This is a genomic window from Chitinibacter sp. ZOR0017 (assembly GCF_000799095.1).
GTDB lineage: Bacteria > Pseudomonadota > Gammaproteobacteria > Burkholderiales > Chitinibacteraceae > Chitinibacter > Chitinibacter tainanensis.
This window is the reverse complement of the sequence record NZ_JTLG01000021.1, coordinates 228,738-285,348: the sequence shown is the minus strand read 5'-3', so window position 1 is coordinate 285,348 and position 56,611 is coordinate 228,738. Positions and strand designations below refer to the sequence as shown.

51 protein-coding genes and 2 riboswitches (2 of these 53 only partly in view) are annotated in these 56,611 nt (G+C 57.6%); of the genes, 38 read left to right on the top strand and 13 right to left on the bottom strand.

Annotated elements, in window-relative coordinates:
- On the top strand, positions 1-1,147 hold the 3' portion of the coding sequence (locus L991_RS08295) for a methyl-accepting chemotaxis protein (RefSeq protein ID WP_047393942.1). Its footprint begins 482 nt before the window's first position; 1,147 of the gene's 1,629 nt are visible here — the last part of the coding sequence; the start codon falls outside the window, past its left edge; it ends in the stop codon at positions 1,145-1,147.
- Between the two features lie 61 nt (positions 1,148-1,208).
- Here the strand turns inward: L991_RS08295 and L991_RS08290 are convergent, their stop codons facing one another.
- The gene (locus tag L991_RS08290; RefSeq protein ID WP_047394271.1) at positions 1,209-2,198 is read right to left on the bottom strand and encodes a rhodanese-related sulfurtransferase; all 990 of its coding nucleotides are present in this window, start codon (positions 2,196-2,198) and stop codon (positions 1,209-1,211) included.
- Positions 2,199-2,581: 383 nt separating this feature from the next.
- Between L991_RS08290 and L991_RS08285 the strand changes: the two genes are divergently transcribed.
- The 6 genes from L991_RS08285 (at position 2,582) to L991_RS08260 (ending at position 10,079) form a co-directional block, all read left to right on the top strand.
- Positions 2,582-4,894 (top strand): PAS domain S-box protein, encoded by a 2,313-nt coding sequence (locus tag L991_RS08285; protein WP_047393939.1) that lies wholly within the window; start codon positions 2,582-2,584, stop codon positions 4,892-4,894.
- Between the two features lie 3 nt (positions 4,895-4,897).
- Positions 4,898-5,524 carry a response regulator transcription factor gene (locus L991_RS08280; protein ID WP_028448854.1) on the top strand — a complete coding sequence of 209 codons (627 nt, stop codon included), beginning with the start codon at positions 4,898-4,900 and terminating at the stop codon, positions 5,522-5,524.
- A 283-nt stretch (positions 5,525-5,807) separates the two neighbouring features.
- Positions 5,808-7,052: an ABC transporter substrate-binding protein gene (locus L991_RS08275; RefSeq protein WP_047393936.1), complete on the top strand. Its 1,245-nt coding sequence runs from the start codon at positions 5,808-5,810 to the stop codon at positions 7,050-7,052.
- Positions 7,053-7,164: 112 nt separating this feature from the next.
- A complete protein-coding gene (locus tag L991_RS08270) occupies positions 7,165-8,058 on the top strand; it encodes a carbohydrate ABC transporter permease (protein ID WP_047393933.1) in 894 nt (297 codons plus the stop codon).
- A complete protein-coding gene (locus L991_RS08265; RefSeq protein WP_028448857.1) occupies positions 8,051-8,905 on the top strand; it encodes a carbohydrate ABC transporter permease in 855 nt (284 codons plus the stop codon). Before L991_RS08270 ends, L991_RS08265 begins: the two co-directional genes overlap by 8 nt.
- 85 nt (positions 8,906-8,990) lie before the next feature.
- Positions 8,991-10,079 carry an ABC transporter ATP-binding protein gene (locus tag L991_RS08260; RefSeq protein WP_047393930.1) on the top strand — a complete coding sequence of 363 codons (1,089 nt, stop codon included), beginning with the start codon at positions 8,991-8,993 and terminating at the stop codon, positions 10,077-10,079.
- A 78-nt stretch (positions 10,080-10,157) separates the two neighbouring features.
- On the opposite strand, the gene L991_RS08255 is transcribed toward L991_RS08260, so the two are convergent.
- Positions 10,158-10,970 (bottom strand): pseudouridine synthase, encoded by an 813-nt coding sequence (locus L991_RS08255; protein WP_081986588.1) that lies wholly within the window; start codon positions 10,968-10,970, stop codon positions 10,158-10,160.
- Between the two features lie 123 nt (positions 10,971-11,093).
- On the opposite strand from L991_RS08255, the gene L991_RS08250 reads away from it, so the two are divergent.
- Positions 11,094-11,561 carry a hypothetical protein gene (locus L991_RS08250; protein WP_156129028.1) on the top strand — a complete coding sequence of 156 codons (468 nt, stop codon included), beginning with the start codon at positions 11,094-11,096 and terminating at the stop codon, positions 11,559-11,561.
- A 69-nt stretch (positions 11,562-11,630) separates the two neighbouring features.
- On the opposite strand, the gene glnE is transcribed toward L991_RS08250, so the two are convergent.
- Positions 11,631-14,360, bottom strand: coding sequence for a bifunctional [glutamate--ammonia ligase]-adenylyl-L-tyrosine phosphorylase/[glutamate--ammonia-ligase] adenylyltransferase (gene glnE, locus L991_RS08245; protein WP_081986587.1), 2,730 nt, complete (start codon positions 14,358-14,360; stop codon positions 11,631-11,633).
- A gap of 103 nt (positions 14,361-14,463) precedes the next feature.
- Between glnE and L991_RS08240 the strand changes: the two genes are divergently transcribed.
- The 6 genes from L991_RS08240 (at position 14,464) to L991_RS08215 (ending at position 23,767) form a co-directional block, all read left to right on the top strand.
- Positions 14,464-18,399: a YhdP family protein gene (locus L991_RS08240; protein WP_081986586.1), complete on the top strand. Its 3,936-nt coding sequence runs from the start codon at positions 14,464-14,466 to the stop codon at positions 18,397-18,399.
- 30 nt (positions 18,400-18,429) lie between these two features.
- Complete coding sequence (locus L991_RS08235; protein ID WP_047393921.1) at positions 18,430-19,254, top strand: carbon-nitrogen hydrolase family protein; 825 nt, start codon at positions 18,430-18,432, stop codon at positions 19,252-19,254.
- 55 nt (positions 19,255-19,309) lie between these two features.
- Positions 19,310-20,782 (top strand): metalloprotease TldD, encoded by a 1,473-nt coding sequence (gene tldD / locus L991_RS08230; RefSeq protein WP_374749641.1) that lies wholly within the window; start codon positions 19,310-19,312, stop codon positions 20,780-20,782.
- Entirely contained in the window at positions 20,782-21,225 is a 444-nt protein-coding gene (locus L991_RS16510) for a GNAT family N-acetyltransferase (protein ID WP_051258683.1), read from the top strand. The genes tldD and L991_RS16510 overlap by 1 nt, the downstream gene beginning before the upstream one ends.
- A gap of 82 nt (positions 21,226-21,307) precedes the next feature.
- Positions 21,308-22,834 carry an HD domain-containing phosphohydrolase gene (locus L991_RS08220; protein WP_034618669.1) on the top strand — a complete coding sequence of 509 codons (1,527 nt, stop codon included), beginning with the start codon at positions 21,308-21,310 and terminating at the stop codon, positions 22,832-22,834.
- 3 nt (positions 22,835-22,837) lie between these two features.
- Entirely contained in the window at positions 22,838-23,767 is a 930-nt protein-coding gene (locus tag L991_RS08215) for a diguanylate cyclase (protein WP_047393919.1), read from the top strand.
- Here L991_RS08215 and L991_RS08210 read toward each other — a convergent pair.
- The gene (locus tag L991_RS08210; protein WP_047393916.1) at positions 23,731-24,348 is read right to left on the bottom strand and encodes an ACP phosphodiesterase; all 618 of its coding nucleotides are present in this window, start codon (positions 24,346-24,348) and stop codon (positions 23,731-23,733) included. The two genes, L991_RS08215 and L991_RS08210, sit on opposite strands and share 37 nt — an antisense overlap.
- On the opposite strand from L991_RS08210, the gene L991_RS08205 reads away from it, so the two are divergent.
- The 7 genes from L991_RS08205 to L991_RS08175 all read left to right on the top strand — a co-directional run bounded on the left by L991_RS08205 (position 24,331) and on the right by L991_RS08175 (position 30,768).
- A complete protein-coding gene (locus L991_RS08205) occupies positions 24,331-24,834 on the top strand; it encodes a hypothetical protein (protein ID WP_052190737.1) in 504 nt (167 codons plus the stop codon). The genes L991_RS08210 and L991_RS08205 overlap by 18 nt on opposite strands.
- 180 nt (positions 24,835-25,014) lie before the next feature.
- On the top strand, positions 25,015-26,013 hold the full coding sequence (locus L991_RS08200; RefSeq protein ID WP_047394259.1) for a nucleoid-associated protein: 999 nt from the start codon (positions 25,015-25,017) through the stop codon (positions 26,011-26,013).
- 66 nt (positions 26,014-26,079) lie between these two features.
- Positions 26,080-26,823, top strand: coding sequence for an AzlC family ABC transporter permease (locus L991_RS08195; RefSeq protein WP_231550510.1), 744 nt, complete (start codon positions 26,080-26,082; stop codon positions 26,821-26,823).
- A complete protein-coding gene (locus L991_RS08190) occupies positions 26,823-27,167 on the top strand; it encodes an AzlD domain-containing protein (protein ID WP_197053840.1) in 345 nt (114 codons plus the stop codon). Before L991_RS08195 ends, L991_RS08190 begins: the two co-directional genes overlap by 1 nt.
- Positions 27,168-27,296: 129 nt before the next feature.
- A complete protein-coding gene (dbpA, locus tag L991_RS08185; protein WP_047393914.1) occupies positions 27,297-28,691 on the top strand; it encodes an ATP-dependent RNA helicase DbpA in 1,395 nt (464 codons plus the stop codon).
- A 267-nt stretch (positions 28,692-28,958) separates the two neighbouring features.
- A complete protein-coding gene (locus L991_RS08180) occupies positions 28,959-30,260 on the top strand; it encodes a DUF445 domain-containing protein (RefSeq protein ID WP_052190736.1) in 1,302 nt (433 codons plus the stop codon).
- A gap of 10 nt (positions 30,261-30,270) precedes the next feature.
- Positions 30,271-30,768 carry a hypothetical protein gene (locus L991_RS08175; protein WP_197053839.1) on the top strand — a complete coding sequence of 166 codons (498 nt, stop codon included), beginning with the start codon at positions 30,271-30,273 and terminating at the stop codon, positions 30,766-30,768.
- Here the strand turns inward: L991_RS08175 and L991_RS08170 are convergent.
- Together L991_RS08170 and L991_RS08165 are read right to left on the bottom strand one after the other, a co-directional pair.
- Entirely contained in the window at positions 30,756-31,880 is a 1,125-nt protein-coding gene (locus tag L991_RS08170; RefSeq protein WP_047393909.1) for a PleD family two-component system response regulator, read from the bottom strand. The two genes, L991_RS08175 and L991_RS08170, sit on opposite strands and share 13 nt — an antisense overlap.
- Positions 31,881-31,951: 71 nt before the next feature.
- The gene (locus L991_RS08165) at positions 31,952-32,797 is read right to left on the bottom strand and encodes a hypothetical protein (RefSeq protein WP_156129026.1); all 846 of its coding nucleotides are present in this window, start codon (positions 32,795-32,797) and stop codon (positions 31,952-31,954) included.
- A 96-nt stretch (positions 32,798-32,893) separates the two neighbouring features.
- Between L991_RS08165 and L991_RS08160 the strand changes: the two genes are divergently transcribed.
- The 7 genes from L991_RS08160 (at position 32,894) to L991_RS08130 (ending at position 40,655) form a co-directional block, all read left to right on the top strand.
- Positions 32,894-33,352: a GNAT family N-acetyltransferase gene (locus tag L991_RS08160; protein ID WP_047393905.1), complete on the top strand. Its 459-nt coding sequence runs from the start codon at positions 32,894-32,896 to the stop codon at positions 33,350-33,352.
- Between the two features lie 83 nt (positions 33,353-33,435).
- Positions 33,436-33,533, top strand: a riboswitch (glycine riboswitch).
- Between the two features lie 11 nt (positions 33,534-33,544).
- Positions 33,545-33,661: riboswitch (glycine riboswitch) on the top strand.
- 54 nt (positions 33,662-33,715) lie between these two features.
- Positions 33,716-34,822 (top strand): glycine cleavage system aminomethyltransferase GcvT, encoded by a 1,107-nt coding sequence (gene gcvT / locus L991_RS08155; protein ID WP_047393902.1) that lies wholly within the window; start codon positions 33,716-33,718, stop codon positions 34,820-34,822.
- A 112-nt stretch (positions 34,823-34,934) separates the two neighbouring features.
- Positions 34,935-35,321, top strand: a complete 387-nt coding sequence (gcvH, locus tag L991_RS08150; protein WP_047393900.1) for a glycine cleavage system protein GcvH — start codon at positions 34,935-34,937, stop codon at positions 35,319-35,321.
- A gap of 223 nt (positions 35,322-35,544) precedes the next feature.
- The gene (gene gcvP, locus L991_RS08145; protein WP_047393898.1) at positions 35,545-38,409 is read left to right on the top strand and encodes an aminomethyl-transferring glycine dehydrogenase; all 2,865 of its coding nucleotides are present in this window, start codon (positions 35,545-35,547) and stop codon (positions 38,407-38,409) included.
- Between the two features lie 313 nt (positions 38,410-38,722).
- Positions 38,723-38,917 (top strand): hypothetical protein, encoded by a 195-nt coding sequence (locus L991_RS08140; protein WP_047393895.1) that lies wholly within the window; start codon positions 38,723-38,725, stop codon positions 38,915-38,917.
- A 110-nt stretch (positions 38,918-39,027) separates the two neighbouring features.
- On the top strand, positions 39,028-39,618 hold the full coding sequence (locus L991_RS08135) for a YigZ family protein (RefSeq protein ID WP_047393893.1): 591 nt from the start codon (positions 39,028-39,030) through the stop codon (positions 39,616-39,618).
- A 182-nt stretch (positions 39,619-39,800) separates the two neighbouring features.
- A complete protein-coding gene (locus L991_RS08130; protein ID WP_047393890.1) occupies positions 39,801-40,655 on the top strand; it encodes an HDOD domain-containing protein in 855 nt (284 codons plus the stop codon).
- A 77-nt stretch (positions 40,656-40,732) separates the two neighbouring features.
- Here L991_RS08130 and L991_RS08125 read toward each other — a convergent pair whose 3' ends face one another.
- Positions 40,733-42,805: a M3 family metallopeptidase gene (locus L991_RS08125; RefSeq protein WP_047393888.1), complete on the bottom strand. Its 2,073-nt coding sequence runs from the start codon at positions 42,803-42,805 to the stop codon at positions 40,733-40,735.
- Between the two features lie 93 nt (positions 42,806-42,898).
- On the opposite strand from L991_RS08125, the gene L991_RS08120 reads away from it, so the two are divergent.
- The 4 genes from L991_RS08120 to L991_RS17265 all read left to right on the top strand — a co-directional run bounded on the left by L991_RS08120 (position 42,899) and on the right by L991_RS17265 (position 45,067).
- Entirely contained in the window at positions 42,899-43,438 is a 540-nt protein-coding gene (locus L991_RS08120; RefSeq protein WP_047393885.1) for a gamma carbonic anhydrase family protein, read from the top strand.
- A gap of 36 nt (positions 43,439-43,474) precedes the next feature.
- On the top strand, positions 43,475-44,092 hold the full coding sequence (locus L991_RS08115; RefSeq protein ID WP_028448881.1) for a phosphatidylcholine/phosphatidylserine synthase: 618 nt from the start codon (positions 43,475-43,477) through the stop codon (positions 44,090-44,092).
- 72 nt (positions 44,093-44,164) lie between these two features.
- The gene (locus L991_RS08110) at positions 44,165-44,836 is read left to right on the top strand and encodes a DUF502 domain-containing protein (RefSeq protein ID WP_047393883.1); all 672 of its coding nucleotides are present in this window, start codon (positions 44,165-44,167) and stop codon (positions 44,834-44,836) included.
- A gap of 60 nt (positions 44,837-44,896) precedes the next feature.
- Complete coding sequence (locus L991_RS17265; RefSeq protein ID WP_156129025.1) at positions 44,897-45,067, top strand: hypothetical protein; 171 nt, start codon at positions 44,897-44,899, stop codon at positions 45,065-45,067.
- A 142-nt stretch (positions 45,068-45,209) separates the two neighbouring features.
- On the opposite strand, the gene L991_RS08105 is transcribed toward L991_RS17265, so the two are convergent.
- The gene (locus L991_RS08105; protein ID WP_028448883.1) at positions 45,210-46,130 is read right to left on the bottom strand and encodes a LysR family transcriptional regulator; all 921 of its coding nucleotides are present in this window, start codon (positions 46,128-46,130) and stop codon (positions 45,210-45,212) included.
- Between the two features lie 110 nt (positions 46,131-46,240).
- Between L991_RS08105 and metE the strand changes: the two genes are divergently transcribed.
- Both metE and L991_RS08095 read left to right on the top strand, forming a co-directional pair.
- Entirely contained in the window at positions 46,241-48,637 is a 2,397-nt protein-coding gene (metE, locus tag L991_RS08100; RefSeq protein ID WP_052190755.1) for a 5-methyltetrahydropteroyltriglutamate--homocysteine S-methyltransferase, read from the top strand.
- 134 nt (positions 48,638-48,771) lie between these two features.
- Positions 48,772-49,284 carry a GAF domain-containing protein gene (locus L991_RS08095; protein ID WP_051258687.1) on the top strand — a complete coding sequence of 171 codons (513 nt, stop codon included), beginning with the start codon at positions 48,772-48,774 and terminating at the stop codon, positions 49,282-49,284.
- Here L991_RS08095 and L991_RS08090 read toward each other — a convergent pair.
- Together L991_RS08090 and L991_RS08085 are read right to left on the bottom strand one after the other, a co-directional pair.
- Positions 49,271-50,158 carry a hypothetical protein gene (locus L991_RS08090; RefSeq protein ID WP_047393880.1) on the bottom strand — a complete coding sequence of 296 codons (888 nt, stop codon included), beginning with the start codon at positions 50,156-50,158 and terminating at the stop codon, positions 49,271-49,273. The genes L991_RS08095 and L991_RS08090 overlap by 14 nt on opposite strands.
- A gap of 73 nt (positions 50,159-50,231) precedes the next feature.
- Positions 50,232-50,492 (bottom strand): hypothetical protein, encoded by a 261-nt coding sequence (locus tag L991_RS08085; protein ID WP_047393878.1) that lies wholly within the window; start codon positions 50,490-50,492, stop codon positions 50,232-50,234.
- 171 nt (positions 50,493-50,663) lie between these two features.
- Here L991_RS08085 and L991_RS08080 point away from each other — a divergent pair, with 171 nt between their 5' ends.
- From L991_RS08080 to L991_RS08065, 4 genes are all read left to right on the top strand, one after another.
- On the top strand, positions 50,664-51,245 hold the full coding sequence (locus tag L991_RS08080; protein WP_047393875.1) for a DUF1415 domain-containing protein: 582 nt from the start codon (positions 50,664-50,666) through the stop codon (positions 51,243-51,245).
- Complete coding sequence (locus L991_RS08075) at positions 51,245-51,946, top strand: peptidoglycan DD-metalloendopeptidase family protein (RefSeq protein WP_047393873.1); 702 nt, start codon at positions 51,245-51,247, stop codon at positions 51,944-51,946. The genes L991_RS08080 and L991_RS08075 overlap by 1 nt, the downstream gene beginning before the upstream one ends.
- Positions 51,947-52,095: 149 nt before the next feature.
- Positions 52,096-52,407: a hypothetical protein gene (locus L991_RS08070; RefSeq protein WP_047393870.1), complete on the top strand. Its 312-nt coding sequence runs from the start codon at positions 52,096-52,098 to the stop codon at positions 52,405-52,407.
- Positions 52,404-52,889 (top strand): dihydrofolate reductase, encoded by a 486-nt coding sequence (locus L991_RS08065; protein WP_047393867.1) that lies wholly within the window; start codon positions 52,404-52,406, stop codon positions 52,887-52,889. The genes L991_RS08070 and L991_RS08065 overlap by 4 nt, the downstream gene beginning before the upstream one ends.
- A 97-nt stretch (positions 52,890-52,986) precedes the next feature.
- On the opposite strand, the gene L991_RS08060 is transcribed toward L991_RS08065, so the two are convergent.
- The 3 genes in view from L991_RS08060 to L991_RS08050 are tightly spaced (at most 7 nt apart) and all read right to left on the bottom strand, a layout consistent with a single transcriptional unit that may run on beyond the window.
- On the bottom strand, positions 52,987-54,201 hold the full coding sequence (locus L991_RS08060; protein ID WP_052190735.1) for a murein transglycosylase A: 1,215 nt from the start codon (positions 54,199-54,201) through the stop codon (positions 52,987-52,989).
- A gap of 7 nt (positions 54,202-54,208) precedes the next feature.
- Positions 54,209-54,463 carry a PhaM family polyhydroxyalkanoate granule multifunctional regulatory protein gene (locus L991_RS08055; RefSeq protein WP_052190734.1) on the bottom strand — a complete coding sequence of 85 codons (255 nt, stop codon included), beginning with the start codon at positions 54,461-54,463 and terminating at the stop codon, positions 54,209-54,211.
- A protein-coding gene (locus L991_RS08050) for an NADP-dependent malic enzyme (RefSeq protein ID WP_028448891.1) crosses the window boundary here: on the bottom strand, positions 54,460-56,611 show its 3' portion. Its footprint extends 134 nt past the window's final position; the window shows 2,152 of its 2,286 coding nt (coding positions 135-2,286); the start codon falls outside the window, past its right edge; its stop codon occupies positions 54,460-54,462. The genes L991_RS08055 and L991_RS08050 overlap by 4 nt, the downstream gene beginning before the upstream one ends.

The window sequence follows — 56,611 nt, the reverse complement described above, 5'->3', positions numbered from 1 at the left end:
GGATTTACAGCTGACCGAGGCGAAAAACAACTTCGAGCTAGCGCAGCGCAACTACGCCACCACGCGTAACCTCACGGTGGGTTTTATTGTGGCGGCGCTGTTATTTGGCGCGCTGTTTGCGGCCTGGGTGATCAGCGGCATGACCCGCAAAATAAATGCCCTGCGCGATCGCCTGAATGAAGCCACCGAGCGGCAGGATCTCACCCTGCGCGCAATGGTCAGCGGCGCCGATGAAATCGATACCATCGCCACCGCCTACAATCAGCTGGCTAGTAAAATGCAATCGCTGGTCGGCAATGTGGCCAAAGCGATTGATACCGTCACTCGCGAAACCGAAAATCTTGCCAATAGCAGCGGGCAGGTGACCAAAGCCACGCAGATGGGCGCTGAATCAACCAGCGCGATGGCGGCGGCGGTCGAGCAGATGACGGTGGCCATCGGGCAGGTGGCCGATCATGCTGACGATGCGCGCGCCATGGGCCAGCATACCTTGCGCTCGGCTAGCGCCGGCAGCACGCAAATCCAGCAAACGGTCACCGAAATCATCAGTATTGATCAGGAAGTGGCGCAAGCGGCGGATAAAGTTGCGCTGCTGGGCGCTGATGCGGACAAGATCAGCAGTGTGGTCAGTGTGATTAAAGAAGTGGCCGAGCAAACCAATCTGCTGGCCCTGAATGCCGCGATTGAAGCCGCGCGCGCCGGTGAGCAGGGGCGTGGCTTTGCGGTGGTGGCCGATGAAGTGCGCAAACTGGCCGAGCGCACTGCGGCGGCTACGATTGATATTCAGCAAATGGTGAGCCGTATCGACAGCACCAGCAAAGAGGCGGTGAGCACGATTACCGCCACCGCCCAGCGCGCCCACGATTGCGCCGAGATTGCCGGCCAGGCCGGCTCGGCCATTGCGGCGATTCACGATGATGTGGTGCGCGAAGATGGCGCGATTCGCAATATTGCCGAAGCTTTGACCGAGCAGAAAACCAGCACCCAGCTGATCGCGCAACAGGTTGAAAAAGTGGCGCAAATGACGGATGAAAACACCGCCGCCGTGGCCAGCATGAGCGAATCGGCCAGCATGCTGGGTGAAATGACGCAAAAGCTGCGGGTGGAAGTAAATTTCTTTCGCTATCAGGGCGGGGTTTTGAGTTAAGCCCCAGCCAAGCAGCAATAAAAAACCGCAGCCTGGCTGCGGTTTTTTATTGGGCTTAAGCTTATTCTTTGTGCTGTTTGGCGCGGTCGGCGGCTTTTTTGCGCTCTTTGGCTTCGCGATGCGCCTGCGCGGTCAGCTGGGCATCATTGCCGATATGCGCTTCGCCACGGGCTTGCGCTAGCTGCATTTGTTTGTGGCGCTCGCGGAAACGCTGTTGCTGGGCAGGGGTATGCTTGCCAAAGCAATGTGGGCAGCAGGCCCCAGGGATATACTGCTCGCTGGCCAGCTCTTCGTTGGAGAGCGGCATACGGCAGGCGTGGCATTGGGCGTAGCTGCCTTTTTGCAGTTGATGATTCACCGCTACGCGGTCATCAAACACAAAACACTCGCCTTCCCACATCGTTTGCTCGGCGGGGACTTCTTCGAGATATTTCAAAATCCCGCCTTCCAGGTGATACACCTCGTCAAAGCCTTGCTCTTTCAGGTAGGCGGTGGATTTTTCGCAGCGGATACCACCGGTGCAGAACATCGCGACTTTTTTATGCTTGGCCGGGTCGAGCTGGCTTTGCACATAGTCGGGGAACTCGCGGAAAGTCTCGGTTTTGGGGTTGATTGCGCCTTTGAACGTACCGATTTGCACTTCGTAATCATTGCGAGTGTCGATCAGCAGTACTTCAGGGTCGCTAATCAGCGCATTCCAGTCTTTGGGTTTTACATAAGTGCCCACCACTTTGCGCGGGTCGATCCCTTCCACCCCCATGGTGACGATTTCTTTTTTCAGCTTCACCTTGGTGCGCTGGAATGGCATCGCATCGTGATAGGAAAGTTTGTAGCCAATCGACTCCAGCCCCAGCTGGCGATCCAGCCAGGCCAGTAGCGCCTCGATGCCCGCTTGCGTGCCAGCGACCGTGCCATTAATGCCTTCGCTGGCCAGCAGCAAGGTGCCGCGAATTCCCAGCTGCAGCATTTCATCCAGCAAAGGCTGGCGCAGTGCGGCAAAGCCGGGCAGGGCAACAAATTTATACATGGCACAGACAACAACTTGCGACATCAAGCAGTACTCCCAGGTCGGGCCAAAGCGGCCAAACCGTATGAATTCAAAACAGGCCGCCATTATACGGACTTCTGGCCGCTTGGCGAGTCTGATCTGAATGCAAAAAGACCTTGTTTTAACAGTGGTTTTGCCAATTTTCAGGCGAGAGGGTACTAACTTCATCCGCTATTGCGGCAACTCTGTTGCCCACGTGCGACAAGCCGCCTGCCGCCCCGCGTGCGCCATGAAGCAGCCAACCCCGGCTTGTAAGCCACGGCGTGGCTGAAATGTCGGCCCCGTAGCGCCTTGCTGGCATCTGGCGGCTGCGGGTATTAAGGTATGGCTATGTTTTCTTTTTGCCGCTTATCCTGCGCCAAATGTCCGCCCCGAAACGATTATTAATGGCTGTGTTGCAGCGCTGGCATCGCCACTGGCCGTGGTGGCTGGCGTATGCACTGGTGTTTTTGCTGCTGGGTGTGTTGGCGTTTTACGTGGTGCAAAACCGCCAAACCGAGCAAAACCGCCGCGAAGCCGCTTATGCCCAAGATCTGCTCTGGCAAGAGCAAGAGCTGCGCGTGCGTCTGCAAAGCAATCAGAATGCGCTGGAAAGCCTTGCGTATTCGCTCGCTTCCGATTCGATTGATCTGGAAGACTTTCGCGTGCGCAGCGAAGCGATTATGAAAAATAATCCGGAAATCCTCGCCATGGAATGGGTGGATGCGCAGGGGCGCTATATCGGCGGGATGCCGATTTACAGCCGCCGCCCGGATGTACTACCGGCCTGGAGCGATGCCAAATTTCGCGAAGCCTTTGATGGTGTGGCCACGCTGGGGTATCCGCTGTTTACCAATGTGATTCAGCGCGAAGAGCCGCTGATGCAGCAGATCGTGCCTATTTTCCGCTTTGCCAGCTTTGATGGCGCACTGGTGATGACGTATAGCCTGGAGCGAATGTTGCAGCAGCGCATTCCCTGGTGGCTGGTGCAGCGCTATGAATTGCAGCTGGTCGATTCGCAAAATCGCGTGTTGGCGCCCAGCGAATTTCACCGCAAGCTCGAAGGCCCGGAAGTGCGCGAGATGGCCTTTGGCAATCTCGGCTCAGGCGTGCGCCTGATCGCCAAACCGCTGTACCCGCCTCCTAGCCTGGATAACTGGGGCTGGCTGGTGCTGGTGGCGCTGTTGCTGGCTTTGCTGGTGTGGGCGCTGCATTTGCTGCGTTTGCGCATGCGCGATCGGCAGCTGGCCGAACTGGCGTTGCAGGATGAAATCTCCTTTCGCTCGGCAATGGAAGACTCGCTGGTGACGGGCTTGCGGGCCATGGATAAATCCGGGCGGATTTTATATGCCAACCTGGCTTTTTCACGCATGGTGGGCTGGAGTGTGGACGAGCTACAAGGGCAGAAGTCGCCGTTCCCGTTTTGGGCGCCCGAAGCGCTGGCCCAGTGCGATGCCGCACATCGGGCGATATTGGCGGGGCAAAGCCCGGCCAATGGCTTTGAGCTGCGCTATATGCGCAAAAATGGCGAGCGCTTTGATGTGCGGCTGTATTCCTCCCGCTTGATTGACGGCAAGGGCGAGCAGCGCGGCTGGATGGCGTCGATTAATGATATTACCGAGCTCAAGCGGGATCGCGAAGCCTTGCGCCAATCGCGCCAGCAACTGCGCACGGTGCTAGAAAGCTTGCCGGTGGCGGTGTGTGTCAGCGAGCTTGAGAGTGGCGAAGTGCTGTATCGCAATCGCGGGCATCAAAATTGTTTTGCGATTGAACATTTGCTGCAACAAGATAATGGCGCGCAGTTTTGCTGGGCGGTGTGGCCACGGGTACAGGGGTATTGCCCTACCGAGCATGATATTGAAGAGCTGGATGTGCATACTGGTCGGGTGTATCAGATTGCACGGCGGGAAGTGGATTGGCTGGGGGGCCGCCGCGCCATGCTGGAAATCTGCACCGACATCACCGCGCGCAAAGAAGCCGAAGACGCCGCCCGCGAGCAAAATGAGCGGATGCAACACACGGCGCGGCTGGTGAATATGGGCGAGCTGGCGTCCAGCCTCGCGCATGAGCTCAATCAGCCGCTGGCCGCGATTTCCAGCTACAGCGCCGCCTGCGAAACGATGCTGTATAAGCCCGAGCCACCGATAGGCAAAGTGCAGGAAACCTTGGTCAAAATGACCGAGCAAGCGCGTCGGGCGGGGCAGATTATCCGCGGGATTCGCCAGCTCGTTACCAAACGCAAATCCGAGCCACAACCTTGCCAGCTGACCGAGCTGGTGGATGTGGTGTTGCCGCTCTTGGCGCCGCTGACCCAGCAATTGAAATCTAGGCTGGAGGTAGAGTTACCGCAGCCGTGCCCGCTGGTGCTGGGCGATCCGGTCATGCTGGAACAGGTGATTCTCAATCTACTGAAAAACGGCCTGGAAGCCATGCAGGACACCCCGGTCAGCGAGCGGCTCTTGCGCCTGCAGGCCACGGTGCGGGATGAATTATTAGAAGTGCGGGTGATCGACCGCGGCTGCGGGATTGCCGATATGAATCAGCTGTTTCAGCCTTTTTACACCACCAAGCGCGAAGGCATGGGCATGGGGCTGAACATTTGCCGCTCGGTGATCGAGCAACACAAAGGCCATTTATGGGCCGAAGCTAATCCGGCGGGCGGTACGCAAATGTGCTTTCGCCTGCCTACAATCAAACCAACCGACCTAACGCTGGAGTAAAGCATGGCCGCTATCCCGATGATCGCGATTATTGATGACGATGAAGCCGTACGCGATTCTTTAAGCTTGTTACTGGAAACCGAAGGCTGGACGGCGCTGAATTACCCGTCGGCCGAAGATTTTCTCGATGAAGGCGACGCCAGCCGTTTTGCCTGTCTGATTGTCGATGTACGCATGGATGGCATGAGTGGCCTGGAGTTGTTTACCGAGCTGAAACAAGGCAACTATCTGCCGCCGGTGATTTTCCTGACCGGCCACGGCGATATCCCGATGGCGGTGGCTGCACTCAAAGATGGTGCGACCGATTTTCTACAAAAGCCCTGCGATCAGCGTGAGCTTTTGGAGCGGGTGCGCAACTGTGTAGAGCAAGATACGCTGCGCCGCGGCGCGCAAGCGCATCAGCAGAAGGTGAGCGAATTGGTGGCTGAGCTCACGCCGCGCGAGCGCGATGTACTGAAAGAAATCATGCTGGGTAAGCTCAATAAACAGATCGCCGATCGCCTCGATATCAGCACCAAAACTGTTGAGGTGCATCGGGCGCGGATTTTTATCAAGATGAAAGTGCATTCGGCCATGGAGCTGGCAGCCATGCTGAAAGAAATCCCGCTGGATGATCTGTTGACCCAATAATGGGGTATGGCTGGCTAAGCTTATCCATGTAATGCGTGTAGGAAGATACCCTTAAAAAGCCCGCTACTTTAGCGGGCTTTTTCATCTTAAATCAAAGCTCTAGCACCGCTGCGGCGTCAGTTTCGGGTGCTAGGTATTCAGCTTGGCATCAGGTGGATACCTTAGGGCGTCAGCCTGACGGTAAATTACCTGATTTCTTACGGGATGTAGTCTGCGTATTCTGGCTACAACCGGGCAGGAAACAAGCTCGGCATACACACATAACCTGATTGGAGATTCGAAGATGCGCAACCTGAAATGGGGTATCGTAGCCGCCAGCCTGAGCGTGGCCTTTGCCGCCCAAGCCGCGGAAGTGGAAGTACTGCACTACTGGACTTCTGGCGGTGAAGCGAAAGCCGCAGCCGAGTTGAAAAAAATGATGGAAGGCAAAGGCAATAAATGGAAAGACTTTGCCGTGGCCGGTGGTGGTGGTGAAAACGCCATGACCGCGCTGAAAACCCGTGTGGTGTCGGGCAACCCGCCAGCTGCCGCCCAGATCAAAGGCCCATCTATCCAAGAATGGGGTGATGAAGGCGTACTGGCTTCGATTGATAGCGTGGCCAAAAAAGAAGGCTGGGATAAAGTCCTGCCACCCGTCGTGTCCAATGTTATGAAATACAAAGGTCAGTATGTTGCGGCCCCAGTGAATGTGCACCGCGTGAACTGGCTGTGGGTGAACCCTGAGCTTTTGAAAAAAGCCAATGCCAAAGTGCCAACCACTTGGGATGAATTCTTCGTCACCGCAGCCGCGCTGCAAAAAGCCGGCATCCAGCCATTGGCCTATGGTGGCCAACCTTGGCAAGACAGCACCGTATTTGAATCTGTTGCCCTTGGTGTAGGTGGTGTTGATTTCTACAAGAAAGCCTTTGTCCAGCTGGACCCAGCCACGCTGTCTGGCCCAACCATGGTGAAAGTGCTGGAAACCTACAAAAAACTCAAACCATTCACCGATAAAAACGCAGCCGGCCGCGAGTGGAATCTGGCCACCAGCATGGTGATCAATGGCAAAGCCGCCATGCAGTTTATGGGTGACTGGGCCAAAGGCGAATTCCTTGCTGCGGGCAAAGTACCTGGTAAAGACTTCCTGTGTGTGGCCGCTCCTGGTACCGCGAATGCCTTCACCTTCAATATTGACAGCTTCGCGATGTTCAAGCTGAAAAACAAAGATGCGGAAAAAGGCCAGCAAGATTTGGCCTCAACACTGATGAGCCCCGCCTTCCAGGAAATCTTTAACTTGAACAAAGGCTCGATCCCAGCGCGCACCGATGCGCCAATGGCCAAGTTTGACGAATGTGGCCAAAAATCAGCGACTGACTTTAAAGCTTCGGCTGGTAAAGGCTCGCTGGTGCCATCATGGGCACACGGCATGGCGATGAAATCGGCTACGCAGGGCGCGGTGTATGACGCAGTAACCCAGTTCTGGAATAACGACGGCATGAGTGCAAAAGACGCCGCCGCCAAACTGGCCCAAGCTGCGAAAACCAAATAAGCCTTAGCTTTTAGTTGTTTGTTCTGACACCTGTCGGTCGCTGTCCTTAGGCAGCGACCGCCGGGCCCGCCTGAGCCGGCGTTCTGTCCGGCTGCTCTTTGAGGAGTTCCCTATGGCTACGCCAAATGCTCATTACGGCTTTGCCGAGCGCTGGCTACCGCGTCTGGTGCTTGCACCGTCGTTCTTCCTCACGCTGGTGTTCCTGTATGGCTTCATCGCGTGGAATGGTTATCTGTCGTTTACTGAATCGCGCTTGCTTCCCAACTACGAGTGGGCAGGCCTCGTGCAATACCAAGCCTTGTTTGATAACGAGCGCTGGTGGGTGGCCGTGCGCAATCTGGGCATTTTTGCCGTGCTGTTTATCGGTGGCGCGATGGCCATCGGGATTACGCTGGCGATTTTGCTCGATCAGAAAGTCCGCGGCGAAGGTGCTATCCGTACCATTTACCTTTACCCCATGGCACTGTCATTTGTGGTGACAGGCACCGCCTGGAAATGGATGCTCAATCCCGGCTTGGGCCTTGAAAAACTGATGCACGATTGGGGCTTTACCAGCTTTACCTTTGATTGGCTGGTGAATTCGGATATGTCGATCTACACCGTGGTGATCGCCGGTTTGTGGCAATCGTCCGGTTTTGTAATGGCGCTGTTTCTGGCTGGCCTGCGTGGCGTGGATGATTCGATCATCAAAGCGGCGCAAATCGATGGCGCCAGCCTTCCGCGCATTTACTGGAAGATCATTCTGCCGGCCCTGCGCCCGGTGGTGTTCTCGACGCTCATGATCTTGTCGCACATTGCCATCAAGAGTTTTGACCTAGTGATGGCTTTGACGGGTGGTGGCCCTGGCTTTTCTTCCGATCTACCCGCGACATTTATGTATTCAATGGCCTTTACCCGTGGGCAGACCGGTCTGGGCGCCGCCAGCGCGATGATGATGCTGGCGACCGTAGCCGCGATTGTGGTGCCATACCTGTACTCTGAATTAAGGAAAGATCAACATGGCTGAGACTCGATTCTGGCGCGCCGCGCTGTACGCAGCCCTGGTATTTGCCGCCCTGTATTACCTGTTGCCGCTGTATGTGATGCTGACAACCTCGGTGAAATCCATCGAGGAAATCCGCGCCGGCAATCTCTTATCACTGCCGGCCGGCATTACCTTTGACGCCTGGAGCAAGGCCTGGAGTACTGCATGTACCGGCGTGAGCTGTAATGGGCTATCGGGCTACTTCTGGAATTCGGTGCAGATGGTGATTCCGGCGGTGGCGATCTCCACCATGCTGGGGGCGATTAATGGCTATGTGCTGTCCAAATGGCGTTTCCGCGGTTCGGAAGTGGTGTTTGCCCTGATTCTGTTTGGTGTGTTTATGCCGTTTCAGGTCTTGCTGCTGCCCATGGCGCAAACCTTGGGGCTGTTCGGGTTGGCCAATACCACGGCTGGGCTCGTGTTTGTGCATGTGGTGTGCGGTACGGCCTCAACGACTCTGTTTTTCCGCAACTACTACGTGGGCATTCCGGATGAGCTGATCAAAGCGGCGCGCTTAGATGGTGCCGGTTTCTGGCGGATTTTCTGGCGGATTATCCTGCCGATGAGTACGCCGATCATTATGGTGACCTTGATCTGGCAATTTACTCAGATCTGGAATGACTTCCTGTTTGGCGTGGTGTTTGCCTCGGGTGATGCACAACCAATCACCGTGGGGCTGAACAATCTGGCCAATACCTCCACCAGTGTGAAGGAATACAACGTCGATATGGCCGCCGCGCTCATTGCCGCGCTGCCAACGATTGTGGTGTATGTGCTGGCAGGTAAGTATTTCGTGCGCGGTCTGACTGCAGGTGCGGTAAAAGGCTAGGGTATCTGGCTATAAACCTTAATAAATATTGAGTTTAGCCAGATACACCAAGGGTGTATCTGTGCAAGCAGATGGAGAAACAATTATGGGCGCTTTAGCCATCAAGAATGTCACCAAAAGTTTTGGTGATACCCACATCCTGAAAGGGATCAATATCGATATCGAAGCGGGCGAATTTCTGATTCTGGTTGGCCCTTCGGGTTGCGGAAAATCGACGCTGATGAATATCATCGCCGGCCTGGAAAGCCCGACCAGTGGTGAGGTTTGTATCGCTGATCGTGTGGTTAATGAAGTCGCGCCCAAAGATCGCGATATCGCCATGGTGTTCCAAAGCTATGCGCTGTATCCCACCATGAATGTGCGGCAAAACATCGCCTTCGGTATGGAAACGCGCGGTGTGCCAAAGGCCGAGCAAAACGAGGTGATTGCCCGCGTAGCTAAAATGCTGCAAATCGATCATCTGCTCGATCGCAAGCCCTCGGCCTTGTCAGGCGGGCAGCGGCAGCGGGTGGCAATGGGCCGCGCGCTAGCGCGTAACCCGAAGTTGTTTTTGTTTGATGAGCCGCTTTCAAATCTGGATGCCAAGCTGCGGGTCGAAATGCGGGTGGAAATCAAGCAACTGCATCAGCGGCTCAAAACCACCATTGTGTATGTGACACACGATCAGATCGAAGCGATGACGCTGGGTGACAAAATTGCGGTGATGAAAGACGGTGTGATTCAGCAGTTTGGCAGCCCCGAGGATATTTACGAGCGCCCCGCCAATCTGTTTGTGGCCGGCTTTATTGGTTCACCCTCAATGAACTTCCTGCCTTGCCATCTTGTGGAGCAAAACGGCCAGGTGGGTGTGACCTTGCAAGGTGTTGAGGCCCCCAAATTCATCGCTCTGCAAGATCGAGCCGGGCTGAAAGAGCGGGTTGGGCAGAAGGTGATTCTGGGGGTGCGACCCGAGCAATGGGACGTAGAAAACACCCCGGATGCACTGGTCTGCAAAGTAAAAATCACGGAGCCGACTGGGCCGGATACGATGATTTATAGCGAGGTCAACGGGGTGGAGATGATCGCCCGCGTACACCCACGTGCCGCTAGCGGCCCGGGCACAACACTGCCGCTGGTGCTGGATGTAAAAAAAGCGGTCTTGTTCGATCCTGAAACCGAACTGCGTATTGCCTAGTTAATTTGCCTGAGCGGGTAGCCCGTGCTGCCTGCTCATCATCCTTGGGCCCGTGCTTGCACGGGCTTTTTTTATGGCTTAGACGTAGATGCGCTGGTTACGGGGGGCACTGGCTTGGGCGGGGAGAAACCCAATCCCCTGCTGCTTCAGCAGTGAGAGGAGATCAGGCTGCAGTGGCAGCGCTGCCAGCTGCGCCAGAACATGACTAAAATCCGCTGCGAGCGGGCAGTGAATCGCCAAGGCTTGCCCGCTGCGCGGATGAGTGAAAGCCAGCCCGGTGCAAGCCAGCAGCAGCCGATCGACTTCAAATGCCTCGGCAAAAGCCCGATTGTGACGGCCTTTACCATATGTACTATCGCCAATCATGGGGTGCTGTAAGTGCTTCATATGGCGGCGTAGCTGATGTTTCCGCCCGGTATGGGGCTGCAAGGCCACGAGGGCATAGCGGCTGCTGGGGTATTTATCCACCGCCCAGGGCAGCTCGAATTGTGCCAAGGTTTGAAACGCCGTTTGGGCTGCTTGCGGGGCTTTGCTGGCACCCGCTGCGAGCTCAGGGGGCAGCTCATCGGCGCGAATACTCAGTGGATGATCAATTTCGCCACTGGCCGGTGGCCAGCCACGGACTACGGCAAGGTAAGATTTTTGCACCTGCCGCGTGGCAAAGGCCTCCCCCATCCGTCGTGCCATTTCCGGATTGAGCGCAAACAGTAGCGCGCCTGAAGTGGCTTTATCCAAGCGATGGACAGGATACACATGCTGGCCCAGCTGATTGCGCAATTGCTGCAGGGCGAATTCGGTCTCGTGATAATCCAGCTCTGAGCGGTGCACCAGCAAATTACTGGGTTTGTGAATGGCGATCAGCTCGGGATCACGATACAAAATGTCTAGCATGTGGCAGAAACGACCGGCGGTAGATTAAAAGAACTGAAAGGTCAGTGTTAATTCAGTAAAAAATGGTATGCTCAATTTGTTGAGATTTGTTGGTTTTATGCATGCTTTCTGTGAAAACCGAAGTTGTCTATAAATGTGGTCACGATTTTTTCGGCGCCGGATGCTCAAGAAGGTAAGGAGCATCTCATCGAATTGATCGAGAGTGCGCAAGATTTTATCTGCCCTTGCTGCTGTCGGGAAGAATTCCGCGTGCTAGAGCAAAAAACCGCGGCTTATGCCAACTTGCAGCAGATGTCGCCCACCATGTCGGCCTTTGTGATTGAGGTCGTGCACGCTTTAAGCCCGCTGAGCGAGATCTTGGCGCGTTGCGATTACAGCCAGCGGGCGCCTTCTCTGGATGAAACCACACCCGGCGGCGAGTTTTTTGAGCTGAGTAATGCTGTGTGGCGTAAGGAATTCTGGTTCGCCAATGACATCGATCCACGCCACGTGGTGCTGCTGATGGATCACGTTAAGCAGGAAACCGACTGGTTAGCGACTTATATGCCAAGCGGTAAAGCGGCTGTGCATTTTGGCGAGTTTGCCAAATAAACGCTTTTCAATTGAGATCAAAAATAAAAAACGGCGCGAGTAGCGCCGTTTTTTATTACCTTGGCCACCTCAGCCTTCTAGCGGTTGGCCAAACAAATACTGCCAAAGCGTGCGAACCGCGCTCATGGGCTCGGCCAAAGCCGCGATGCGCTGCGCTGGCAGCTCGGTGCCGTTCAGGCGGTGCTGATGCTGTAAACGGCGTAATTCCCGGTAGGCCACTTGCGCGGCCGCAGCTGGCTCGGCGGGGAGTAAGCCGTGGCTGGCAGCTACCTGCAGCAAGGCGATATTGCCGCTATTGGCCAGCAAAGCCGGCTGGCGGTGGGCATAGGCCAGAATCAGGTATTGCACGATGAACTCCACATCCACAATGCCGCCGCGTAAATGCTTCACATCCTGCCCCTTGGCGGGGTGGGTTTCCAGCATTTTGCCGCGCATGCCCACCACTTCCTGTTGCAAAGCGGCAAGATCTCGGCTTTGCCCCAAGATGGCTTGCCGGATGGCTTCGAAAGCGTCGCCAATCGCCGTGGCGCCGGCGCTAAAGCGGGCGCGTGTTAAGGCTTGATGCTCCCACACCCAGGCCGATTGCCGCTGATAATCGGCAAAAGCGGCCACGGTGGACACTAGCAAGCCAGACGTGCCGTTGGGGCGCAGGCGCAAGTCAATGTCGTACAGCATGCCGGCGGAGGTGAGGGTGCTGAGCCAATTGACAATCCGTTTGGCCAGCCGCGCGTAGATTTCGGCGGCGGAAGGATGCTCGTCGTCGTACAAAAAAACCACATCCAGATCCGATGCATAGCCCAATTCTTTGCCGCCTAATTTACCGTAGCCAATGATGGCAAAGCTTGGGGCTGCTTGGTGTTTATTCGGCAGGTCACGCCAGGCCTCTTCCAGCGTCACGGCCAGAATTAAATCTGCCAGATCGGATAAATGATCGGAGAGTTTTTCCAGTGGCAACAGGCCGGCCAAATCTTGGCACACCAGCCGGAAAATCTGCGTGTGCTGAAAATGCCGCAGCGCATCCATGCGGGCTTCGGTGTCGTCGCTCAGGTCTTGCATCTCACGGCGCAGTTGCTGGCCTAGCGCCGGCCAATCGGGAGCTTGCTCGAGTAAACGAGCGTCTAATAGCTCATCCAGCAGTAGCGGGTGACGGGTGAGGTAGCCGGATACCCACGGGCTGGCGCTGTACAGATCCACCAAGCGTTTGAGCGCTTGCGGGTGCTCGGCCAGTAGCGCCAGATAGGATTCACGCCGGCTGACCGCCTCCAGTAAATCCAGTACCCGCATCACGGTGGCATCGGGATTGCTGCACGCGGCGGCCGTGGTGATTAAGGCTGGCAAAATGGCTTCCAGACGGCGGCGGCTTCGTTCTGGCATTTGCCGATATTTGCCACTCTCTTGCATGGCGCTCAGCCGGCGCTGTAGCTCGGCAGCTTGCTGATAGCCTAATTGCGTATAGCGGGGGGTATTGTCATCAGCAAAAGCATCAATTGCATCGCTAGAGCGATCCCCCTCGGGGGTATCGGTATCACTGGCCTGAAAAATCGCCCCGAAATGCTGGCTAACAATCGCCCGATGAGCATCGAGGGCAGATTTAAAGCTGCCCCAGTCGGCAAAGCCCATGCTGCTGGCGAGGCGGGCTTGATCTTCGGCTGTGGTGGGGAGCATCTGGGTTTGTGCGTCATCCAGATACATAATGCGATGCTCAACATCGCGCAAAAACACATACGCCGCTTGCAGGGCTTGCTCGACTTCCTGCGGTAAATGGTGCTGTTCTTGCAGCGCGCGCAAAATGCCTTGGGCGGCGCGAGAGCGCAAAGTCTTATTACGCCCCCCCCGTATTAGCTGGAACACCTGACCAATAAACTCGATTTCGCGGATACCCCCGGGGCCGAGTTTCACATTATCTAGGCGGTCTTTGCGCTCAACCTCGCGGCGGATCTGGCTATGCAGCTCGCGCATTGATTGGTAAGCACCGTAATCAAGGTATTTGCGATACACAAATGGCGTCACCAGCTGCATCAGTCCTTCGGCGTCGCCGGTGAGGGCGCGGCCTTTGATCCAGGCGTAGCGCTCCCACTCGCGGCCTTGGGTGAGCAGATAGTTTTCCAGCGCGGCAAAGCTGCTCACTAGCGGCCCGGAATCGCCAAACGGGCGCAAGCGCATATCCACCCTAAACACAAAGCCATTAGCGTCCTGCTCGCCAATCAGTTTGATAATCCGTTTGCCCAGCCCGACAAAATACTCGTGATTGCTAATCTGCCGCGGGCCACTGGTTTCGCCATCTTCCGGGTAGATGAAAATCAGGTCGATATCCGAGGATACATTCAGCTCGCGCCCGCCGAGCTTGCCCATGCCCACTACGATCAGTTCCTGCACCGTGCCGGTCTCTTCGCCGATCGGCTGGCCATAGCGCTCGCTTGGCTGGCTGACCCAACTGACTGCGGTTTCGACGGCCGCTTCGGCCAAGTCGCTGACCGTGTGCATCGCCTCGGTGAGATCGGATAACTGATTGAGTTCACGCACAATTAGCCGCGCCATCACCGCCTGACGCAAGCGGCGCAATATCAGGCCTAGTGATTCATCGCTATCCCACTGCTGGCAGGCAAGCCAAGCCTGCATCGCCGCCCGATCAAATGGCGCTGCGTGCTCTGTGATGAGTGGGGCAAGCTGCTCGGGGTGGCAATTCAGTAGCCGTTGCAAATAGCGGCTATGCGCCAATGGGCGCTCCAACAGCGGATGCGCTAGCGTGGGTGTTTCAGATTCGGCAGCAAAGACAGCTTCAGTGGCGGGTTCAGTCATCGGGGCACCGGTTTTCAGGTTAAAATGGCAGGCCTTTTTATTTCTCCCATTACCGTATCACAGCCGGCTGTGGCGCGGGTACGGTGTCCGCTGCGGATTCAGGATGTCCATGGTTTTTTTGACCCGGCTCAAAACGCTGGGGGCCCGCTTTTCTGCCTGGCATCTGCGCTGGCTAAAACGCTGTTTGCTCAGCGCGCTGCTCTTGCTCGCGCTGCTGGCGCTAGGCTGGCAAACCTGGCTGATCCCACGGCTGAATAGTTATAAACCCTGGCTGGAAACCCGCCTGAGTCAAAGTACCGGCTTGCCGATCCAGATTGGCCGCTTAAGCGGTGGCTGGCAAGGGATACGCCCGCAGCTCACGCTGGAGTCTTTTACCGCCCGCAATAGCCGCGGCGAGGTGGCGCTGGAGTTTGCCCGTATGCAGGGCGCCTTATCATGGTGGCGGCTGGCCTTGGGGCAATTGCATTTCAGCTCGCTCACTTTGCTCTCACCTGATTTGGTGATCACCCGGCTGGCCAATGGGCAGTGGCAGATTGGTGGCATTACCTTGCCGCAAAATCATAGCGATACGGGCGACCATCAATTACTGAATTGGCTGATTGCGCAGGGCGAGGTGGAAATCCGGCAGGGGCGCTTGCAGCTGCGCGATGCGCGTGGGCTGTGGCCGGCATTACACACCCGCGATCTGCAGCTCACCATGCACAACTGGTTTGGTCGTCATCGCTGGTTGCTACGCTTGCGCCCCGAGCAACTGCTGGATACCCCGCTGGAATTGCAAGCACGCCTCAATGGCGATGACGTGGGTGATCTGGCCGATTGGTCTGGCACCGTGGCCTTAAATCTCCCCAAGGCTGATCTGGCTCGCCTGGCCCCTTGGTTGGCGCCTCTGAGCCCACAGGCGCAATTTGCCAGTGGCAAAGGCGCGCTGAAGCTGGAATTTGAACTGGATGAAGGTGCTTTGGCCGGGCTGGATGCTGACCTGCAGTTGAGTGACTGGCAAATCCGTTTTGCACATTGGCCCACCTTTAGCTTGCCGCAATTTGCCGGGCAATTTAGCTGGCAGCAGCAAGGTGCAAAGCAAAGCTTTACTCTGCGTGGCCAACGAATTGTGGGCACAAGTGGCGTGTTATGTCATGGCTGTCAGTTAAACTGGCAGCGTGATGCCGATGGCCAGAGTTTACGCGCGAGCGCATGGCAATTGGCCGGCTTGAATGCCTATGCAGCTTATCTGCCGGCGCAGCTGGCGAGCTGGCGCAATGCCAAACTGGGGGGCGAGCTGAGCCAGCTGCAACTAGCCTGGCCCGGGCATTGGCCATGGCGCGCTGGCGCGCCGCTACCGAGCTGGCGCAGCCTGCAGGGTGAGCTTGCGGCCAGCAATCTCAGCGCCAGCCAGTTGCCGGGCGCATTGGCCTGGCAAAACCTCAATCTAGATGCCGAATTCAAGCCTGATAGTGGCCGCCTCAAACTGGGTGGGGATGGCGTGCAAATCAGCTATCCCGCCGAGTTTAGCGAAGGGTTGCAATTTGATCGCTTGGCCAGCGAGTGGCAGTGGCAACGCGCAGGCCAGGGCTGGCAGCTGCAATTGCAGGGGCTGAAAGCCAGCAATCGCGATCTGGCGCTGGATACCAAAGCCAGCTATCGCTGGCCGGGGCAAGGGCTTGGGCAGGTGGATCTGCAAGCCACGATAGCGCGACTGGCTGCCAATCGGGTGCATGCCTACTTGCCGCGGGAGATCGGCGATGATGTGCTGCACTGGCTGAAAGATTCGCTTAAGGGTGGTGAGGCGCGCAATGCGCAGTTTGTCTGGCGCGGCGAAGTGGCTGATTTTCCGTATCCTGCCAACACGCCGGCGGCCCAGCGTGGTCTGTTTCGGGTGCTGACCGATGCGCGTGATGTCACGCTCAATTATGGGGCAGACTGGCCGGATATCACCGGTATCCAGGGCCAGGTGGAAATTCAGGGCACCGCGCTTCAAGTGCGGGCGCAGCAGGGCAACATCACTGGCACCCAGTTGCACGAGGTGAAGGTCGATATTCCGCAGCTGGATCACGACCCGCATGTGCTGGTCACCGGCAAGGTGAGCGGTAAAACGGCCGATTATCTTGAGTTTGTGGCCAAAAGCCCGGTACGGCAGGCCATGAATGGCTTTCTGGATCGCCTGCAGGCGCAAGGCCATGGTGAGCTGAGCTTGCGGCTGGATATTCCGGTGGAGAATATCGATGGTACTCAGGTCGATGGGCAATACCGCTTTGCTGGCAACCGGCTGGATTTCGGCGCCGGCATTCCGGTGCTCGAGCAGGCGCGCGGCGAAGTGCACTTTACCGAGCATGAATTAAAAGTATTGCCATCCAGCGCGCGGGCGCTGGGTGGGCAGGTGCAATTGAGCGGCGCGAATGCCAGCAATGGTGATCTGCAGCTGCAGCTTAAAGGCGACGCCGATGTGCAACGTGCGATGCAGGAATACGCGCCAGCACTGGCGACGGGCTTAAAAGGCATGGTGCCGTTTCAGGCCCAACTGGCCGTCAGCCCTGCGCATTTCGAGCTGAATTTGAATTCCGATCTAGCCGGCGCAGCCATCAGCCTGCCTGCGCCGCTCACCAAACCCCAAGGCCAGCGGCGGCCGTTTAAACTACGGCTGGCCGATCAGCAGGGCCAATCGCGGCTGGAATTTAGCTACGATCAGGCGCTGAATGCGGCGCTGCTCATTGGCGACGAAGCCAGCCAGCTGCGCGGGCAGCTGAATTTAGGCCATGCTCGAAGCCCAGCGGCCAAGGCGCAGCTGACTGAGCAGGCCAAAGGCATCCAGATTGCCGGCAGCTGGCCCAATTTCTCGGCCGAGCATTGGTTGGCGCTGGCCGGCGTGAGTGAGGGCCCTAGCTCGGGTGCGAGTAATTTGCCGCCGATCTTGCTGCAAAATGTGGGGTTTGATGAGCTGGATATCTGGGGCCAGCGTCTCACCGATGTGCGCCTGAACGCGCTGTTGCAGCCCAAAGCCGTGCAAGCCCATCTGCAAAGCCAGCAAATGAGCGGTGAGGTGAACTGGCAACTAGCGCAACATTTGGTGCAGGCCAAGCTCAGTAAACTCTGGCTGCCACTCAAAACCGTACCGACTGCCGAGCGGCTGCGCCCCGCCGCGCTCACGGTGGCGCCGGCGGTGGAAGAAAGTCTATTGCCCACCTGGCAGCGCTTTCCAGCTTTGCAGCTCACTGCGAGTGATTTTCGCGTGAATGGCGTTGAATTTGGTGCGCTCAAAATCAATAGCAAACCGCAAGCCAATGGCATTGATTTTAATGAGCTGAGCCTGCGCAATGCTGATGGCGAAGTGCAGCTCTCTGGCGCGTGGTTGCAGCAAGGCAGCGTGGAGAAAACCCAGGCCAGCCTGCGGATCGAATCGGAAAACACCGGCAAATTACTCAAGCGCCTGGGCTATCCCGAGGCACTGAAAGATGCGCCGCTGCAATTGCAGGGTGAAGGGCAATGGCAGGGCGCACCGTGGGCGCCCCGCTGGAGTAGTGTGAATGGCAAGCTGGCGCTCAATGTCGGCGCAGGGCAGTTTTTGAAATTAGACCCCGGCGTGGGGCGCTTTTTATCGGTGCTCAGCCTGCAGGCCTTGCCGCGCCGGCTGAAACTCGACTTTAGTGATGTGTTTAGTAATGGCTTAGAGTTTGATCGCATTCGCGGCGATGCACTGATCGAGCAAGGCGTAGCGCGCACCAATAATCTGCATATCGACAGCCCGGCGGCCAAAATTCGCTTTACTGGCGATGCCAATTTTATCGCCAATACCCAGAATTTACGGGTGCGGATTGTGCCGAGTATCAGTGGCGCGGTCGCGTTGGGGGTGACGGTGGTGAACCCGCTGGCGGGTCTGGCGACGTTGGCGGTGCAATCGGCCTTGGATAATCCGCTGGGCGAACTGGTGGCATATGAATTTCAGATCGAAGGCAGTATGAGCGAGCCGAAAATTCGCAAGGTTGGCGTACAGCCGGCCAAGCCCAAAGATATTGCCTCGGGTATCTTGCACAAAGCATTAGATTAATTGGTGTATCAAGCAATACGGAGTAGGGGTATGCAAAGCTGCCGATTTGCCAGTATTCAGATGATCTCCGGCCCGGATGTCGCGGCCAATCTCGCTCGGGCGGGCGCGTTGATCGCTCAGGCGGCGCAGGCCGGCGCGCAATGTGTGGCCCTGCCGGAATATTTCGCCATCATGGGCGAGCGTGACACCGACAAGTTGGCCGTGCAGGAAGACTACCAGCCACAGCCCTTGGTGCACGGCAGCGGCCCGATTCAGCAATTTCTGGCCCGCATGGCTCAGCAGTACGGCATTTGGCTGGTGGGCGGTACGGTGCCGCTGCGCAGCGAGGAGCCCGCGCGGGTGATGAATAGCTGTCTGGTGTACAACCCGGCGGGTGAATGCGTGGCGCGCTACGACAAAATTCACCTGTTTGGTTTTCAAAATGGCAGCGAATGTTTCCAGGAGGCCGACACCATTCGCCCTGGCGAGAGCGTGGTGACTGTGCCCACACCCTTTGGCCGTCTCGGACTGGCGGTGTGTTATGACCTGCGTTTTCCCGAGCTATTTCGCCAGGCCGGTGAGGTGGATATCTGGGTGGTGCCGGCGGCTTTTACCGCCACCACGGGTCGTGCGCACTGGGAAATCCTGCTGCGGGCGCGGGCGATTGAAAACCAGTGTTTTGTCGTGGCCAGCGGTCAGGGCGGCACTCACCCCAGCGGGCGCAGCACGTTTGGCCACAGCATGTTGATCGACCCGTGGGGCACGGTGCTGGATGTCTTGCCCACGGGCGAAGGGGTGGTGCTGGCCGAATTGAAAGCCAGCCAGGCCGCCCGGGTACGGACAATTTTGCCGGCCCTGCGCCATCGTGTGCTTTAATGTTCACTTTGCGCCGCGCCGGATCGGCACGCGCTAAAACTAACTGTTGTAAAGGATGACCATGCCTGCTTCGTTTGATGCCGCCCACCTCGACCCGTTTGCCCTTGCCGAGCGCCAGCTGCTGGCCCCGGCTGCGCTGGATGAAGCTGCTTTGCAGCAGGTGTTGGGGCAAATCATGCAACACGAGGTGGATTACGCCGATTTGTATTTCCAATACAGCCGCTCCGAAGCCTGGAGCCTGGATGAAGGGATTGTGAAATCCGGCAGCTTTAATATTGATCAGGGCGTGGGCGTGCGGGCCGTCAGTGGCGAAAAAACCGCGTTTGCCTATTCCGATGACATCAGCCTGCCGGCGCTCACTCAGTCTGCGCTGGCCACGCGGGCGATTGGCCGGCAAGGTGGGCAGGGTATTGCCGCACAGCCCTATCAGCAAAAAGGCTTGCAGCTCTATACCCCTAGAGATCCGCTCGCTAGCTTGGATGAAGTCGCCAAAGTCGCCCTGCTGGAGAAAGTGGAGCAAATCGCACGCAGCCTCGATCCACGGGTGGTGCAGGTGATGGCGAGCCTGGCGAGTGAATTCGAAGTGATTTATGTCGCGCGGCATGATGGGCATCGCGCGGCCGACGTACGCCCGTTGTGTCGCTTGTCGATCAATGTGATTGTGGAACACAACGGCCAGCGTGAGCAGGGCAGCGCGGGCGGCGGCGGGCGGTTTGATTACGCCTATTTCACCGATGCCGTGCTGCTGGATTACGCCAAAAAAGCCGTCGATCAGGCCGTACTCAATCTTGATGCCCGCCCGGCGCCTGCCGGCGAAATGACCGTGGTGCTGGGCAATGGCTGGCCAGGTATTTTGCTGCATGAAGCGATTGGCCACGGGCTGGAAGGCGACTTTAACCGTAAAGGCAGCTCGGCCTTTGCCGGCCGGATTGGTCAGCGCGTGGCGGCGCCGGGCGTGACAGTGGTGGACGATGGCACATTGGCAGATCGCCGTGGCTCGCTGAATATCGACGATGAAGGCAATCCAACCCAGCGCACGGTGCTGATCGAAGATGGCATCTTGCAAGGGTATATTCAAGACAGCCTGAATGCCCGGCTGATGAATACCGCCATTACCGGCAATGGCCGGCGCGAAAGCTACGCCCATCTGCCGATGCCGCGCATGACCAATACCCTGATGACCAATGGTGAGTGTGAGCCGGCTGAGATTATCGCCTCGATGGAGCGCGGGCTATATGCGGTGAATTTTGGCGGCGGCCAGGTGGATATCACCAGCGGCAAATTTGTATTCTCGGCGGCCGAAGCCTGGTATGTAGAAAACGGCCAGCTGCTGTATCCGGTCAAAGGTGCCACTCTGATCGGTAACGGCCCGGATGTCCTTACACGCGTGTCGATGATCGGCAACGATATGGCGCTGGATCCGGGCGTCGGCACCTGCGGGAAAGACGGCCAGAGCGTACCGGTGGGCGTGGGCCAACCGACGCTGCGCATCGATGGCGGGCTGACTGTCGGTGGGACTGCCGGCTAATGGCGCTGACAGTCCGCCCGATTCAGGCTGATGAATACGACACCGCCGCCACGGTGGCCTGGGCCTCGTTTCAGCATTTGGCGGTGCAATACCAGAGCGCGCAAGGCGCTGCGGCTATTGCGGCCATTTGCAGCGCCCCGGAAATCCGCGCCCGCGATGCGGCCGGCGCCGCCACCTGGGTGGCCTTGGTGCAGGATACGATCATCGGCCTGATTCAAGTGCGGGGTGATGGGCATATCACCTTGCTGTTTGTGTTGCCCGAGTTGCAAAGCCGCGGGGTGGGGCGCGCGCTGATTCGCGCCGCCGACGCGGTGTGCCCCTTGCGCAGTGTAAATGCCAGCCCTAATAGCGTGATGGCCTATATGCGCTATGGCTTTATGCCAATCGCCGCCCAGCAAACCAGCGAGAACGGCATCAGCTATCAGCCCATGCAGCGCAGCTAGCGCGCCTTTGGCCGCCACTGCATGGCTTTTTGCGCGTAGGCGACTATGCTGAAGTGTTAGAAAACTTCATATACAGCGCGCAATGGACTTCCTGCTGGACGACGCCCCACGACAAGGGGAAGAAAAACTCCCCCCTTGGAAAGTGGCCGTCATCGACGATGAACGCGATATTTTCGAAGTGACCCGGCTCTCTCTGGCGCGGGTGAAGGTCGATGGCCGCCCGCTGGAGTTGCTGTACGCCGATAGCGGAATCAGCGGCTATGAGCTACTGAGCCAGCATCCGGATGTGGCGGTGGCGTTTATCGATGTGGTGATGGAGTCGCCCGAGGCCGGCTTGCTGCTGGTGGAGAAAATCCGCTCGGAAATGAATAACCGCTCCTTGCGGATTATCCTGCGCACCGGCCAGCCCAATCAGCACCCGGAAGAAGTCGTGATTCAGGAATATGACATCAACGACTACAAAGCCAAAACCGAGCTCACCAATATCAAGCTCAAAACCTGTATCTATGCGGCGATCCGCTCTTATCGCGACATCATCACCATCAGCAATACCCAGCAAGGGATGGAAAAAGTCATTTCCTCCTCACAAGCCGTATTACGCAGCCGCACCTTGCATCAGTTTGGCTCGGCCGTACTGCAGCAATTACTGGATCTACTGAATATTCAAACCAGCGAAGTGTATCTGGTCTCGCAATCGACTGATTTATATGGCGATAAGGTCAATACGGTGCTGGCCGCCACGGGTGAAAATATCCATATCGCCGACGATCTCAATGGCCCCTCGCTACCCGATCATGTGCGCGAGCTGGTCAATTTTATGTGTGATGGCGGCCAGAATCAGCTACCGGATTATGCGTTTCTGGCCAATTTTGAAGTCGGCACCGATGCTACCAATGTGCTGTATGCCAGCCTTTGCCAGCCGCTGGATGAATTGCAGCAACGCTTGCTGCAAATGTTTGCCAGCAATGTGGCGCTGATTTTCGAATCGCTCTACACCAAAGAAAATATCCAGGAAACGCAAAAAGAGTTGTTGCTAGTCATCGGCGATGCGATTGAACAGCGCTCGAAAGAAACCGGCATGCATGTGCGGCGCGTGGCGCTGATGTGTGAGCTCTTGGCGCATAAACTCGATATGCCGCAAGACTACTGCGAAACCATCCGCTATGCCTCGCCGCTACACGATATTGGCAAAATCGCGATCCCGGAAACCATCTTGCATAAACACGGCAAGCTCGATGCGCAGGAATGGGAAATCATGAAAACCCATGCTGATCACGGCTATCAGCTATTGAAAAACACCAAGCGGGTGATTGCCAAAATGGGGGCGATCATTGCCCGCGATCACCACGAAAAATGGGATGGTAGCGGTTACCCACGCGGCCTGGCTGGCGCGGCGATTCCGCTAGAGGCGCGCATTATGGCGGTGGTTGATGTGATTGATGCGCTGGCCTCGCGCCGCTCTTACAAAGAGCCGTGGCCGGATGCAGACATTATTGCGCTACTGCAAGCCGAACGCGGCAAGCATTTTGATCCGCATTTAGTGGATGTGGCGCTGGCCGCCTATCCCGAGTTTGTGGCGATTCGCCAGCAACTGCCCGACCCGGAGTAAAGCATGGTGTTGCGGCGCGCCCAGGCCGGCGTCATTTTGATTGTGGATGACAGCCCGCTCAATCAGAAAATGCTCAGCGCCATGGTTGAAGGCCTCGCCGAAGTGCATTGTGCCAGTGATGGTGAACAGGGCCTGCTGCTGGCGCAGCAATTGCACCCCAATCTGATTCTGCTTGATGTGGAAATGCCGGGCATGAATGGTTACGAAGTCTGCCGGGCGCTGCGCCATCAGCCCAATTTCGATAGTGCCATCATGATCATCACCGCCCACCGCGGTGATGAATACGAAATCAAAGCGCTGCGTGCCGGCGCGGTAGATTTTGTCAGTAAGCCATTTAACGAAGATGTGGTCAAAGCGCGGGTGAAAACCCATCTGCTGCTCAATCAGCAAACCCGCTATCTGCAATCGCTGGTGAATCTGGATGCCCTGACCGGGGTGTTTAATCGCCGGCACTTTAATGAAGTGTTGCTGCAGGAATGGCGGCGGCATTTACGCCTGCAAATGCCCTTGGCGCTGGCCATGGTCGATGTCGATCATTTCAAGCGTTTTAACGACAAACTAGGGCATCAGGCGGGCGATGATTGCCTCAAATCGGTAGCGCAGTGCTTATCGCGCAGTGTGCGCCGGCCTGGCGAAATTGTTTCCCGCTACGGCGGAGAAGAGTTTGCGATTATTCTGCCGGCCATAGGCCCTGCCGATGCACTGTCGGTCGGGCAATGGTTAAGTGATCAGGTGGCCGGGGTGGCGATCGCCCACCCTGATCGCGAAGACGGCATGCCCACGGTGACGGTAAGTGTGGGCGTGTGTGCCATTACCCCGCGGCTGGATGCTTCACCCAAATGGCTGGTGGCTGCGGCCGATGCCGCGCTGTATCTGGCCAAGGAAAAGGGGCGCAATCAGGCTTGCTTGGGCGAATTTCCGCATTCGGCCTGAGGCGCTAGCAGCTGCGCTACATGCGCCTGCAATTGCGGGTAAAACGCCTGAAAAAGCGCACCAAACTCCGCATAATTGGCCTGCAGATCCAGAAACCCCGCCGCAAACGGCGTCGGGCGGCTGAGGCGAAATCGGGCAAAGCCGGCCAGCACCCGCTCAATGCGTGCCAGCTCGCGATAACCGCCCAGCCAGTCTTCCTGCTGCATGGCGGGTAGATTATGTTGCAGTCGCGGGGGCAGATAATCCCAGTGGCTAAATAGCTCGGCGTACACTTGCTGAGTAAACGTCGTCAGCGGCTGCGGATGCCATTGGCCCCAATCGCGGGCCAGAAAATGATCAAAGAAAATATCCAGCAAAATCCCGGCAAAACGCTGCCGGCTAGGGTGGAACCAAGGCCGCGCCGCGCGGATCAAAGGATGCTGATCGGTGTATTGGTCGATCTGCAAATGCAGGCGTAAGCCGGCCTGCAGCGCCGGTGGTAAATGCCCGGCGTAGGCCGGTTTGATAAAATCACCCAGTAAATTGCCGACGCGCGCTTGCGCCTCATCCGGAGCCAGATGTAAATGAGCGAGATAATTCATGAATCCTTGTTGGTCCTGCCTACTGAGGACGAATTGGCCGCCACCATGGCCCGCGCCCGTGCCATGATTCAATCGCAGGCGCTATTGTCGGGAGCGCTCGCTGCGGTGCCGGTGCCGGGGCTGGATGTTGCCGCCGATATGGCCATTCTGGCTAAAATGGTAGAAGCCATCAATCGTGAATTTGGGCTGGCCGCCACGCAAGTTGAGCAATTTAGCGCCAGCGAGCAGCAGTGGCTGCTGCAGCTGGCGCGGCAACTGGGTAATCCGCTGATCGGCCGGTATGCCAGCAAAGCGCTGATTATGCTGGCGCTCAAACGCGCTGGCGTGCGGCTGGTGAGCAAGCAGGCGGCCAAATGGGTGCCGCTATTGGGCCCCGTGGTCGCGGCCGGCTTAAGCTACACCGCCATGCGCATGCTCGGGGAAGCCCATATTCGCGACTGCGCCGCGCTGTGGCAACGGGCACGCCAAGCTGCCCCAGCGCCCTGAGCCTCGGGCGATCGCCCAAACCGCAGTAGTCTGGTTGCTGGCCCTGCAATCAAGCCGCCCACTCTGCAATTTCGGCCATGGCTGACTTGCCGCTGCTCGTTGAACGACGACAGCTACCGCCGACTGGTCGCCGCGCGCTAAAGCATGGACAATAGCGCTTTTGCATTGCGGTGGGCTGCCATGTCGCTCAATACCATTGAACACCTGATTATTCATCAACTGCACAAAGAGCCCAATGGCCCGGCGCGAGTGGCGCTGGCGCCGGCTGCATTGGCGATTACCCCGGCGGCACAGCGGCTGGTGGATCAATTGTGCGAGCAGTATGGCACGCGCAATGGCAAAGGCTTTGGCCAGTTTGCTGACGATGAAACTATGGTGATGCCGCAACTGGTCCGCCGCTTTAGTCAGGCACACAGCCTCGATTTCACCGGTTTTTCTCGCGAGCTGATGGCCGAGCTGCAAACCCGCATGGAGGCCGAGCCACTGGCTAGTGGTGGCTATGTGCTGGTGGCGCAGGTGAATAACGCGGCGATGCGCTTTATTTTTATTGCGCTGTTGAGCGAAGTGATTGGCACGGCGGTGAATGATGAGCTGCAGGTGGTTGATAGCATTCACCTGGATATGCAGCATTTGCGCGTGGCGGGGCGGATTGACCTCGGTAGCTGGCAGGCGGGCGGCGAGCGCTATGTGAGCTTTTTGCGTGGGCGCGGTGATGTGGCTGGCTATTTCAAGCAGTTTCTAGGCTGCCTTGATGTCAAAACCCCGCTCAAAGAAACCCAGAAACTCGTGAAAGGGCTGGAAGCCTTTGCCAATGAGCAAGCCATTGCCGGCGATGAGCGCGATGAGCTCTTTCAGCGCGCGCACAGCTATCTGGATGCCTTGGGCGAAGGGCAGGGTGAAGTAGCGCTGGCGACGGTTGCCGAACAGGTTTTCCCCACCGCGCCAGCCCAGCTGCAGGCTGCGCTAGAAAACGAAGAGCTGGGCATTAATGATGGTTTCGTGCCTGATCGGCGGGCGATCAAACCGCTGATGCGCTTTAAGGCCAATGCGCCGCAATGGAAAGTGGAATTTGATCGCGCCAGCCTGCGCAGCGGGGCGGTGATTTACGATAAATACAGCGATACGCTGGTGCTGTCGAATGTGCCGGAAGAGCTCAAGCAAGCGCTATTGGCGCAATAAATGGGGTATTGCTTGCTGATTATTATTTCATCTAGCCTGCCGGCTTTTACGCTGGGTGGGTATTAATTGCCGGCCCCGCATTCTGCAAGTGCCGCCTTGCGCGCCGGTTTTCAGGCCACCTTGCCGATGCAAATGGGTGTGGCGCCGTTCGGGCTGATTTTTGGTGCGCTGGCCATTAGCGCCGGCTTGCCCGGCTGGGCGGCGGTGGCGATGTCGCTACTGGTGTATGCCGGCTCGGCGCAGTTTCTGGCGGTGAGTTTGCTCGCCAGCGGCGCGGGCTGGCCGCTGATTGTCTTCACCACCCTGATTGTGAACTTGCGCCATGCGCTTTACAGCGCCAGCCTGCATGCCGAGCTGGCGCCTTTGCCTTTCTGGCAGCGCGCCGGGCTGGCGTATTTCCTCACCGATGAAACCTTTGCGGCCATGCAATTGGCGCGCCAGCAGCAAGTGCAGCCCTTGGGGGCGTTTATGCTGGGCTCGGGGCTGTGTAATGGCGGCAGCTGGCTGCTTTCCACCATAGCCGGGGTGCTGCTCGGGCAGAGTGTGCCGAGCCTGGCGAGCTGGGGGCTGGAATTTGCCATGGTGGCTACTTTCACCGGCATTGTGGTGCCGCTGTTGATTAATCGCGCACAAATCGCCGCTTGCGTGGCTGCGGGGCTGACTTCGCTGCTGACCTTATCATTACCTTATAAGCTGGGTTTGCTGCTGGCGGTGCTGGCCGGGATTTGGGCCGGTATGCTGGTGGCGAATCGGGGTGGTGTGGTCTCTGCTGGGGTATTGCCTACAAAGCCTGATCAGGAAAGCATTTGATGAGCATACTGGCAATGAGTATTCCCGAAATTATACTGATGCTAGTCGGCATGGCCGTGGTGACTTATGGCTTGCGCGTGCTGGGGTTTATCCCCGGCATGGCGGCGCGCCTGCCGGCAAAAGTGCAGCAGGCGCTGGCTTTTGTGCCGGTGGCGGTGCTCACGGCCATTGTCTTACCTGAAGTGCTACACGGGCCGACCGGCTGGCGCTGGACGCTGGCCAACCCCGCGCTGTGGGGCATGCTGGCTACGGCGCTGATTATGGCGCGCACCCGCCGGCTGATGGCGGCCATTGCGGTGGGCATGCTGGTGTTTTATCTCTTGCGCGCGCTCTGGGGCGCCTGATCCCGCTGGGGCGGTTTTTCAGGTAAAATCCCGCCCAATCAATCTATTACCCAACGGCTTTGGTTTTTCCATAACCAAGGCCGTTTGCATTGGTGCAACCCACCGGTGTTTTTTGCAAGGCGGTACCCTATGGCTAAAGCGATCCCTTTTTCCACCCTCGATGTACTCTCGGCTGAATGCCAGGATAATCTGGCCTCGCTGGGCTTCACCAGCATGACCCCGATTCAGGCGGCCAGCTTGCCGCTGGTGCTGGAAGGGCGCGATCTGATCGCCAAAGCCAAAACCGGCAGCGGCAAAACGGCGGCGTTTGGGATTGGGCTGCTGCATAAGCTCAACCTCACGCTATTTAAGCCGCAAGCGCTGATTTTGTGCCCCACCCGCGAGCTGGCCGATCAGGTCAGTAAAGATTTGCGCCGCCTTGGCCGGCATTTGCCCAATCTGAAAATCACCACCCTGTGTGGCGGTACGCCGCTGGCACCACAGGCCGCCTCGCTAGCGCATGGTACGCACGTGGTGGTGGGCACGCCAGGGCGGATTCAAGATCATTTGCACAAAGAAACCCTGAGCGTGAAGCATGTCAGCACCCTGGTGTTGGATGAAGCCGACCGCATGCTGGATATGGGCTTTGGCGGCGAAGTGGCCGATGTGATTTCGTTTTTGCCCAAATGGCGGCAAACGCTGCTGTTTTCCGCGACTTACCCCGAGGGTATTCGCAAACTATCGGCCAGCATTCAGCGCAGCCCGGTGGAAGTGACCGTGGAAGCGCTGCACGATCAGTCATATATCGTGCAGGCCGCCTATGCAGTGAAAGACAACGCCGACAAGCCTGATTTACTGAAACGCATTTTTGCCCATTATCAGCCGGCTTCCAGCGTGGTGTTTTGTAATACCCGCGCCGATTGTATGGCGCTGGCCGAATCGCTGGTGGAAGACGGCTTTGCCGCGATTGCCCTGCATGGCGAGCTGGAACAGCGCGATCGCGATCTGATGCTGGTGCAATTTGCCAATGGTAGCTGCCCGATTCTAGTGGCCACCGATATGGCCGCGCGTGGGCTGGATATCAAAGACCTGGCGCTGGTGGTGAATTACGAATTGCCGCACGACCCGGAGGTGTATGTGCACCGAATCGGCCGTACAGGCCGCGCCGGTAAAAAAGGCTATGCCGTGAGTTTGGTGAGCCCTAGTCAGGCCAAGCGCCAGCGGCAAGTGGCCGAATATCTGGATGCCGACATTCCGGCGGGGCGCATTGAAGACCTGACCATCGACGGTGAATTTGCGCTGCCTGCGCGCATGGCAACCTTGTGTTTTGATGCTGGCCGCAAACAGAAAGTGCGCCCCGGCGATGTAGTCGGGGCCTTAACCGGCGATGGTGGCTTGCCGGGCGACGCGATTGGCAAGATTGATCTGTTTGAATTTCAAACCTACGTGGCCATCGAGCGCCGCCATGTGCAGTCGGTGCTCAAACGTTTAGGCAATGGACAGGGCAAATTGAAAGGCAAGCCGGTGAAAGTGCGCTTGGTGTAATGCGCCAATCTACCCCGCCCAACTCTTTGCGCGGCCTGAGTCTAGCCGCGACGGCTGGGCTGGCTGAATGGCTGCGCTAGGCGCGGGTGGGCGCGCCATGTGCATGGTAGGGTGTATCAATTTGCCTAGGGGTATTGTCATGCGGCCATTTATTAGCATGCTTTGTGGGGCAATACTGGATGGGGTATCTGTACGTAAGCCCATCGCAAGACAAGCCGCAGCCCGCAGCGTACACTGAAGGTTTCTAGTTGTGCCGTAGGTTGCCGCATGCCCACTCCCGCCACACTGGCGCTGGCCAGTAAAACCCAACGCCTCGCCAGCATGAAACACCGCGCTACCGGTCTTTTGGTCCTGATGGCCGCGCTGCTGCTGTGGATGATTTGGCTGCGCAGCCTGTATCCGCACTGGGGCTGGCTTGGCTATATCGAGGCCTTTGCTGAAGCGGCGTTGGTGGGGGGCTTGGCCGACTGGTTCGCGGTCACGGCCTTATTTCGCCAGCCACTGAATCTGCCGATCCCGCACACGGCCATTATCCCGAAAAACAAACACCGCATTGCCGATAGCCTTGGCGAATTTATTGAGGCGCACTTTCTCTCCACCGAGCGCATCATGGCGAAGGTAAGCGAATTTAACCCCGCCGCCCGGCTCGCCCAGTGGCTGCAGCAAAGCGAACACGCGGCGGCCAGCGCCGAGCAACTGGCCAATCTGCTGCACTATATTTTGCAAAGCCTGACTGAGCCCGCGATGCAGGCGCGGCTGCGTGAGCTTTTGCATCATCAGTTGGGCAAGCTGGATTTATTACCGCCCACCACCGAAATCTTGCGCTATATCCGCCAGAGCGGTACGCACCAGCAGCTAGTGGATGCGGTGCTGGCCCACCTTGATGAGCAGCTTAATCACCCCACCACGCAGCAGCGGCTGCAAAACCACCTGGCGCATTTGATTGCCACGGAGCTGGATTACCTCAAATGGCTGTCACTGGATGAAGCCGGTGGGCGCTACCTGGCGCGCAAACTCGTACATGCCGCCGCGCGTGAAGTGCAGGCCATGCGCGATGCGCCGCAGCATCCGCTGCGCCAGCATGTCGATCAGACCTTGGCTGAGCTAATCGAGCAATTGCGCACCGATACCGAGCTACAAGCACGCCTGCGCGCCGCGCAGCAACGCCTGCTGGCTGACCCCACGCTGCTGGCGACGCTCGATCAGATCTGGCTGCGCGTGGTGGCCTGGCTGGCCGAAGGGCTCAACACGCCCGATTCGCTGCTGCGGCAAAAGCTCGCTGCAGGCCTCACGCATCTGGCCCAACGCTTGGCGCAAGACGCCAGCCTATCCGATTGGCTAAATCGCCACGCTCGCGTCGCCGCCGGCCAGCTGGTGAAACGCTATCGCCGGCAAATCGGGGTATTTATTGCTGAGCAGCTTAAAGCGTGGGATGACGAAGTGATGGTCGAGCGGCTGGAGGTGAATGTGGGCATAGATCTGCAGTTTGTACGCTTGAATGGCACGCTGGTGGGCGGCTTGATTGGGCTGGCGCTGTATGGCTTGCATCAGTTACTGGCTAATGCTTGAAAAAGGATGCATGCCAGTGCTGGTAATCTTTAAAACGATGGCCCTCTTAGGTTTTTTAGCTGCGCTATTTTTCCACGTTGCTGCGATTGTCCGGTGGCATTCAATAATTCAAATTCCGGAGCTTTGGTTGCTGCATGTGCTTATTTTTCCATTGTTCATCGGCCTTGTTAAATACGCTAGAAACTATGAAAAATCAGAAATGAGTTTGTCTAACCTGCTATCCGGAATTCCAGTTTTGGTCTTTGTGCCGGTTTTTATAATATTCCTTTATGTAATTGCTAGTTTTTTCTTTACACTTGGCGTGGCTGGCCACGGTTTACCTAAGATTATTAATGGGCAGTTCTGCCTTGTTAATAAGGGGGAGATTATTCGTTTTATCTCCGAAAACGAATATCGGTATCTTTTCGCTAACCAAATACGTATGTTTTCAGGCGTTTGGCTGGTTTTTTATTCGCTGCCGCTGATCTACTTTTCTCTACTGATTCGTGCGAGAAACTACAAAATCTGATTGAGCTTATCTGCCAGCCCGGAGAGCTTTTCCTGCAGCGTACGTTCTTGCTGGTAGAGGTTGGAGAGGTTGTCCCAGGATTCACGGACAATCCGCAGCAGATTCTCTTCTTGCTGATCGGTGAGGCCGAACGAGGTAAGTGAATGCTCTAGCTCCATCAGGCTATGGCTGATCACGGCAACTTTTTCTTCACTGCTGCTGCGTTGTTGCTGCTGAATTTGATAGAGGGTTTGCACGAGCTCGCGGGCGGTGGAAATCAGCTTGCCTTGTTCTTCCACATCCATCTTCATACTAAATGCATCGAGTTTGCACTGCGCCGCTTCGAGCATGATAGCTAAGTGATCCCGTAAGCGGCCGGCGCGATCGGGCTCATTGATCGGCAAATTAGTGACCAAGAGGCTGACATTGGGGAAGTGAATCGATAGCCGCTGCTTAAACTGCATAATGCGCTCCATGCTGCGCATTTGCTGCAAGATGGCTTTCTCAACCGGGCTGGCTTCGCCAGTCTGATTTTGGCACAGCTGGCTGTGTGCGGTGTGAATGGCCACGACGCCGCTCAGGCCAAATTCGGCCAGCATGGCTAATAAATGACTCAATACTTCTTGCTCGTTATGCTTACCGGGTAAGCCCGTGACGGCCTGCATCAGCGTACCGGTTTCGCTCATGCTACTCATGGCTGTAAATGCTGCGCTGGTGGCGTAATTGAGTTGCTGTTCGAGCGCGGCCCGTTGCTCGGCCAGCTGTAAAATATGCACCAGTTGAGTCAGTAGCTCACCGGGGTGGATCGGTTTGGTGATAAATCCTTGCCCGCCGGCATCATAAACGCGCAGTAGCTCGGTCATGTTTTCTTCGGCAGAAATCAGCAACACCGGAATATGCGCGGTGGCGGCGCTGCTACTCAGTTGCTGGCAGAGCTCATACCCGCCCAGCTCGGGCATGCACACATCAGAGATCACCGCGGCAGGCAATTCAGCATTGGCCAGCGCCAAGCCGGCACGGCCATCGGGCGCCGCAAATACTTGATAGTGGGGGCTGAGTAGATTGCTCAGCAAGACCCGCTGGATCGCATCATCATCAACAATCAGTACTTTCTTGGCCGGGCTCACACTCATGCGGGGCATCCTTAGGGCTAAGCTGTTTGCAGCATAGCAAAAGGAGAATGAGTTTTACTGCCCAAATGCGGCTAATTGTGCGGCGGCTCGGCCAGCGTCATTTGCCAGCAAATAACCAGCGCCGCGAGGCTAGCGAGCAAGTGTTTGAGCGTATGGCCGCTAAGCCATTGCAGCTGATGAAAGAGCTGATGGTCTTGTAGCTCTGCCACTTTGGCCGCGATATACAGCGCGATGGCCAAGGCAAACGCGCGGCGTTGGCGGGCGGGGCTACCGGCCTGCCACTGCACAAGCGGGATGAGGATGAGCGGCAAAATCTGCAGCAGCAGATACGGCCGCAGATCGCCCAGCCCCGCTGGCTGGGCTGGTGTTGCTGCTAACAGTGCGCCGGCGGCCGGCGCCAGTAGCGGTACATCGGTGCTTTGCCACCACCACACACTCAGGTAAGCCAGTAGCGCCAGCAGCAAGCAGGCCAGCGTTTGCAGCCCACCGTGCCCAGTTCGCCCGTATTGGTCTTGCCAGACCGCGGCGAGCAGAGCCACGCAGGCCAGTGCAATCGGGATACGATCAAACACCAGCCGGGTGTTGTCTGGGGCTAGGTGATACCAGCCCGAACCTACGGCGGTGAGCAGCAGTGCCAGAAAAAACAGCGCATAAGCCCGCCAGGCCGGGTGGGCCGGATTGGCGCGGCTCAGTCGCCAGCCGCCCCAAAGCGCAACCAGCGCAAAGCCAAGATTGGAGAGTACATCGGCGGCATTGGGCAGGCCCAGCCAGCTACGCCGATCGGCAAAATGATGATAATCAGGCAATTGCTGTATCGGCCCATGCCAAAGCAGCGCGAGGCCAAGTAGCCCGAGCAACAGGGCGGGGAGCAGGGCTGGCCGTAAGCGTGGCCATAGCTTGAGTGGGTGGCGTAGCATGATCGGCAGCATTTTTAGCCTAGGTTTCGATACACTGTGGGTTTGTGTAAGTAGGGCATTGTGGCGCTAAAGCCCGGTGCCGGCAAATGAGGGGCGATGCAACTACAGTTTGAAGACTTAAATTCCACCAATCTGGCGCCGTATGCCGAGCTGTATTTGCGGGTGTTTAATGCCGCACCATGGTGTGATGGTTGGCTGATTGAGGCCGTGCTAGAGCGCTTTGCTGCGTTTAGCCAGTTCCCACGTTTTTATGGCTTGGGTATGCGGGCCGATGATGAGCCGGTAGGCCTGGCCTTTGGCTGGGGCGAGCGCTGGATTGAGGACTGGCATTTTTTTATTAAAGAGTTTTGCATTGCTGGGCACTTGCAAGGGCAGGGCTTAGGTCAGCGATTATTTGCTGAATATGAGCAGCGCTTGCTCGCGCAAGGCTATGGTTGGACTTTTCTCAACACGGCTCGCGCCGTGCCGGCCTATTACTTCTACCGAAAAATCGGTTTTCAGGAAGAAAATCAGGCCATTTTGACCAAGCAGCTTACGATGCCATTGCAGGGCTAGCTACCGCGCTTTGCGCTTATCTTGTTGTGGCCGATTTTTCGCGTTTGCGGCTTGCCAAGCCTGCTACTTCCCCCGATAATCCAGCCCGTTAAGCAGGAGAGTGTATTTGTCTGTAAACAAATACCACCGAAGGCGCAATGGCACCCGCGAATCGCTCAGGTAGAAGGACTGCTTGCACCGAGCTCAGCTGAGCTCAAATACTCTGGAGAGTGTTGCCCGGCATGGTCGATGCCCGCGGCAACCACCGAAGGGCTCAACGGCCAGCTGTGCTGGCCGGAAAATCTCAGGTGACAGGACAGAGGGGTGTTGCCCGCTACATCAATAAAGTAGCGGCCTATGAGGGTATACCCTATGGAGTCCACGATGACCGCAACCCCCAAGACCACGCCGCTCTACGAATCCCATCTGGCCGCTGGTGCAAAGATTGTTGATTTCGCCGGCTGGGCGATGCCGATCCACTACGGCTCGCAACTTAAAGAACACGAAATCGTTCGCACCGACGCCGGCATGTTTGACGTCTCGCACATGTGCGTGCTCGACATTACCGGTACTGAGGCCAAAGACTGGCTGCGCACCCTAATCGCCAACGACGTTGAAAAACTCGCTTTTGACGGCAAAGCGCTGTATTCGGGCATGCTCACGCCGGAAGGCACCGTCATCGACGATCTGATCGTGTACCGCACCTATTACGGCTATCGTATGGTGGTGAACGCTGGTACGGCCGATAAAGACATCGCCTGGATGCTCAAGCAAGCTGAAGGCCGCGATGTGGTGCTGACCGTTCGCCGCGAGCTGGCCATGATCGCCGTCCAAGGCCCGAACGCCATCGAAAAAGCCTGCAAAGTGCTGCACGAAGAGTGGGAAAGCACGATCAAAGGCCTGAAAGTATTCCAAGGTTTCCCGTTTGGCAGCGTTGAAGAAGGCTGGTTTATCGCTAGGACTGGATATACGGGGGAAGACGGCCTGGAAATCATGTTGCCAGCGGATGAAGCGCCACTATTCTGGAAAGCGCTGCTCGGCGCGGGCGTCGCGCCCATCGGCTTGGGCGCGCGCGACACGCTGCGTCTGGAAGCCGGTATGAATCTGTACGGCCACGACATGGACGAAACTATTTCGCCCCTGCAAGCCGGCATGGGCTGGACCATTGCGTGGGAGCCAAGCGAGCGCAACTTCATCGGCCGCGCCGCACTTGAAGCTGAACGCGCGGCAGGCGTTGCCATGAAACAAGTGGGCCTCGTGCTCGAAGGCCGTGGCGTATTGCGCGAAGGCCAGAAAGTGGTGGTTCCTGGCATTGGCGAAGGCGTGATCACCAGCGGCACTTTCTCGCCCACGCTCAAGCATTCGGTGGCCATTGCTCGCGTACCCGCCGCCACTGGCGACAGTGCGCAGGTGGATTTGCGCGGCACGCTGACTGAGGTGCGCGTGGTGAAAATGCCATTTGTGCGCAACGGCAAAAAGGTCTTTGCCTAAGCGCGCACGGGCGAGGTCAATTGGCCACTGTATTCGCTATACGCCGCAGGGTATTGCCCTGCGGGCTAATTAAAATATAACTTCTAATCATATACCCATAGAGGATTGCGTCATGAGCAAGGTACCTGCAGAACTGAAATACGTAAACAGCCACGAATGGCTGCGCCTGGAAGCCGATGGCACTGTCACCATCGGCATTACCGACCACGCCCAAGAGTTGCTGGGCGACGTGGTGTTTGTTGAGCTGCCGGCTGTGGGCGCGCAACTGGACGCCGACGCTACCGCTGGCGTGGTGGAATCGGTAAAAGCCGCTTCAGATGTTTACGCGCCAATCGCCGGCGAAGTGCTGGAAGTGAATGTCGAGCTGGAAGCCGCACCTGAGCTGGCCAACAGCGACCCATACGGCGCGGCGTGGTTCTTCCGCGTGAAGCCAGCCAATGTGGCAGATCTGGAAGGCTTGCTGACGGCAGAGCAATACAGCAAAGAAATCGGCGCCTAAAACAAATCCGGCTGCGAACCCCGCTGGCGGCGTTAAGCCACCCGCTCAAAATCCTCATTGACCTGATGTCAATTCCGGTTTTTCGCGGATAGCTTGCCTTGCCATCGGGCTTCTCGCTCGAATTTGTGCTTTGGCTTGTATTGCACTGATTTAAAAGAATAATTTATCACAAAGCGCGGCTGTATAGCTGCGCTTTGCTACGCCTTGACCCTGAAGGTACCCCATGACGCTTTCTACTTTGTTTAATCACGCTGAATTTGTTGCTCGCCACATCGGCCCAAACAGCGCCGATCAAGCGGCAATGTTGGCCGAAATCGGCGCCACGTCTTTGGATGATCTGGTTGGCCAAACAATTCCAGCCGATATTCGTTTTAACCAAGCGCTGAACCTGCCCGATGCAATGCCCGAGCACGAAGCGTTGGCCAAACTCAAAGCCATCGCCAGCAAAAACATCATCAAAAAATCATTTATCGGTTTGGGCTACTACCCCAATCTGACGCCGGGCGTGATTTTGCGCAATGTGCTGGAAAATCCGGGCTGGTACACCGCGTACACGCCGTACCAAGCTGAAATTGCGCAAGGCCGCTTGGAAGCATTGCTGAACTACCAGCAAATGGTGATCGACTTTACTGGTCTGGAACTGGCAAACGCGTCCTTGCTCGACGAAGCCACTGCGGCTGCTGAGGCGATGGCGATGGCGCGCCGTGTATCGAAAGCCAAGACTGATGTATTTTTTGTGGATGCACAGATATTGCCCCAGACGCTAGACGTGGTGCGCACTCGCGCCAAATACTTCGGCTTTGAAGTCGTGGTTGGCGCAGCGGCTGACGTTGCCAATGGTGATTACTTCGGTGCGTTGTTCCAATATCCGGGCGCTGATGGCGTGGTGGTTGATTTGTCTGGCCCGATTGCGGCGCTGAAAGCCAAAGGCGGCGTGGCGATTGTTGCGGCTGACTTATTGTCGCTCGCGGTATTGAAATCACCAGCTGAATTGGGCGCTGACGTTGCGGTGGGTAACACACAGCGCTTTGGCGTGCCGATGGGCTTTGGTGGCCCACACGCTGCGTATTTCGCGTTTAAAGACGAGATGAAACGCTCGGCTCCGGGCCGCATTATTGGCGTGTCGATCGACGCCAAAGGCAAAACCGCACTGCGTATGGCGCTGCAAACGCGCGAGCAACATATCCGCCGCGAAAAAGCCAACTCGAATATTTGTACTTCGCAAGTGCTGCTCGCCAATATGGCTGGCATGTACGCCGTCTACCACGGCCCAGCGGGCGTAAAACGCATCGCGCAACGCGTACACCGCTTGGCTGCGCTGTTTGCCGCTGGTGTCGTACAAGCGGGCGGCAAAGTGGTGTATAGCGCCTTCTTTGATACGGTACAAGTTGAACTCAGCAACGCTGCTGCGGTTTACCAAGCTGCGCAAGATGCGGGCTATAACCTGCGCCAAGTGTCTGACAGCGTATTGGGCGTGGCTTTCCACGAAGCAGCGTCGGCTGATGATCTGGCCACTTTGCTGAAGCTCTTTACGGGTAAAGACGTTGATTTGGCGGCGCTCGATGCGGCGGCGAGCGATGCGATTCCAGCTGAGTTGGTACGGACTTCAGCTTACCTGACGCACCCGGTGTTCAATAGCTATCACACCGAACACGAAATGCTGCGTTACCTGAAACGCCTTGAAAATCGCGACTTGGCGTTGAATCACTCGATGATTTCATTGGGCAGCTGCACGATGAAGCTCAACGCCACCAGCGAAATGATTCCGGTGACTTGGCCCGAGTTTGGCAATATCCACCCATTCGCGCCTAGCGAGCAAACACAAGGCTACCAAATCTTGGTCGACACCTTGGCGGATCAGCTCAAAGCGATTACTGGTTTTGCCGCGATTTGTATGCAGCCGAACTCAGGCGCGCAGGGCGAATACGCTGGTTTGCTGGCGATTAGCCGTTACCACGAAAGCCGTGGCGATGCGCATCGCAATATCTGCCTGATTCCAAAGTCAGCGCACGGTACCAACCCAGCCACTGCGCAAATGATGAATATGCAGGTGGTCGTGGTCGATTGCGACGAAAGCGGTAACGTGGACGTGGCTGATCTGAAAGCCAAAGCCGAGTTGCACAAAGACAACCTCGCGGCGCTGATGCTGACTTACCCATCAACGCACGGTGTATTTGAAGCGGCAGTGAAAGAAATCTGCGCAACGGTGCATCAGTTTGGTGGTCAGGTGTATATGGACGGCGCGAACTTGAACGCGCAAGTGGGCTTAACGCGTCCAGCCGACATCGGCGCGGACGTGAGCCACATGAATCTGCACAAAACTTTCTGCATTCCACACGGCGGCGGCGGCCCAGGTATGGGCCCAATCGGCTTGGCGGCGCACTTGGCACCGTTTATGGCTAATCACGCCGTAGCGCCAATCACCGTGGGTGACGCGAGTGTAGCGCAAGGGCAAGGCGCAGTCTCTGCCGCGCAATTTGGCTCGGCGTCGATTCTGCCGATTTCGTGGATGTATATCACGATGATGGGCGCAGCGGGCATGAAGAATGCGACTGAAATCGCGCTGCTGAACGCCAACTATGTGGCGAAGAAACTCGGCGCGCATTACCCTGTGTTGTACAGCGGTGCCAATGGTCGCGTCGCGCACGAATGTATTATCGACATTCGTCCGCTGAAAGCCGCGAGCGGCATTACCGAAGTCGATATTGCCAAACGCCTGATGGACTACGGTTTCCATGCGCCAACGATGAGCTTCCCAGTTGCGGGCACGCTGATGATCGAGCCAACTGAATCAGAAGCCAAACCCGAACTCGATCGCTTTATCGCTGCGATGGTATCAATCCGCAACGAGATCGCCAAAGTAGAAGCTGGCGAATGGACGCTGGAAGACAATCCGCTGAAAAACGCGCCGCACAGCAAAGGCGATATCAGCGGCGAGTGGAACCGCGCCTACAGCCGCGATACGGCATTCTTCCCATTGCCATACGTGCTGGATAACAAGTTCTGGCCATCGGTAAACCGGATTGATGACGTGTACGGCGATCGTAACCTGATTTGTTCGTGCCCAAGCATGGACAATTACAGCTAAGCCCCCGCGCCAGCTATCACAAGGGAAGCGATCCGCTTCCCTTTTTTTGCACAGAAATGCCGACGAGCAGTCGATTGCCGTTGGGCATTTAGCGCTACAGACTCTGCTGGGGGATCGGCATTTTCAGTGCCGATTGGTACGGCGCGCAGTGTCACTGGACCAAGATGCTGAACGGCGCGGAGCGACCGTTCAGCTTTTTTTTGCGCAAAACAGTATAAAGGGATTGAAATTTGCCCCTGGCAGGCCGATATTCTGATTGTAAGGATCAAGTTGTAAGGGTCTTCAATACAGTAATGATCGGGAGGGCCACATCATGTTAAATGTTCTGGATATGTCTGCAGGCAGCTGGGTACGCGAATGCCCAGCCAGCGGCGAAGCTGAATGGTCTGCGCAGCACTGCATGGCGGCAATGCCACGCGAGCCCGAGTTGGCGCTACGCTTACTAACCGTTGCCGAAGCTGAAGAGCAGCGCGCGGCTAATCGTCAGCCCCGCCCACGCCCCTGGTAGCCGAGCTGAACACTGCAATTGCGGCGGTTTCGCCGCCCAAGGTATGATCCCGAACGCCCCGCAAGGGGTGTTTTCTTTTGCCCCTCAGTATTTGCCCTTTAGGTTTTTGCATGCCCTACACGCTGGCTCAGCCCGCCCACTATGAACTGGTGATCAAAAAAAGCCGCTTTCTGGCTGCGGTGCAGCCGGTGGCTGACCGTGCCGCGGCGCAGGCGATTGTGGCCCAATTAAAGGCCGAGCATCCCGATGCCGCGCATGTGTGCTGGGCCTTGCTGGCCGGCGGGCAGTCGGCCGCAGTGGATGATGGTGAGCCCTCGGGCACGGCCGGCCGGCCCATGTTGGAAGTATTACGCCATCAAGAGCTAGAAGGCGTGCTGGCCACGGTGGTGCGCTATTTTGGTGGTGTTAAACTGGGCGCCGGTGGGCTTGTGCGAGCGTACACCGATTCGGTGGCGCAAGCGCTGCTGCTGGCCGAAAAAGTGGCGCAGCAAAAAATGTGCAGCCTGCGCTGCACTGTGCCGTATGCATTGGAAGGGCATGTGCGGCGAGTGTTAGCGGCTTATACACCTGCCAGTATGGAGGTGCAGCACGGCAGTTTGGTGGAATTTTGCTTCAGCATCGTGGCCAGTAGCGAGGCGGCGCTGGTAGCGCAGCTGAACGAGAGTTGCCACGGCCAGCTGGGCTGGTTGCGCGCGGAGTAAACTTGGGCAGTGTCCGTCTTTGGCTCGCAAATGTAATTACCGCTGATCGGTTACTGTAAGAGCTGACAGCCAATGTAGCCCGATTGTTGGTTTGGGGTTGGATTTGGCTTGGCAAAGCAGGGGGAGGTGCTTCTATAGTGGAGTGTTGCCGGCTTTGCCCGGTGTGCCTGCCGGAGTGCCAGATGGGCCACCCTCATGAACTTTCCCCTGAAGATATCGAGCAAGTTTTAGCCTCGGTTGATATTCCTTCCTGCTCGGCCGTGGTGCAAGAAGCCATGCTGGAAGCCCAGCGCGATGATCCCGATTTACGCAAGCTGGCACGGCTGATTGCCGCCGATGCCGGGCTTTTGGCCAAGGTGTTGAAAATGGCCAATTCACCGCTGTTTTCCGCCAGCAAACCTACCAGCAATGTCTTGTCGGCTTTGGAGCGCTTAGGCACGCGCAACATCCACTGCATTGTGATGACGGCGGCGCTGAAAGCCACCATGCAGCTGGGTAATCCCTATACCGAAGCTTTCTGGACGCGCACGGTATTACTCGCTCAGGCCGCAGGCTTATTGGCGCGGCAGCACAGTGGGGTGGCGCTAGATGCCGCCTATCTGTATGCGCTGTTTCATGACGTCGGCCAGCCTTTGATGGCGCAGCGCTATCCTGAATACCCGCAGGTGCTGATCAATTGTCGCGAGGTTAAGCAACTGCAGATTGATGCCGAAACCGATTATTTCCCCTGTACGCACCCGGTGGTGGGGGCTTTGCTCATTCGCAATTGGGGGCTGCCAGCCTTAATCGGCAAAGCGATCCGTTACCACCATGAGCCCGAACTCTACAAATTGCCGGAAAGCACACTGCCCGCAGGGGCGCTGACCTTGATCGCCATCGTACAGATTACCGAGCGACTCTTGCTGGATTACTATGCCGAGGCCGATCAGGAAGTGGGTGACGGGCACTTTGCCGCGGCGCTGGCGCACTTGGGCATGACCGAGACTGATCTGGATGCGTTTCAGGAAGAGCTACAGCAAAAACTGCTCTCAGCCTAAGCTGCAGAACATAAAAAAAGCCCCGCTTGGCGGGGCTTTTTGCATGATGAGCCGCGAAACAGCCGGCAGGCTGCGGTTTACGCGCCCACCAGGCCATTATGGCGCAGCAGAGCATCAATGCTTGGTGCACGGCCGCGGAAGGCTGCGAATGAATCGGCCGCCGGGCGCGAGCCGCCCACCGCCAGAATCTCACGGCGGAAGCGCGCGCCAACGGCTGGGTCGACCACGCTGCCGCCACTGCGGGCCGCGGCTTCTTCAAAGGCAGCATAAGCATCGGCGCTGAGCACTTCGGCCCATTTATAGCTGTAATACCCCGCGGCATAGCCACCGGCAAAAATGTGGCTAAACGACTGTGGGAAGCGGTTGTATTCCGGTGGCAAAGGCAGCGCCAGTTCCTGCTGCACTTGCTGTGCAAAGGCGCTTAAATCCCCAGCCGAAATCCCCGCCGTTTGCTGGTGCAGCGCCATATCAAAAATCGAGAAATACAGCTGGCGCTGCAGGCCCGAGCCACTGTGGAAGTTTTTCGCCGCCAGCATTTTATCGAATAGGGCACGGGGTAATGCTTCAGACGTCTCGATATGGCGGGTGAGCGCGGGCAATACCTGCCATTCCCAGCAGAAATTCTCCATAAACTGGCTCGGTAGCTCGACCGCATCCCACTCCACGCCGCTGATGCCCGATACTTCCAGCTCATCCACTTCAGTCAGCAAGTGGTGCAGCGCGTGGCCCATTTCGTGGAAGAGGGTAATCACATCATCGTGCGGCAGCATCGCATCTTTACCGTCTACGCCGCTAGCGAAATTACACACGATCAAGGCCACCGGCGTTTGCACGCTACCATCGGCGCGCAATTTGCGGCCGCGTACATCATTCATCCACGCGCCGCCTTGTTTGCCTTCACGGGCGTGCAGATCCATATACAGCCCACCGACTAGTGAGCCATCAGTGTTTTTCAGCTCGTAGTAGCGTACATCCGGGTGCCACACCGCAGCTTCGGCCGGCACAAATTGCAGGCCATACAAGCGCGAAATCAGGCTAAACAAGCCTTCCAGTACCGTTGGCTCGGTGAAGTATTGCTTCACTTCCTGCTCGCTAAACGAGTATTTCTGCTCGCGCAGGCGCTCGGATACCAAAGCAACATCCCACGCTTCGAGCTTTTCAATACCAAATTCAGCCTTGGCAAAAGCTTCCAGCTCGGCGCGATCGGCCAGCATATACGGCTTGGCGCGCTCGCCCAGATCGCGCAAGAAGCCCAGTACTTGCTCGGGGCTATCGGCCATTTTGGTGATTAGCGAGGTTTCGCCAAAATTGGCGTGACCCAAAAGCTGGGCGCTTTCTTGGCGCAGCGCCAGGATTTCCGGAATCAGCACGCCATTATCCCACTCGGGCTTGCCAAATTCGGCCGCGCGGGTGACATAGGCTTTGTACAGTTGCTCGCGCAGAGCGCGGTTTTGCACATACTGCATCACCGGAATATAGCTGGGCGCCTTGAGGGTGATTTTGTACTGGCCTTCATGCCCATCAGCGCTGGCTTGCTGGGCGGCGGCGGCCAGATTGTCATCAGGCAGGCCGGCCAGCTCTTCGCGGCTGAGGTAGAGCGCGAAGTCATCGGTAGCATCCAGCACATTTTGCGAGAAGCGGGTGGTGAGCTCCGAGAGCTTTTCTTCGATTTCTTTAAAGCGCTGTTTTTGCGCCGCTGGCAATTCAGCCCCCGACAGCACAAAGCCGCGGATGGCGTCATCGATGACCACTTGCCGGGTTGGGTTTAAGGAAGCGTATTCACGCGCCTTTACGCCTTTATACAGCGCAAACAGCTGTTCATTTTGCCCCAGCTCGGTAAAGAAATTGGCAATGCGCGGAATATTGCTGTTGTAGGCCTCGCGTAGCTCAGGGGTATTTACCACCGATTCCAGATGCCCCACCACGCCCCAGGCGCGGCCCAACTGCTCCAGAGGTTCTTCCAGTACCGCTAGCGCATCCCAGCTGGGCTCGGTAATGGCCTCGGCCGCCTTGATGGCTGCGCTGGCATTTTCCAGTAGGGTATCCAGCGCAGGCGTAACATGCTCGGGCTTGATGGCGTCATACCGGGGGAGGGTAGTAAAATCCAGCAGCGGATTGGCGGTGGCTTGCGCAGCGGTATTCGTCGTCATGGGGTCGCTCAGGTAGAATGCTGACATTAATGCTCAGTAGATGGGGTGTGGCGACGGCAATTCAAGCGCGCCCGCCCGGCTAAAGGATAAACCATGGCAGTCGAAACTTTTGATGGCATCACTCCGCAACTGGGCGCTGGCTCTTGGGTGCACCCACAGGCCAGCGTGATTGGCGACACTGTATTGGGCGAAAACGTTTCGGTGTGGCCGGGCGCGGTGGTGCGCGGTGATGTCAATCATATTCGCATCGGCCGTGATAGCAATGTGCAAGATTGCAGCGTGCTGCATGTGACGCACAAACGCCCGGATGACCCGGAAGGCGCGCCGCTGATCATTGGCGAACGCGTGACTATTGGCCATGGCGTGATGCTGCATGGCTGCACCATTGGCAATGAATGCCTGATCGGCATGGGCACGATCGTACTTGATCGGGTGGTGATCGAAGATCGCGTGATGATCGGCGCGGGTTCACTGGTGCCGCCGGGCAAAGTGCTCAAATCCGGCTATCTGTATATGGGCCGCCCGGCCAAAGAAGTGCGCGCGCTCACTGAAGAAGAACTGGCGCATTTTAATTATTCGGCCGCGCACTATGTGAAGCTGATGGCCAAATACCGCGCTGCGGTTGCCGCCTGAAGTGTGACTGACAGCGAGGCTGGCTCTGGAAAGAACATGAATAAACCCAAACCTTTCGCGATGATTCGCGAATTCCATCTTGCCGACTGGTTTACCCTCGGCAATGCCATTTGCGGCACCGGCGCGCTGTTTGCGGTGATGTCGTATTTGCAACTAGGCGATGTGCTGCATGTGTATTTCGCCACCGCGCTGCTGATTTGCGCCCTGGTGTTTGATGTGCTGGATGGGCGCATTGCCCGCTGGCGGCAAAAATCTTCGGCCTTGGGGCGCGAGCTCGATTCGCTGGCCGATGTGATTTCCTTTGGCGTGGCTCCGGCGGTGATGGGCTATGCCTGCGGTATGCAGGGGCTGTATGACCGGGTGATTTTGGTGTTTTTTGTGGCTTGCGGGGTGTCACGGCTGGCGCGTTACAATGTCACCGCCGAGGCGTTGTCGGAAGGTGGCGACAAGGTCAAATACTTTGAAGGCACGCCCATTCCCACCTCGCTGGTGCTGGTGTTGGTACTCACCTGGGTGGCTACGCAAGGTGCGCTGGGGCCGAATTTATGGCTGGGCTCGATCACGCTATTTGGCTTTCACCTGCATTGGCTCACGCTGCTGTTTGCCGCTTCCGGCTCGCTGATGATTAGCCGGATTAAAATCCCAAAATTGTAATACCCTGGCTGGTATAGTGCGCAAGGCTAATTGTTTCAATTCGTCTAGCCCAATACCCCAAAGGAGTGTGGTTTGATCAAACGTAGTATGCAAAGCGTGCTGGGCACCTGGCTGGCGGGTTTGCTGGCTTTGTTGCCGCTCGCTGTGACGATTTCGCTGCTGGCCTGGGCGATTAATCTGCTCAATACCTATATCGGGCCGAAAAGTCTGGTGGGGCAGCTGTTTGCCTATTTTGGCCAGAGTTTTGTCAAAAACCCGGTGCTGCAATATCTCACCGGCACCTGTTTGCTGCTGATGGCGATTTATTGCCTAGGGATCGTGGTGCAGTCGCGGCTTAAAAAGCCGCTGGCCGCGCTGGTGGATCGCACGGTGCGGCGGATTCCGGTAATTGGCAGTTTGTATAATCTGGCCGATCGTTTTGTTGGGCTTTTGGATCAAAAGCAAGATGCCGATATCGCTGCGATGAGCCCGGTGTGGTGTCTGTTTGGCGGTGATGGCGTGGCCGTGCTGGCGCTGATGCCCAACCCCGATCCGGTGGAGATCGAAGGGCGCGTGTATCAGGTGGTGCTGGTGCCAACGGCGCCGGTGCCAATTGGTGGTGGTCTCTTGTATGTGCCCAAAGACTGGATCCGGCCGGCCAATATCGGGGTGGATAAACTCACCAGTATTTATGTTTCGATGGGTATTACACCGCCGCCCAATTTGAGCAAAATGCCCGGCGGCGCGCCGGTCATTGTCGGCTAAGCGCCGCGGCCAGCGCCAGCCGGCGTATAATGGCCAGGATTTTCCATCAGGAGTATGTGCATGAACGCCAAAATGAAACGTCTGAGCACCCGTCAACGCAAGCGCTATTTGCTGCGCGAAGCGGAAAAAGTGTTGCAAAACCTGCTGGTGAGCCAGCGCCGGATGCCAAGTGGTGAAGAGCTCGAAGCTGCGGTGACTGTGCGTTACAACGAGATTCTGATCAAGTCATAAGCTTAGGCTTAGGTCGCTCACTCGCGCTGGCCGCCCTGGCTTAAAACCAAGCCCCGCATTGCGGGGCTTTTTTTTGGTGCTGAGTCTTAAGTGCTGTTGTTAGTTTAAATGGCAGGCTGGCCGCCGTTACCGCCAGCTAAGTTCAGAGCAGCACTACATCGGGCAGATTCTGCACACTCACCGTGCGCATGGTATCGACAAAATCCGTCAGATAGGCCGCGCTGGCGCGTTCGCTATGCAATACGGCATAGAGCTCACTGGTGAGGCCTTGCGCGGTAATCGGCTTGGCCTGCACATAGCCGCGCTCCAGATAGCCCTGCACACTCCAGCGCGGTAAAGCCGCCACGCCGCGCCGGCTGGCCACCAGCTGTAGCATCGCGACCGTCAGCTCAGTGGGGCGGCGTTTGGGATTGATGCCGGCGGGTTTGAGTACTTTGCGCAGCAAATCCAGCATTTCATCCGGCACTGGATAGGTGATCAGCGTTTCCTCGGCAAAGTCGGCGGCCTCTAAATAGGGCTTGTGCACCAGCGGGTGATCATTGGCCAGCAGCGCCACCATGTCGTAGCTAAACAGCGGCAAATGCGCGAGTTCCGGCTGGCTTTCCACTTCCGACACAATCGCCAGATCAGCGCGATCTTCAAACAGGAGCTGCACCGGATCGGCATGAAAGCCGGAGACGATATCGAGCTCTACCTCGGGCCAATGCTGGCGAAACTGATCCATGGCGGGCATCAGCCAGTCAAAGCAGGTGTGGCATTCCACCGCAATGCGCAGCTGGCCGGCCTGGCCTTCGCGCAGGCGGGCAATATCGCGCTCGGTGCTGGCGACCTGCGGCAAAACATGGGTGGCCAACTGCGCCAGTTTTTCACCCGCCGCCGTGAGTTTGAGCGGGCTGGATTTGCGGGTAAACAGCGGCAAGCCGTAGTGATCTTCCAGCAGGCGCACCTGATGCGACAGCGCCGATTGGGTCAGATGCAGGCGTTCGGCCGCGCGGGTGAGGCTGCCGGCTTCGGCAATCGCCAGAATAGTTTTCAGATGGCGTAACTCCAGCAGCGATTGCATGGCGGCTCCATTGATTAGCTAAATTCATGCTTAATACAAAAATAATGAGCTGTAATCATAGCGTGCGGCGGCGTAGTATGCAAATCACATTCATTAATCAGGAAAAAGTGATGAGCAATACTAATGTAGCAAATACCAGCGCCAACCCAAATGCCGTTAGCAGCCATATTCTGGGTTTCCCACGGATAGGTGCGCAGCGTGAGCTGAAATTTGCGCTGGAGCGCTTCTGGCGCGGCGAGAGCAGCGAGGCTGAGCTCACGCAGGTGGGCCAGCAGTTGCGCCGCCAGCACTGGCGCTGGCAAGCCGAGGCGGGCCTGAACTGGGTGACCGTGGGCGATTTTGCCTGGTACGACCAGATTTTAAATACCGCCGCCTTACTCGGCACCTTGCCGGCGCGCTTTGGTTTTAATGCCAAAACGCTGACCTTAAGTCAGTATTTTGAACTGGCGCGCGGCAATACCGACCAGTTTGCGCTGGAGATGACCAAGTACTTCGATACCAATTACCACTATCTGGTACCTGAACTCAGCAGCAGCACGGCCTTTGCCGGTGGGGTGGATTGGTTTTTCCATGAAGTGGAAGATGCGCTGACGCAGGGCCACGCGGTGAAGGCCGTGTTGCCCGGCCCGCTGACCTTCTTGTGGTTGTCTAAATGCAAGCAAGAGGGGTATGACAAGCTAGACCTGCTAGCGCGCTGCGTTGAGGGCTATACCCGGGTGCTCAATCGTCTGGCGAGTTTGGGCGTGAAACAAATTCAGCTGGATGAGCCGATCTTGGGGCTGGATCTGCCGGCAAGCTGGCTGGCCGCGTTTGCCCCAACTTATCAGGCCTTGGCCGGGCAAGGGCTGGCGATTGTGCTGGCGACGTATTTTGCCGATGTGAGTGCGCATCAGGCGCTGTTGGCGCAATTACCGATTGCGGCGCTGCATCTGGACGGGGTGCGCGCGCCAACACAAATCCAGACATTTGCCGCCAATTGGCCGCAAGACAAAGCGCTGTCGCTGGGGGTGATTGATGGCCGCAATATCTGGGCGAATGATCTGGCCGCCACGCTGGCTTGGCTCACGCCACTACAGGCGCAGCTGGGCGCGCGTTTGTGGCTGGCGCCGAGCTGCTCGCTCTTACATGTGCCGGTTGATTTGGCACAAGAAGACGACCTAGATGCTGAGCTGAAATCTTGGCTGGCTTTTGCGCGGCAAAAGCTGCACGAACTGCATGTGCTGCAAACAGCGCTTAATGGCGGCATTAATCAGCCCGCAGTGCGGGTGGCGCTGGAAGCGAATGCGGCGGCGCAAGCGGCGCGCCGGCAATCGCCACGCATCCATAATCCGGCGGTGAGCGAGCGCTTGGCCAGTTTGCCGGCCGAGATTGATCAGCGCGCGGCGCCGTTTGCGGTGCGCCAGCAAGCGCAGCGGGCGCGCTTTAATTTGCCGCTGTTGCCCACCACCACGATTGGCTCTTTCCCGCAAACCACGGCCATCCGGGCGGCGCGGGCCGCGTTTAAACGCGGCGAACTAGCGGCCGCTGATTATGAAGCCGCGATGCGCGATGAAATTCGCTTGGTGGTGGCCAAACAGGCCGAGCTGGGGCTGGACGTACCGGTGCATGGCGAAGCCGAGCGTAACGATATGGTGGAGTATTTTGGCGAACAGCTGGCGGGCTTTGCCTTTACCCGCTTTGGCTGGGTGCAAAGTTACGGTAGCCGCTGCGTGAAACCGCCGATCATTTTTGGCGATGTGTCACGGCCACAGCCGATGACCGTGGCGTGGTCCAGCTATGCGCAAAGCCTGACCCAACAGCCGATGAAAGGCATGCTCACCGGGCCGGTGACGATCTTGCAATGGTCGTTTGTGCGCGATGATCAGCCACGGGCCACTACCTGCGCGCAAATCGCGCTGGCGATTCGGGATGAGGTGCAAGATCTGGAAAACGCCGGTATCGGGATTATCCAGATTGATGAGCCGGCTTTCCGTGAAGGCTTGCCGCTGCATCAGCGCGATTGGGCTGACTATCTGGCTTGGGCCGGGCGGGCTTTCCGTATTTCGGCCGCCGTCGTTGGCAACGCTACGCAGATTCACACTCATATGTGCTATGCCGAATTCAACGATATTTTGCCGGCCATTGCCGCGATGGATGCGGATGTGATCACCATCGAAACCAGTCGCTCGGATATGGAATTACTCGAGGCCTTTGGCGAATTTGCCTACCCGAATGAGATTGGCCCCGGGGTGTATGACATTCATAGCCCGCGGGTGCCGCAGGTGGCAGAAATGTTGCGTCTGATCGGCAAGGCGCTGGCGGTGATTCCGGCTGAGCGCTTGTGGATCAACCCTGATTGCGGTCTAAAAACCCGCGGCTGGCCCGAAACCGAAGCGGCACTGCGTAATATGCTGGCCGCCACGCAGCAGGCGCGTACGGCGCTGGCGCAAGGTTTGCCGCTGTCGATGGTGAGCCCAACGCCAGCGCCGGCGGCTGCGTCAGCGGGCGGTGCTTGCCACTGCCACTAAGCGGCACGCCGACCGTCGCTACAGCGTGGCGGTCGGCACAGTTTTTGGTTTAGCGCATGGCGCGTTGCAGCACAGGCGCTATAATCGGGCTATCTACTCGCCGGTAACTTACCGGCTTTCTCAGGATTGAGCCCATGCAAACCCCAGCCCTGGCCGACAATGAAGCCCTGCGCATTGAAACCCTGCGCCAGTTTTTGATTCTGGATACGCCGCCCGAAGAGCGTTTTGATAATCTTACCCGCGCGGCGGCCAGTTTTTTCCGTGTGCAAATTGCGGTAGTGAGCTTGGTCGATGTCAATCGGCAATGGTTTAAGTCGATTTGCGGGCTGGATGCCAAGGAAACCCCACGCGATATTTCCTTCTGTGGGCATGCCATTTTGCAAGACGATGTACTGGTGATCGAAAATGCGTTGCTGGATGCGCGCTTTGCCGACAATCCGCTGGTGACGGGGGCGCCCCATATTCGCTTTTATGCCGGTGCGCCGCTGATCGCGCCCAATGGCAGTCATATTGGTACTTTGTGCCTGATTGACCCGCAGCCCAAATCGCTGAGCGCAGCCGAGCTGGATATGCTGCGCGACATGGCCAATGTGGTCATGCGCGAGATCGTGCGCACGCCTGAGCTGTTGCGCGCTACGCCGGCGTAGCCGCCGCGCTTTTCCAGAATTGCCACCAGGCTTTTTGTGCCTTGCGTGGGAAATCGGCATTGTGATTGGCGACCAGCACCAAGGCCTGAGTCAGGAGTACAAACAGTTCATCCGATAGCTGGCAATAGCTATCGTATTCAGCGCCGGCAAAGCCCACATCATTCCACGAGCCCATCCCGCCAAAGACCCACGCCGTTTCGGTAGCGGCCAATAATTGCTGGGCAGGCAGATTCAGCGCACCGGGTGGGGTGAGATCGCTGCTTTCTAGTCGTGCCGCTGCGGTATTCAGATCATCCAAGGCACGGGCAAAGGTTTTGGCAAAGCCCAGCTCTTTTTGTTCGCTGGCGAAGGTGGTGAGGGCGGTGAGCTGATTGGCTAGCAGGGCCCGCAGTTTGGGTAGCGCCAGCACTTCGCTCGCCGGTGCGCTCACCCGGCGGGCGATCTGCCCATAGCGCACCTGCCAGATTTTACGGTCAGCCCGCTGACGTTCGCCCACTTCCCAGCGGGCTTCCCACACATCAACGCCATCGGCAAAGTGCGTCAGTAGCAACCAGCGGCCACCTCCGCCTACAAAGCCCACTGCCATCCGGTCGCTGGTCGTGTGCTCGGCGGTATGGCCCGATGGCCAGTAGCTGAGGCTGAGTTTATCAACGCCCGCATCGGCCTGCTGCTGCAGCCAGGCCAATGGATCGCGCGCCAGTGGCTGGCTTGGCCAGTTGCCCGTCGCCGGATCGAGGGCATAAAACGCCACCTCGGCACAAAACTGAAACGTGCTATTGCCCGGATAAAAGTCGCTGGACTGTGCGATGCGGCCTTGCAGCAGGGCATTGCCCCAGCTAGTGAGGGCGATCATCTGGGCAATAGTGGTTTGCACGCTGTTCTCCACGAGTGGGCGGGAATCAGTGTGCTAGCTTGCCTGTAAATGACGGCAGGGGGAAGTATAAGGCTCACACTGCGCGTGCTCGGCGCCACACTGTCCGCCCAGCCAGGGGCAGTGCCTCCACTTCGCCGCTAGCGAGCAGGGCCGCCAAAGCATCTGCCACCTGCGCCGCACTAGGTGGCAGCGGCAGTTCATTCAGCCAGAACAGGGTAATGCCCTCGGCGGTGTCGGTCGCGTGTGGGTTACGTTGCAGATACTGGCGAATAGCGGCAATCAACGCGGTTTGCATAGTGGCTGACAGCGTATCGTTGGCATTGGTGTTGGGCATGGCGGGTTCCTGCGGTGATGATTGGCAATCGGTCAGCGTAAACCGTGCGGTGAGGGCAGACCGTGCGGTTTGGTAGTTCTACACAGCCGGCATTTTTTTCCGCCGCGCGGGTTTTAGTGCCGCGGCCGGCACGGTAAAATCCAGCCAGTTTGCCATTAAAGCAGGAATACCATGTCTGATTTGACAGCACCCACCGCAGCAACCGTCATCGCCGCTACCCGTCATTGGCTGGAGCAAGCGGTGATTGGGCTCAATTTATGCCCGTTCGCCAAAGCGGTGTATGTCAAAGACCAAGTGCGCATTGTGGTGTCAGAGGCCAAGCATCTGGATGGTTTTCTGGAAGATCTCGACCGCGAGTTGGATTTTCTCGCTGCCGCCGACCCCGAGCAGGTGGATACCACCTTGCTGATTCACCCCACGCTATTCCCCGATTTTGCGGTGTTTAATGAAGTGCTGGAAATCGCCGACGAAGCGGTCGAAGAGCACGCGCTGGAAGGCATCCTGCAGGTGGCGAGTTTTCACCCGGATTTTCAGTTTGCCGATACCGCGGTCGATGACATCAGCAATTACACCAATCGCGCGCCATATCCCACCTTGCACTTGCTGCGCGAAGACAGCATCGCCCGCGCGGTGGCGGCCTTCCCTGAGCCTGCAGCGATTTTCGAGCGCAATATTGCCACGCTGGAAAAAATCGGTCTCGCTGGCTGGCTGGCCTTGGGCTTGTCGGCTTCGCGCGCTGGTCAGGAACAATAATGCGCCGCTGGAGCTGGGGTATCGGTCTGCAGCGCTTGGTGCTCTTGGTGTTGACGAGCATACTGCTGGCTTGCGGCACAAGCAGCGCGCCGATTAGCACTGGGCCCACGCCCAAAGGGTTTTACCGCGTGCAAGGCGGCGACACCTTGTTTCGCATCGCCAAAAATCACGGCCTGTCGGTAGACCAGCTCAAACGCCTGAATCAGCTCAGCAGTAACGATATCGAGGTCGGCCAGTTGCTGAAGGTGTCGGGAGGCGAACCCACCAGCCGCCCCGGCACGAGTAGCCGGCCGGTATTTACTGCCACCCCGGCGCCGGCCGCCACGCCACGCCCAGTGCTGAATTTACGCTGGCCGCACAATGGTAATGTCATCGCCAATTACGCCCCGCCGCGCAATAAAGGCATTGATTTGGCCGGCAATGAGGGTGAACCGATTTTGGCCGCGGCCGATGGCAAAGTGGTGTACGCCGGCGATGGCATCCGCGCCTATGGGCATATGATCATCATTCGCCATGCTGGCGATCTGCTCACCACCTACGCTCATAACCAAACCCTCTTGGTCACCGAAGGCACGCAAGTGAAACAGGGTCAGCCGATTGCACGCATGGGCCGCACCGGTACCGATCGGGTGAAGCTGCATTTTGAAGTGCGGATTAATGGCAAGCCGGTTAACCCGCTGGAGCAATTGCCAGCCCGCTAGCCTTCTTTCCGTTGGGTATTGGCCTGCAGTGCATGCCAAGATTTGATTGCCGGGGTATACCCAGGCGGGTATCCTGAGTGCCCAGTGTGGCCGGCCAATGTTGGCCGACGGGGTGCTTTTTGTTGCTAAATGAATTTGATGGAGCGCGCATGCCTGCCCATTTGATTGCCCGTTTACTGGGCGTGGCCGTGCTGGGGCACGCGCTGTTGCTGCTGGCTTTAGGGCTGGTGTTGCACCATTTTGCCGGGGGTATCTGGCCACCGGGTGTCTATATGGTTTTCTGGCTTTTGCTCGCTTGCCAAGTCACGGCGGGCTTGCTGACGTGGCCACTGGCCCCCGCCGGCGGCCGCGCCTGGCTATGGGCACTGGGCGTGGCGCTCAGCGGTTGCCTGGTGGGCGCAGCGGCGTGGTGGCAACTGCGCCCAGTGGCGGCGCAAACAATGAATAAGGACAATCCATGAGTGAAGTCGCCATTATTTCGGCGGTGGGCGCCAATCGGGTGATTGGTATCGATAATCGCTTGCCATGGCGCCTGCCGGAAGACTTGCAGTATTTTAAGCAGCTCACCATGGGCAGCCCGATGCTGATGGGGCGTAAAACCTTTGAATCGCTGCCGGGCTTATTGCCTGGCCGGCGGCATTTGGTGATTAGCCGCAATCGGGCCTGGTCGGCGCCGGGCGCCGAAGTATTTCCGAGCCTGGCCGCGGCCATTGCCGCTTGCGCCGAGTTGCCGCGGGTGTTTGTGATTGGCGGCGGCGAGATTTATCGGCAGGCCATGGATCTGGTCGACACCCTGTATCTGACCGAAGTGGCGCTGAGCCCTGATGGCGACGCCTACTTCCCCGAATTTAGCCCAGCGCAATGGCAGGAAACCGCGCGTGAGGCGCACACCAGCGCCAAAGGCATCGACTACGCCTTTGTCACGTATCGCCGGCGTCGCTGAGTTAGTTTCAATGCATAGAGGGGTATTGCTCGCTAGGCTAAATCATAATTAGCTTGGCGAGTAATACCCCTATTTTGTAGCTAGGCTGTCGGCCGCATTATTGCGGCAGCGCGATCCCTTTGGGCCACAGCAGCCATAATTGCCCGCTTTGTTTCATCGTGCCGGCCAGTTCACCGGCGGCCGCGCCGGTGCCCCAGAAAAAGTCGGCTCGCACACTACCCCGAATCGCACCACCAGTATCTTGCGCCGCCACCAGGCGATGCAGGCCGCCGGCTGTATCGGGGCGGGTGGTGGCGATAAAGGCCAAACTGCCCAGTGGTACCGTGCCCGGGTCAACCGCGATGCTGTAGCCGGCGGTGAGTGGTACATTCAGGCTGCCCAGCGGGCCATCATCGGCTTTGAGCCCATCGCTTTCGCGCAGCTCGCGGAAGAACACATAACTCGGATTACTATTGAGCAGCTCATCCACCCGCGCCGGATTGGCCTTGGCCCAGGCACGAATGCTCTGCATCGAGACTTCACTGGCAGGCAGCAAGCCTTGCTCCACCAGCCAGCGGCCCACCGGCTTATACGGCTGGCCATTCTGATCGGCATAGCCCAGGCGCAGCATGCGCCCGTCGGGCAGCTGTACCCGGCCCGAGCCTTGAATCTGCAAAAACTGCACATCCAGCGGGTCTTGCAACCAGGCCAATACCGGCGCTTTCAGCCCTTTGGCCACGATTTCGGCGCGATCAGGGTAGGGCAGGAGTTTATTGCCCACCAGCCGGCCGCGCAGGCGTTTGCCTTTGAGCTCGGGGTAAACCTCATCCAGCGCCACGGTAATCATATCGCTGGGCGGACCATACACCGGCTGGTTGGCTTGCGCGTTGCGGCTCAGGCTGCCGGGGTACACCGGCTCGTAGTAGCCGGTGATCAGCCCGCTGGTGCTGCCATCTGGGTTGGCCAGCTGATAGGGCACCAGCTCGCGCTCGATAAATTGCCGGATCGCCGCCCGCTCCAGCGGGACAGCACGGGCTGCCTGACACACAGCCAGCCACGGTGTGCGCGGTTTGGCGCAGCCTTTGAGCCAGGCTTGCCAGCCGGGCACCAAGGCATCGTCGGCCCAATTAGGCAGATCTTGCCAGCTGCGGGCCTGATAACGCGGCGCCGCGGGTATAGCCTCTGAGGGCTTGTTGATGCTTGGTTTGGTAGAGGTACTGCTGGGTGTATTGCTAGCGGTGGCTACGCTCGGTGCACTAGGCCCGGTGCTGGCGCAGCCAACAAGAAAAACAGCCAGCAAGCTGGCTGTGAACGGTAAAGCGGTGAATTTCATTGCATTCTCAGAGGTGGGATTCCGGCGGTTTGGGCTCCAGCCCTTGTTTAAAAGCGGCCAGCCCGGCTTTTTGCATTTCCAGCGTTTTGATCGTCATTTGCAGCATGCCAACCTGCAGGCTGAGCCATTGCTCGACCGTGCGGCATTCGGCGATCTTGCGCTCGATTTCTTCCTCTGACAGCGGCGGTAGAAAAGGGTTGCTGCCCGGCTTCATCATTTGACTAAAAAAACTGAAGGGATCGGCAGGATTGAACTCGCTCATGCAGCATCTCCACTGGAAAGGGTGGCGGCCTCAACCGCGGCCAGCGCGGCCATATTGATAATACGCCGAACCGACGCGGTCGGGGTCAGAATATGGGCCGGTTGCGCCAGCCCCATCAGGATCGGGCCGATGGTCACGCCTTCGACCGAGGTGGTTTTCAGCAGATTAAACGAGATATTGGCCGCATCCAGATTGGGCATCACCAGCACATTGGCTTCGCCTTTGAGGCGCGAATGCGGGAACACTTGCTGGCGAATGGCGCTCGATAGCGCCGCATCACCATGCATTTCGCCATCGATTTCCAGCTCTGGCGCGCGCTGGGTAACGAGCTCCAGCGTGCGCTGCATTTTGCGTGCCGATGGGGTATCAAATGTGCCAAAGCTGGAATGGCTTAGCAGCGCCACTTTGGGCACGATGCCAAACTTGCGCACCGCTTCGGCGGCCATCAGGGTGATGTCGGCCAGTTCCTCGGCGCTTGGATCCTGATTCACATAGGTATCGCAAATAAACATATTGCCGGTTTGCAGCAGCAAGATATTCATCGCTGCTGTGGTTTGGGTCGCCAGCCGTGGGCCCAGTACATTCATCAGGTGATGATGGTGGTTTTGATACAGCCCATAGGTGCCGCAAATCAGCGCATCGGCCTCGCCGCGCTTGACCATCAGTGCGCCAATGAGCGTGGTTTTGCGCCGCACCTCAGCCTTGGCTAGATTTTCCGATACCCCTTTGCGCATCATCAGGCTGTAGTACAGCTGCCAATATTCACGGTAGCGCGGATCGCTTTCCGGGTTACACACTTCAAAATCAATGCCGGGGCGGATGGTCAGGCCCAATTTTTCGATCCGGCTTTGCAGTACTTGCGGGCGGCCGACCAGAATGGGCACACACAGCTGCATGGCCAGAATTTCCTGCACCGCATGCAGCACCCGCTCGTCTTCCCCTTCGCAGAACACCACCCGCTTTTGCGCCTTTTTCGCGGCAGCGAATACCGGGCGCATAAACAGATTGGTTTTGTAAACAAACTGCGTCAGCTCATCGATATAGGCGGCAAAATCGGTGATCGGGCGGGTGGCCACACCAGTATCCATTGCCGCTTTGGCGACAGCTGGGGCGATTTTGACAATCAGGCGAGGATCAAAGGGTTTAGGGATCAGGTATTCCGGCCCGAAGGAAAGCTCTTGGCCGCTATAGGCATCGGCTACTACATCGGATTGTTCGGCGTGCGCGAGCTCAGCGATGGCATCTACCGCGGCGTGCTTCATGGCTTCGTTAATGGTGGTGGCGCCAACATCCAGCGCACCACGGAACATAAACGGGAAGCACAGCACATTATTAACCTGATTGGGGTAGTCCGAGCGGCCCGTGCATACAATCACATCGCTGCGCGCGGCCTGCGCTTCTTGCGGGGTGATTTCCGGGGTGGGGTTGGCCAGCGCCAATACCAAGGGATTGGCATTCATGCTTTGCAGCATCTCGCCGGTGACTACGCCCGGGCCAGAAAGGCCGAGGAAAATATCCGCGCCCTCGAGTGCTTGAGCCAGGGTGCGTAAATCGGTATCGCGGGCGTAGCGCTGTTTGGTTTCATCCAGCGGCCCGCGCGCAGTGTGAATCACGCCTTTGGAGTCACACACCATAATGTGCTCGCGTTTCACCCCGAGCGACACCAAAAGATCTAGGCAAGCAATTGCGGCCGCGCCTGCGCCCGAGGCCACCAGCCGCACTTCGCCTAGCTGTTTGCCAATCAGGCTCAAGGCGTTTTTAACTGCCGCGCCGACAATAATGGCCGTGCCGTGCTGATCATCATGGAAAACCGGGATGTTCATGCGCTCGCGCAATTTGCGCTCAACATAAAAACACTCGGGCGCTTTGATGTCTTCCAGATTGATACCGCCAAAGGTGGGCTCTAGCGCGGCGATAATTTCTACCAGTTTGTCCGGGTCTTTTTGTTCGATTTCGATATCAAACACATCAATCCCGGCAAATTTTTTAAACAGTACCCCTTTCCCTTCCATCACGGGCTTGCCGGCCAGCGGGCCAATATCCCCCAGCCCCAGCACGGCGGTGCCGTTGGTGACCACGGCCACCAGATTGCCGCGGGAGGTTAAATTACGGGCCTCGCTTGGATCGGCCACAATAGCGTCGCACGCC

What these genes read in the sequence shown, in the direction of transcription:
- L991_RS08290 (WP_047394271.1), bottom strand. Translation starts at nt 2,198, where the DNA reads ATGTCGCAAGTTGTTGTCTGTGCCATGTATAAATTTGTTGCCCTGCCC.
- L991_RS08285 (WP_047393939.1), top strand. Translation starts at nt 2,582, where the DNA reads ATGGCTGTGTTGCAGCGCTGGCATCGCCACTGGCCGTGGTGGCTGGCG.
- L991_RS08280 (WP_028448854.1), top strand. Translation starts at nt 4,898, where the DNA reads ATGGCCGCTATCCCGATGATCGCGATTATTGATGACGATGAAGCCGTA.
- L991_RS08275 (WP_047393936.1), top strand. Translation starts at nt 5,808, where the DNA reads ATGCGCAACCTGAAATGGGGTATCGTAGCCGCCAGCCTGAGCGTGGCC.
- L991_RS08270 (WP_047393933.1), top strand. Translation starts at nt 7,165, where the DNA reads ATGGCTACGCCAAATGCTCATTACGGCTTTGCCGAGCGCTGGCTACCG.
- L991_RS08265 (WP_028448857.1), top strand. Translation starts at nt 8,051, where the DNA reads ATGGCTGAGACTCGATTCTGGCGCGCCGCGCTGTACGCAGCCCTGGTA.
- L991_RS08260 (WP_047393930.1), top strand. Translation starts at nt 8,991, where the DNA reads ATGGGCGCTTTAGCCATCAAGAATGTCACCAAAAGTTTTGGTGATACC.
- L991_RS08255 (WP_081986588.1), bottom strand. Translation starts at nt 10,970, where the DNA reads ATGCTAGACATTTTGTATCGTGATCCCGAGCTGATCGCCATTCACAAA.
- glnE (WP_081986587.1), bottom strand. Translation starts at nt 14,360, where the DNA reads ATGACTGAACCCGCCACTGAAGCTGTCTTTGCTGCCGAATCTGAAACA.
- L991_RS08240 (WP_081986586.1), top strand. Translation starts at nt 14,464, where the DNA reads ATGTCCATGGTTTTTTTGACCCGGCTCAAAACGCTGGGGGCCCGCTTT.
- L991_RS08235 (WP_047393921.1), top strand. Translation starts at nt 18,430, where the DNA reads ATGCAAAGCTGCCGATTTGCCAGTATTCAGATGATCTCCGGCCCGGAT.
- tldD (WP_374749641.1), top strand. Translation starts at nt 19,310, where the DNA reads ATGACCATGCCTGCTTCGTTTGATGCCGCCCACCTCGACCCGTTTGCC.
- L991_RS16510 (WP_051258683.1), top strand. Translation starts at nt 20,782, where the DNA reads ATGGCGCTGACAGTCCGCCCGATTCAGGCTGATGAATACGACACCGCC.
- L991_RS08220 (WP_034618669.1), top strand. Translation starts at nt 21,308, where the DNA reads ATGGACTTCCTGCTGGACGACGCCCCACGACAAGGGGAAGAAAAACTC.
- L991_RS08215 (WP_047393919.1), top strand. Translation starts at nt 22,838, where the DNA reads ATGGTGTTGCGGCGCGCCCAGGCCGGCGTCATTTTGATTGTGGATGAC.
- L991_RS08205 (WP_052190737.1), top strand. Translation starts at nt 24,331, where the DNA reads ATGAGCGAGATAATTCATGAATCCTTGTTGGTCCTGCCTACTGAGGAC.
- L991_RS08210 (WP_047393916.1), bottom strand. Translation starts at nt 24,348, where the DNA reads ATGAATTATCTCGCTCATTTACATCTGGCTCCGGATGAGGCGCAAGCG.
- L991_RS08200 (WP_047394259.1), top strand. Translation starts at nt 25,015, where the DNA reads ATGTCGCTCAATACCATTGAACACCTGATTATTCATCAACTGCACAAA.
- L991_RS08190 (WP_197053840.1), top strand. Translation starts at nt 26,823, where the DNA reads ATGAGCATACTGGCAATGAGTATTCCCGAAATTATACTGATGCTAGTC.
- dbpA (WP_047393914.1), top strand. Translation starts at nt 27,297, where the DNA reads ATGGCTAAAGCGATCCCTTTTTCCACCCTCGATGTACTCTCGGCTGAA.
- L991_RS08180 (WP_052190736.1), top strand. Translation starts at nt 28,959, where the DNA reads ATGCCCACTCCCGCCACACTGGCGCTGGCCAGTAAAACCCAACGCCTC.
- L991_RS08175 (WP_197053839.1), top strand. Translation starts at nt 30,271, where the DNA reads ATGCCAGTGCTGGTAATCTTTAAAACGATGGCCCTCTTAGGTTTTTTA.
- L991_RS08170 (WP_047393909.1), bottom strand. Translation starts at nt 31,880, where the DNA reads ATGAGTGTGAGCCCGGCCAAGAAAGTACTGATTGTTGATGATGATGCG.
- L991_RS08165 (WP_156129026.1), bottom strand. Translation starts at nt 32,797, where the DNA reads ATGCTACGCCACCCACTCAAGCTATGGCCACGCTTACGGCCAGCCCTG.
- L991_RS08160 (WP_047393905.1), top strand. Translation starts at nt 32,894, where the DNA reads ATGCAACTACAGTTTGAAGACTTAAATTCCACCAATCTGGCGCCGTAT.
- gcvT (WP_047393902.1), top strand. Translation starts at nt 33,716, where the DNA reads ATGACCGCAACCCCCAAGACCACGCCGCTCTACGAATCCCATCTGGCC.
- gcvH (WP_047393900.1), top strand. Translation starts at nt 34,935, where the DNA reads ATGAGCAAGGTACCTGCAGAACTGAAATACGTAAACAGCCACGAATGG.
- gcvP (WP_047393898.1), top strand. Translation starts at nt 35,545, where the DNA reads ATGACGCTTTCTACTTTGTTTAATCACGCTGAATTTGTTGCTCGCCAC.
- L991_RS08140 (WP_047393895.1), top strand. Translation starts at nt 38,723, where the DNA reads ATGTTAAATGTTCTGGATATGTCTGCAGGCAGCTGGGTACGCGAATGC.
- L991_RS08135 (WP_047393893.1), top strand. Translation starts at nt 39,028, where the DNA reads ATGCCCTACACGCTGGCTCAGCCCGCCCACTATGAACTGGTGATCAAA.
- L991_RS08130 (WP_047393890.1), top strand. Translation starts at nt 39,801, where the DNA reads ATGGGCCACCCTCATGAACTTTCCCCTGAAGATATCGAGCAAGTTTTA.
- L991_RS08125 (WP_047393888.1), bottom strand. Translation starts at nt 42,805, where the DNA reads ATGACGACGAATACCGCTGCGCAAGCCACCGCCAATCCGCTGCTGGAT.
- L991_RS08120 (WP_047393885.1), top strand. Translation starts at nt 42,899, where the DNA reads ATGGCAGTCGAAACTTTTGATGGCATCACTCCGCAACTGGGCGCTGGC.
- L991_RS08115 (WP_028448881.1), top strand. Translation starts at nt 43,475, where the DNA reads ATGAATAAACCCAAACCTTTCGCGATGATTCGCGAATTCCATCTTGCC.
- L991_RS17265 (WP_156129025.1), top strand. Translation starts at nt 44,897, where the DNA reads ATGAACGCCAAAATGAAACGTCTGAGCACCCGTCAACGCAAGCGCTAT.
- L991_RS08105 (WP_028448883.1), bottom strand. Translation starts at nt 46,130, where the DNA reads ATGCAATCGCTGCTGGAGTTACGCCATCTGAAAACTATTCTGGCGATT.
- metE (WP_052190755.1), top strand. Translation starts at nt 46,241, where the DNA reads ATGAGCAATACTAATGTAGCAAATACCAGCGCCAACCCAAATGCCGTT.
- L991_RS08095 (WP_051258687.1), top strand. Translation starts at nt 48,772, where the DNA reads ATGCAAACCCCAGCCCTGGCCGACAATGAAGCCCTGCGCATTGAAACC.
- L991_RS08085 (WP_047393878.1), bottom strand. Translation starts at nt 50,492, where the DNA reads ATGCCCAACACCAATGCCAACGATACGCTGTCAGCCACTATGCAAACC.
- L991_RS08080 (WP_047393875.1), top strand. Translation starts at nt 50,664, where the DNA reads ATGTCTGATTTGACAGCACCCACCGCAGCAACCGTCATCGCCGCTACC.
- L991_RS08075 (WP_047393873.1), top strand. Translation starts at nt 51,245, where the DNA reads ATGCGCCGCTGGAGCTGGGGTATCGGTCTGCAGCGCTTGGTGCTCTTG.
- L991_RS08070 (WP_047393870.1), top strand. Translation starts at nt 52,096, where the DNA reads ATGCCTGCCCATTTGATTGCCCGTTTACTGGGCGTGGCCGTGCTGGGG.
- L991_RS08065 (WP_047393867.1), top strand. Translation starts at nt 52,404, where the DNA reads ATGAGTGAAGTCGCCATTATTTCGGCGGTGGGCGCCAATCGGGTGATT.
- L991_RS08060 (WP_052190735.1), bottom strand. Translation starts at nt 54,201, where the DNA reads ATGAAATTCACCGCTTTACCGTTCACAGCCAGCTTGCTGGCTGTTTTT.
- L991_RS08055 (WP_052190734.1), bottom strand. Translation starts at nt 54,463, where the DNA reads ATGAGCGAGTTCAATCCTGCCGATCCCTTCAGTTTTTTTAGTCAAATG.